This window comes from Nonomuraea cypriaca, from assembly GCF_015645445.1.
Taxonomy (GTDB): domain Bacteria; phylum Actinomycetota; class Actinomycetes; order Streptosporangiales; family Streptosporangiaceae; genus Nonomuraea; species Nonomuraea cypriaca.
Genome location: NZ_JADOGI010000069.1, coordinates 1 through 45,083, shown reverse-complemented (window position 1 = coordinate 45,083; position 45,083 = coordinate 1). Strand labels below are relative to the sequence as shown.

Annotated in this window: 43 protein-coding genes; 20 read left to right on the top strand and 23 right to left on the bottom strand. The window is 70.5% G+C overall.

Annotation, left to right across the window (positions count from 1 at the left end; genetic code table 11):
- From ITP53_RS23190 to ITP53_RS23180, 3 genes are all read right to left on the bottom strand, one after another.
- Positions 1–721 (bottom strand): RecB family exonuclease (locus ITP53_RS23190; RefSeq protein WP_328815469.1); only part of this gene is annotated, 721 nt, incomplete at its 3' end.
- A 93-nt stretch (positions 722–814) separates the two neighbouring features.
- Positions 815–1,531: an MBL fold metallo-hydrolase gene (locus tag ITP53_RS23185; protein WP_195897523.1), complete on the bottom strand. Its 717-nt coding sequence runs from the start codon at positions 1,529–1,531 to the stop codon at positions 815–817.
- A gap of 52 nt (positions 1,532–1,583) precedes the next feature.
- Positions 1,584–2,210 carry a DUF6758 family protein gene (locus ITP53_RS23180; RefSeq protein ID WP_195897522.1) on the bottom strand — a complete coding sequence of 209 codons (627 nt, stop codon included), beginning with the start codon at positions 2,208–2,210 and terminating at the stop codon, positions 1,584–1,586.
- Positions 2,211–2,284: 74 nt separating this feature from the next.
- Here ITP53_RS23180 and ITP53_RS23175 point away from each other — a divergent pair, with 74 nt between their 5' ends.
- Positions 2,285–2,680, top strand: a complete 396-nt coding sequence (locus ITP53_RS23175; RefSeq protein ID WP_195897521.1) for an NUDIX hydrolase — start codon at positions 2,285–2,287, stop codon at positions 2,678–2,680.
- Between the two features lie 160 nt (positions 2,681–2,840).
- Here ITP53_RS23175 and ITP53_RS23170 read toward each other — a convergent pair whose 3' ends face one another.
- A complete protein-coding gene (locus tag ITP53_RS23170) occupies positions 2,841–5,390 on the bottom strand; it encodes a beta propeller repeat protein (protein WP_195897520.1) in 2,550 nt (849 codons plus the stop codon).
- Positions 5,391–6,193: 803 nt separating this feature from the next.
- Complete coding sequence (locus tag ITP53_RS23165; RefSeq protein WP_195897519.1) at positions 6,194–7,189, bottom strand: CPBP family intramembrane glutamic endopeptidase; 996 nt, start codon at positions 7,187–7,189, stop codon at positions 6,194–6,196.
- 100 nt (positions 7,190–7,289) lie between these two features.
- Here ITP53_RS23165 and ITP53_RS23160 point away from each other — a divergent pair, with 100 nt between their 5' ends.
- Entirely contained in the window at positions 7,290–8,042 is a 753-nt protein-coding gene (locus tag ITP53_RS23160) for a hypothetical protein (RefSeq protein WP_195897518.1), read from the top strand.
- Positions 8,039–8,584: a DUF6529 family protein gene (locus ITP53_RS23155; protein WP_195897517.1), complete on the top strand. Its 546-nt coding sequence runs from the start codon at positions 8,039–8,041 to the stop codon at positions 8,582–8,584. The genes ITP53_RS23160 and ITP53_RS23155 overlap by 4 nt, the downstream gene beginning before the upstream one ends.
- On the opposite strand, the gene ITP53_RS23150 is transcribed toward ITP53_RS23155, so the two are convergent.
- Together ITP53_RS23150 and ITP53_RS23145 are read right to left on the bottom strand one after the other, a co-directional pair.
- Positions 8,574–9,506, bottom strand: coding sequence for an HpcH/HpaI aldolase/citrate lyase family protein (locus ITP53_RS23150; RefSeq protein WP_195897516.1), 933 nt, complete (start codon positions 9,504–9,506; stop codon positions 8,574–8,576). The genes ITP53_RS23155 and ITP53_RS23150 overlap by 11 nt on opposite strands.
- A gap of 384 nt (positions 9,507–9,890) precedes the next feature.
- A complete protein-coding gene (locus ITP53_RS23145) occupies positions 9,891–10,217 on the bottom strand; it encodes a hypothetical protein (RefSeq protein WP_195897515.1) in 327 nt (108 codons plus the stop codon).
- 59 nt (positions 10,218–10,276) lie between these two features.
- Between ITP53_RS23145 and ITP53_RS23140 the strand changes: the two genes are divergently transcribed.
- Positions 10,277–10,645, top strand: a complete 369-nt coding sequence (locus ITP53_RS23140; RefSeq protein ID WP_195897514.1) for a hypothetical protein — start codon at positions 10,277–10,279, stop codon at positions 10,643–10,645.
- A gap of 119 nt (positions 10,646–10,764) precedes the next feature.
- Here the strand turns inward: ITP53_RS23140 and ITP53_RS23135 are convergent, their stop codons facing one another.
- On the bottom strand, positions 10,765–11,751 hold the full coding sequence (locus ITP53_RS23135) for an EamA family transporter (protein WP_195897513.1): 987 nt from the start codon (positions 11,749–11,751) through the stop codon (positions 10,765–10,767).
- A 96-nt stretch (positions 11,752–11,847) separates the two neighbouring features.
- Between ITP53_RS23135 and ITP53_RS23130 the strand changes: the two genes are divergently transcribed.
- The 3 genes from ITP53_RS23130 to ITP53_RS23120 all read left to right on the top strand — a co-directional run bounded on the left by ITP53_RS23130 (position 11,848) and on the right by ITP53_RS23120 (position 14,973).
- A complete protein-coding gene (locus tag ITP53_RS23130) occupies positions 11,848–13,125 on the top strand; it encodes a magnesium transporter MgtE N-terminal domain-containing protein (protein ID WP_328815464.1) in 1,278 nt (425 codons plus the stop codon).
- Between the two features lie 20 nt (positions 13,126–13,145).
- The gene (locus ITP53_RS23125; protein WP_328815462.1) at positions 13,146–13,613 is read left to right on the top strand and encodes a DUF1003 domain-containing protein; all 468 of its coding nucleotides are present in this window, start codon (positions 13,146–13,148) and stop codon (positions 13,611–13,613) included.
- A gap of 223 nt (positions 13,614–13,836) precedes the next feature.
- Complete coding sequence (locus ITP53_RS23120; RefSeq protein ID WP_195897511.1) at positions 13,837–14,973, top strand: Mrp/NBP35 family ATP-binding protein; 1,137 nt, start codon at positions 13,837–13,839, stop codon at positions 14,971–14,973.
- A gap of 279 nt (positions 14,974–15,252) precedes the next feature.
- Here ITP53_RS23120 and ITP53_RS23115 read toward each other — a convergent pair whose 3' ends face one another.
- The 4 genes from ITP53_RS23115 to sigE form a co-directional block, all read right to left on the bottom strand.
- Positions 15,253–15,612, bottom strand: coding sequence for a sec-independent translocase (locus ITP53_RS23115; RefSeq protein ID WP_195897510.1), 360 nt, complete (start codon positions 15,610–15,612; stop codon positions 15,253–15,255).
- A gap of 595 nt (positions 15,613–16,207) precedes the next feature.
- The gene (locus ITP53_RS23110; RefSeq protein ID WP_195897509.1) at positions 16,208–18,010 is read right to left on the bottom strand and encodes a trypsin-like peptidase domain-containing protein; all 1,803 of its coding nucleotides are present in this window, start codon (positions 18,008–18,010) and stop codon (positions 16,208–16,210) included.
- Positions 18,011–18,177: 167 nt separating this feature from the next.
- Positions 18,178–18,696, bottom strand: a complete 519-nt coding sequence (locus ITP53_RS23105) for an anti-sigma factor family protein (protein WP_195897508.1) — start codon at positions 18,694–18,696, stop codon at positions 18,178–18,180.
- Position 18,697: 1 nt separating this feature from the next.
- Positions 18,698–19,330 (bottom strand): RNA polymerase sigma factor SigE, encoded by a 633-nt coding sequence (gene sigE, locus ITP53_RS23100; RefSeq protein WP_195897507.1) that lies wholly within the window; start codon positions 19,328–19,330, stop codon positions 18,698–18,700.
- Between the two features lie 186 nt (positions 19,331–19,516).
- On the opposite strand from sigE, the gene ITP53_RS23095 reads away from it, so the two are divergent.
- Positions 19,517–20,155 (top strand): O-methyltransferase, encoded by a 639-nt coding sequence (locus ITP53_RS23095; RefSeq protein ID WP_195897506.1) that lies wholly within the window; start codon positions 19,517–19,519, stop codon positions 20,153–20,155.
- 18 nt (positions 20,156–20,173) lie between these two features.
- Here the strand turns inward: ITP53_RS23095 and ITP53_RS23090 are convergent, their stop codons facing one another.
- Positions 20,174–21,583, bottom strand: a complete 1,410-nt coding sequence (locus ITP53_RS23090) for a leucyl aminopeptidase (protein WP_195897505.1) — start codon at positions 21,581–21,583, stop codon at positions 20,174–20,176.
- Positions 21,584–21,663: 80 nt separating this feature from the next.
- Positions 21,664–21,831 (bottom strand): DUF3117 domain-containing protein, encoded by a 168-nt coding sequence (locus tag ITP53_RS23085; protein WP_020545024.1) that lies wholly within the window; start codon positions 21,829–21,831, stop codon positions 21,664–21,666.
- A gap of 160 nt (positions 21,832–21,991) precedes the next feature.
- Here ITP53_RS23085 and ITP53_RS23080 point away from each other — a divergent pair, with 160 nt between their 5' ends.
- Positions 21,992–22,789, top strand: a complete 798-nt coding sequence (locus ITP53_RS23080; protein ID WP_236051105.1) for a PaaX family transcriptional regulator — start codon at positions 21,992–21,994, stop codon at positions 22,787–22,789.
- Between the two features lie 11 nt (positions 22,790–22,800).
- Positions 22,801–23,562 carry an enoyl-CoA hydratase-related protein gene (locus ITP53_RS23075; protein ID WP_195897529.1) on the top strand — a complete coding sequence of 254 codons (762 nt, stop codon included), beginning with the start codon at positions 22,801–22,803 and terminating at the stop codon, positions 23,560–23,562.
- A gap of 16 nt (positions 23,563–23,578) precedes the next feature.
- Here the strand turns inward: ITP53_RS23075 and ITP53_RS23070 are convergent, their stop codons facing one another.
- From ITP53_RS23070 to dapE, 5 genes are all read right to left on the bottom strand, one after another.
- Positions 23,579–24,130, bottom strand: coding sequence for a DNA-3-methyladenine glycosylase I (locus ITP53_RS23070; RefSeq protein WP_195897504.1), 552 nt, complete (start codon positions 24,128–24,130; stop codon positions 23,579–23,581).
- Entirely contained in the window at positions 24,127–24,927 is an 801-nt protein-coding gene (locus ITP53_RS23065; RefSeq protein WP_195897503.1) for a hypothetical protein, read from the bottom strand. The genes ITP53_RS23070 and ITP53_RS23065 overlap by 4 nt, the downstream gene beginning before the upstream one ends.
- A gap of 62 nt (positions 24,928–24,989) precedes the next feature.
- Positions 24,990–25,574, bottom strand: coding sequence for an LOG family protein (locus ITP53_RS23060; RefSeq protein ID WP_195897502.1), 585 nt, complete (start codon positions 25,572–25,574; stop codon positions 24,990–24,992).
- 11 nt (positions 25,575–25,585) lie between these two features.
- Positions 25,586–26,383: an LOG family protein gene (locus ITP53_RS23055; RefSeq protein WP_195897501.1), complete on the bottom strand. Its 798-nt coding sequence runs from the start codon at positions 26,381–26,383 to the stop codon at positions 25,586–25,588.
- 228 nt (positions 26,384–26,611) lie between these two features.
- Positions 26,612–27,667, bottom strand: coding sequence for a succinyl-diaminopimelate desuccinylase (gene dapE, locus ITP53_RS23050; RefSeq protein WP_195897500.1), 1,056 nt, complete (start codon positions 27,665–27,667; stop codon positions 26,612–26,614).
- A 144-nt stretch (positions 27,668–27,811) separates the two neighbouring features.
- On the opposite strand from dapE, the gene ITP53_RS23045 reads away from it, so the two are divergent.
- Positions 27,812–28,630 (top strand): hypothetical protein, encoded by an 819-nt coding sequence (locus ITP53_RS23045; RefSeq protein ID WP_328815456.1) that lies wholly within the window; start codon positions 27,812–27,814, stop codon positions 28,628–28,630.
- Between the two features lie 19 nt (positions 28,631–28,649).
- Here the strand turns inward: ITP53_RS23045 and ITP53_RS23040 are convergent, their stop codons facing one another.
- From ITP53_RS23040 to fdxA, 3 genes are all read right to left on the bottom strand, one after another.
- Positions 28,650–29,309 carry a DUF4178 domain-containing protein gene (locus ITP53_RS23040; RefSeq protein WP_236051104.1) on the bottom strand — a complete coding sequence of 220 codons (660 nt, stop codon included), beginning with the start codon at positions 29,307–29,309 and terminating at the stop codon, positions 28,650–28,652.
- Between the two features lie 92 nt (positions 29,310–29,401).
- The gene (gene dapC, locus ITP53_RS23035; protein WP_195897499.1) at positions 29,402–30,472 is read right to left on the bottom strand and encodes a succinyldiaminopimelate transaminase; all 1,071 of its coding nucleotides are present in this window, start codon (positions 30,470–30,472) and stop codon (positions 29,402–29,404) included.
- 100 nt (positions 30,473–30,572) lie between these two features.
- Positions 30,573–30,899, bottom strand: a complete 327-nt coding sequence (gene fdxA, locus ITP53_RS23030) for a ferredoxin (protein ID WP_195897498.1) — start codon at positions 30,897–30,899, stop codon at positions 30,573–30,575.
- Positions 30,900–31,005: 106 nt separating this feature from the next.
- On the opposite strand from fdxA, the gene ITP53_RS61720 reads away from it, so the two are divergent.
- From ITP53_RS61720 to cysS, 7 genes are all read left to right on the top strand, one after another.
- Positions 31,006–31,236: a putative acetyltransferase gene (locus ITP53_RS61720; protein WP_236051103.1), complete on the top strand. Its 231-nt coding sequence runs from the start codon at positions 31,006–31,008 to the stop codon at positions 31,234–31,236.
- Positions 31,237–31,253: 17 nt separating this feature from the next.
- Positions 31,254–32,324, top strand: coding sequence for an ABC transporter substrate-binding protein (locus ITP53_RS23025; RefSeq protein WP_328815452.1), 1,071 nt, complete (start codon positions 31,254–31,256; stop codon positions 32,322–32,324).
- Positions 32,325–32,426: 102 nt separating this feature from the next.
- On the top strand, positions 32,427–33,203 hold the full coding sequence (locus ITP53_RS23020; protein WP_195897497.1) for a class I SAM-dependent methyltransferase: 777 nt from the start codon (positions 32,427–32,429) through the stop codon (positions 33,201–33,203).
- 112 nt (positions 33,204–33,315) lie between these two features.
- On the top strand, positions 33,316–35,877 hold the full coding sequence (locus ITP53_RS23015) for a hypothetical protein (RefSeq protein WP_195897496.1): 2,562 nt from the start codon (positions 33,316–33,318) through the stop codon (positions 35,875–35,877).
- Positions 35,852–37,711, top strand: coding sequence for a UvrD-helicase domain-containing protein (locus ITP53_RS23010; protein WP_328815449.1), 1,860 nt, complete (start codon positions 35,852–35,854; stop codon positions 37,709–37,711). Before ITP53_RS23015 ends, ITP53_RS23010 begins: the two co-directional genes overlap by 26 nt.
- Positions 37,712–37,828: 117 nt before the next feature.
- Positions 37,829–39,610: a sigma factor-like helix-turn-helix DNA-binding protein gene (locus ITP53_RS23005; protein WP_328815447.1), complete on the top strand. Its 1,782-nt coding sequence runs from the start codon at positions 37,829–37,831 to the stop codon at positions 39,608–39,610.
- Between the two features lie 68 nt (positions 39,611–39,678).
- The gene (cysS, locus tag ITP53_RS23000; protein ID WP_195897494.1) at positions 39,679–41,043 is read left to right on the top strand and encodes a cysteine--tRNA ligase; all 1,365 of its coding nucleotides are present in this window, start codon (positions 39,679–39,681) and stop codon (positions 41,041–41,043) included.
- Here cysS and ITP53_RS22995 read toward each other — a convergent pair.
- Positions 41,028–41,438, bottom strand: a complete 411-nt coding sequence (locus tag ITP53_RS22995) for a hypothetical protein (protein WP_195897493.1) — start codon at positions 41,436–41,438, stop codon at positions 41,028–41,030. The two genes, cysS and ITP53_RS22995, sit on opposite strands and share 16 nt — an antisense overlap.
- A 201-nt stretch (positions 41,439–41,639) precedes the next feature.
- On the opposite strand from ITP53_RS22995, the gene ITP53_RS22990 reads away from it, so the two are divergent.
- Positions 41,640–44,129 (top strand): penicillin acylase family protein, encoded by a 2,490-nt coding sequence (locus ITP53_RS22990; protein WP_195897524.1) that lies wholly within the window; start codon positions 41,640–41,642, stop codon positions 44,127–44,129.
- A gap of 108 nt (positions 44,130–44,237) precedes the next feature.
- Positions 44,238–45,083: hypothetical protein (locus tag ITP53_RS22985; RefSeq protein WP_195897492.1), on the top strand; the 846-nt coding region annotated here is incomplete at its 3' end.

The following is a 45,083-nucleotide window of genomic DNA, read 5'->3' as shown; positions in this document are numbered from 1 at the left end:
GGGCGTCGATCTCGTCCGGCACCCGCGCGGGTCCCACCGGCGTGCCGGGCGCGGGACGTACGGCGGGACGGCCGCCCATGAGGTCCCGGTAGCGTTCGTCGGCCGCCGCGGCCTCCGTGGCGACCTCTTCGGCCCGCCCCAGGTGCCTGGCCAGGGACTCCTCGGTGTGCCGCCACTCGACGATCTCGCCGGTGGGCAGGTGGTGGAGCTCGACCGTACGGCACGGCGTACGCATCATCGCCGAGGCGGCGATCGCGTAGACGGCCAGCGCCAGCGACCCGCGGGCGTCGTCCTGCGTGAGCGGGCGGCGCCCGGTCTTGTAGTCGACCACGACCAGCTCGTCACCGCGCCGGTCGAGCCGGTCGATGCGGCCGGACAATGCGATGACCTTGGTACGGGTGGCGACGGTGCGCTCGACGCCGACCGGATCATCAGCAGGATCCAATGTCGCGACATATCCGGACACGAGATCGCGGGCGCGGCCCAGCCACCGTCCGGACTGCTCGGCGTCCTTGAATCCCTCGCCGATCCACCCGTTGGTGAGCAGGATGGACGCGGTCAGCGGGGTCCTGCGCTCATAGGGCTCCCGCCACCAGCCCGCCAGCGCGTTGTGGACGCTCGCCCCGACGCTGTTGTGCGCCCACGCGGGCCCCTTGGACGGCTGCGGCCGGTCCAGGTAGCTGAACCGGTAGCGGCGGCGGCAGTCGAGCCATGCGTTCAACCGCGACGGCGTACACGAGTAAAGCCGCCGCGGCATCCCTTCAAGCGGAAGCTGGGTATGCGTGTTCATGGCCGAACCCCGTTCGGCGGGCACCTAGTCTTCGTCCGGGTTGAGTTTGATGCCGGAGATCCGGGTGCCGTCGCTCAGTGGGCCCTCGGCGGAGGTGTCGGTGTCGACGCGGGTCAGGGATCCCGACACCCAGTCGTCGAAGAGCGGCTCCAGGTCGCCGATGGTGACCTCGTCGCCGTGGGCGGCCAGCACCCGCGTGTCGCCGGGCAGCGTGAACAGCCGCCCGCCGATCGTGGTCAGCTGGTCGGCCAGGGCGGGGTATTCGCCGCCCAGCTTGCCGGGACCGTCGGCCTGCAGGGCCTTGCCGGTGAACACGGCCCCGAGCGCCTCGCAGTAGAGCGACACGCCGCCTGGCGTGACGCCGGGCGTCTCCATGACATCGAGCTGGACGTCGGCCACGCCGAAGATGCCGTCGTCCTCCATGTCGATGTCGGGCCAGGTCTCCGACCAGGTCTCCCGCCACAACGGCTTGTCCTTGGGATGCAGGGCGACCACGGCCTCGTCCCTGCTGGCCACCTCGATGGCCGCCGAGACGTGGTCGGGCAGGCCCGCCGTGCAGATGACGGCCAGCACCTCCCGCTCGCCCACCTGCTCCAGGATCTTGTCGGAATCACGCGACGGGTCGATGACGATCACTTCGTCGTCGTCGCCCACGATCCACGTGTTGTTCTCGACCTTGTGCTCGGTGCCGTCGATGTCGACGACGCCCTCGGTCACCACTCGCTCGATACGCGCTGTCACGCCTCAGAACTCTAGTCCGTCTGCATGAGAGCGCGAATCGTCCGCACGGGACCTAATCCTCAAGTCTGGGCGAGAAGGCGCCGAACGGCACGTCCAGCTCGTGATCCCGGACGTCGATCAGCGACAACTCGGCCAGCGCGATCAGGCAGCCCGCGTCGGCCGGCCAGCAGATCGTCCACAGCCAGTTGCCGCGCGCCTCACCGGCGTAGACCGCGCGGTCGTCGGGTCCGCCGACGCACCACAGCGCCGTGGGATGGCCCAGCACCTCGATCTTCGCGTTCGGCGGGCCGGAGTCGAAACCCTCGCCCGGGTCGGGACCGTCGAGCCCGGCGAACGCGGCGCCGATCCCGATGCCCGGCTCCTCGGCGATGACGAGCAGGTCGGCAGGCCCCTCCATCAGCGAAGGCCCGGTGAGCGCGACCACGCTGGCACGAGCGCCTGTGCGCTGGTCGCCCACCTCGCCGAACCCGGTCACCAGCCAACCGGACGGCAGCGGCCACGGCAGCCACACGGGCACCACAGAGTTCTTTCGTATCGCCTCCAGCGCCACGCTCGTCGGCGGCCACGGAGGCTGGTACGGCAGGACGTCACCGTGCGTGTTGCATCGAAACGCACTCGACCAGGCGCTCGGCCCGTGAAGCGGGCCAAAACACCGTGGGCAGGTTGGAGCCGCTCTCACAGCTACCCACGGTGCTTCGTCCGCCCCGGCCGCGTCAAGACCGCTTCGCGTTATCACGCCGTAATCTTGGTCATGTGCGCGTAAATTGTGTGGGCGCGATCATCTTCGATGCCTCTGACCGGCTTCTCCTGATCAAAAGGGGTCATCCGCCGGGCATGGGCCTGTGGTCGATCCCTGGCGGCCGTCTGGAACCCGGCGAGACGGACGCGGCGGCCCTGCGGCGCGAGGTGCTGGAGGAGACCGGGCTGCGCGTCGAGGTCGGGCGGCTGGCCGGCACGGTGGACCGCCCGGGTCCCGGCGGGGTCACGTACGAGATCCGCGACTATCTGGCGAGCGTGGCGGGCGGCGTGGCGGCGGCCGGTGACGACGCCGCCGACGTGCGCTGGTGCACGGCGGACGAGCTGGCACGGCTGCCGCTCTCCGAAGGTCTGCTGGAGTCGCTCACGGACTGGGACGTCCTGCCCCGCTGAGCCCCGCCGGGCACGGTCGCGTGTACGGCGTCCTGCCCGGCCGAAGCCCAGCCGGGGGCGGTGGCGTGTACGGGCGCCCCGCCGGGCGGGGTGGCGTGTGTGGCGGCGCCGCCCGCCCGGCCTCGGTTGGTCGCGGCGCCGCCTGCCCCACGCGCCGGGTCTATCTGCTGGACGTCAGGCTGGACGTCCAGAGGATCAGGTGGTCCGCCTGGTACGTCGTCGACCGCCCGAGCGCCACGACCTCCGCTCCCGACACGGCCACCGCCGTCAGCCACTGCGTCCCCTGGCCGGCCAGCCGGTCCTTCGTCAGCGCCATCCGGTTCCACGACAACCCGTCCTGCGAGGTCCAGGCCGCGCTGTCGCCCTCACCGGGAACGCCGTGCCAGCCCACGGCCACCAGTCCCTCCTTCGCCGCGGCCAGGTCGTACACCGCCGCCGCCTGGTCGGCGGGCAGCCAGGCGGTCTCCCACGTCGCGCCGTCGTCGCCGGAGACCGCCGCGAAGGCCCGCCGGGAACCTCCCGCCAGCGCCGTGCCGATGGCCACCACCTTGTCCTGATCAGTCGTGACGTCCTGATAAGTCGTGACCTGCCGTAGTCCGGCCGATGTCGCGCCCTCCGGGGCGACGCGCTCGTGCGCGGTCCAGTTGAGACCGTCGTCCGAGTACCACACCACGCTGCTCTCCTTGTCGCCGGACCCGGAGCCGCCCACCGCCACGAACCCGCCCGAGATTCCGATTGCGTCGTGGATCCGCACGCCGGAGCCGCCCTGCGGCAGCTTCTTCGACCTGGTGTACTTGCGCAGGTCGGAGGTGAACCACATGACCGCGCTCACCTCGCCCGACGGGTCCTTCTGCTCGCCGGCCAGCACGTAGCCGTGTTCGCCCGCGGTCACCACGTGGGTGCCCAGGTACGGGTGGCCGGCGTCGCGGGCCAGGTCGCCGGCGACGTTCACGTTCTTCCAGCTCTCGCCGTCGGTGGAGGTGACGAGGAGGGGGTCGGTGACGGCGACGTTCGTCTCGGTGCCGCCGACGGCCAGCCAGCCGCGGGCGCCGTGCGCGACGTCCTCCAGCCGCTGCCGCCCGGCGCCGCCGATGCTCATCGACTTCCAGCGCTGCCAGTCCTTGATCGTCCACAGGCCGGCGTCGCCCGAGGCCGTGCCGACCGCCACGTACCTGCCCTCGAAACCGGCCAGACCGGTCGTCTCGCGCTCGACCCGCGTCAGGCCCTCCACCCGGCCGAGCGGCACGCGGGACGCCTCCCCGCGCGGCGGCGCGGTCATGAGCACGAGCTGGTTGTCGACGTCGGAGGCGGCCTGGTCGCCCCCGGCGAACAGGGTGCCGCCCTCGGCGATCGTGAACCCGCGCAGCGTCGCGCCCGACAGGTCGTCCAGGTCGGCCCGCTTGGCCCAGCCGCGCCCGTCCTTGGTGGTCAGCACCGAATACCTGCCGAGTCCGGCCTGCGCGATCGCGGCGACGCCCGACTGGTAGGAGATCAGCGACTCCACGCCGGGGCTCTGGCCGTTCAGGTCGCCGATGGACCCGCACTGCGACCACTGCGCGCCGGTCGGCGAGCAGTAGACGCGTACGTCGCCCGCGATCGTCCGCTGCCGCGTCGGCACCAGCACGAACCGCTTGGGCAGCACGGCCAGCGTCCCGGTGCGCGGCGTGGCCTCGGGGAGCTGGAAGCCGGTCACCTGCCAGTTGCGGCCGCCGTCGGCCGAGCGGACGACCCGCGATCCCTCGCCGACCGCGGGTTGCCCGATGGCCACGACCGTGTCGCCCTGGGCGACCACCGCCCTGAGCTCCCGTACTTCCAGCCCCCTGGTCTCGACGCGGTCCCAGGTCCTGCCGTCGCCCGAGCGCCAGGCCGCGGGACCGGTGCCGCCGTCCTCTCCGGTCGTACGCCCGACGGCGACGAACCCGGACGCCGTCCTGGCGATGTCGTAAATATGGTCACCTGTCCGGAACGCGGCCAGCCCCGGCGCCTCCACGGCCGCCCAGCTGAGCCCGTCGGCGCTGGTCCACAGGCCGAGCTCGCCCGCCTGGCCGTCGCCACCGCTGGCCAGCCACCGGCCGTCGCCGCCGACCACGCGCTGGACCGTGGGCGTGGAGACGCCACTGACCTGCCCGAGCCGCCAGTTCTTGCCACCGTCCGGCGAGAACAGGAACAGCGGGCGCGGGGTCGGGCTCGTCGTGTCGCTGCCGACCGCCACCACCGCGCGGCCCACCGACGTCATGTCGTTGAGCTTCTGTACGGTGCCGTCGCCCGAGGCGGGGACGGTGAACAGCTCGTCGCCCGAACGTCCGGTGCCTGCCTCCAGGCGCAGGCTCGGGGTCTCTGTGCCGCTCCACTGCCACACCAGCACGCCGGTGGCCACCAGGAGCGCCACGGCCAGGGACAGGGCGATCGGGGCGGCCCTGTTGCGATGGTGTACGGGGCTGGACCTGCGTACGGCGGCGGGGGCGGGGCCGCGGTGATGCCTGCCGCTCGACCCGCCTGGGCGCGGCGTGCCGGTCGCCACCAGGAGGTCGGGCCTCGTGGGCCGCCCCGCCGGCGGCCGCCCGACCCGGCGCACCTCCTCCACCTCCGCAGCCTCCCCCGGCCGCTCATCCCCGGGCGCCTCGTCCTCGGGCACCTCTTCCCCGGGCGCCTCTTCCCCGGGCGCCTCTTCCCTGGGCGCCTCTTCACCGGCGCTCTCCTTGGCGGGCACCACCAGGCGGTACGGGAGCGTGCGGACGTCGCGCTCGGGCCGCGTCTCAAGCTCCCCGGGCGCCTCTTCCTCTTCCTCCTCCGAGCGGGGCAGGACGACTTCGGAAGAGAGGGGGCCGACCTTTGAAGGCGAGCCCGTTTCTGAAAGGGCCGGGCCGGCCTCTGAACGCGACGGGCCTGTTTCTGGACCTGTTTCAGAGCTGGGCGGGCCGTATTCAGAGCTGGGCGGGCCCGATTCAGAGCCCGGTGGGGCGGTTTCTGAGCGGGGTGGGCCCGAGGCGACGAGTTTGTCCGGGCGGTTGACGACGCGGCGGGGCCGGCGCCGCGGTTCGGCCTCGGGCTCGGCCGTCGGCGAACTGTACGGCCTGCGCCCCTTGGGTGGTTCCTGCGGCTCGTCCTCCGGGATGGGCGCGGTGAAGGGCGGCATGCCCCACGGAGAGGTCAGGGGCAGCCCTCTGGCCCGGTCGTCAGTGGGACCGGGTGGTGAGTGGCTGATCCTGGGCTCTTGGGCGGAATGCGGTTCCGACGCGTCTTCGGGACGCGGGTCGTCACCCGGCGGTCGCGGTGGCGGTTCGCTGGGGCCGGAGGCCACGCGCCGTACCTCCTCGTCGAGCTAGTCGTGCAGGAGCGGTCCGCGGACCGTTCCAGAAGGTCGATCACCGTTAAGGGCTGATGCGTCGTGTCATGTCCTCACCGGGCGGACACCTCCGGGAATCCCTCGCCGTCTCACAGGATCCAGACCAGCATGGTTGAGCCGGAATAGCGAGACCTCTCTAGCGAGATTCCCGACACGTCTAGCCGGACTTATCCCGAAATAGTGCTTATTGACCGCTTTCTGGATAGATACAACACACTAAACGCGTACACACCGAGCTGCACCACGCTCCCCAGCAATGACTGCCAGGGCACCGCCACCGTCTCCTGAATCAGGGCGCCCTCCAGTTGACCGGTGGCCGCGCTCAGCCCGAAGGCGAGCATGTTGTTCATGACGTGCAGCGCGATGCCCGCCTCCAGCCCCCCGGTACGCACCACCAGCCACGCCATCACCGCCCCGAACGCGAACACGTCGGCCAGCCCCGCCCATCCGTACCCGTGCAGAGAGGCGAACAGCGCCGACCCGATGAGGATGGCCCAGATGGGATTGCGTACGTGCACGCCGAGGGCCTGCACGAACCACCCGCGGAAGACGTACTCCTCGGCGGCCGCCTGGAACGGCACCAGCAGCACGATGGCGATCAGCGGCGGCAGGAACGCCTGCCAGCCGACCCAGCCGAACATGTCGTACTTCTCGCCGGTAAGCGACAGCGCGAGGAACTGCGTGACCTGCCCGAGCACCAGCGCCAGCACGCTCAACCCCAGGCAGCCAAGCAGCCAGGACCAGCGCAGCCGGCCGGCCACGGACGAGAGGCTCCCCGGACGGCGGCGCTGGACGAGCGCGGCCGTGCCGAACACGAGGAGGAGCATCGGCGCGATGCCGAGCAGCGCCACGACCAGGCTCAGCACCGGGTCGCCGAAGAGCGCCCCGGTGGGCTCGAGCGGCATGGAGATGCCGAGCAGCGTCGCCACCACCATGCCCGCGACCAGCACCACGGCGCTGACCGCGACGAATCCGACGGCGATGAGGAGCGTGCCGACGATGGCCCGCCACGGCTTGGCCCCGGGGATCCTCGCGAGGTGGTCGTAGCGCGCGCCGCTGGGGACCGGCACGAACCAGGATCGCGGTTGCGGCACCGGCGGAAAGGGATGGCCGGGCGGCGGAGGCGTGCCGAACGAGGGGTAGGGCCCTGGATTTTCGTGCATCCCTTCATTCTGTCCATCCGATGCGCATTAGTTCACAGACGGCCCCCCTATTTAGGCGGATGCTCGGAGGCGTACGGGATTTCGACCCTGGGAGCAGTCCATGTCAAGGCTGGGACCTGTCATCACCCTCGCGGCGGGAGCAGTGCTCGCCGTGGGGCTCGGTGTCGCCAGCGTCACCGCGGCACCCGCGGCCAACGAAGAGGCCGCCGGCACAGCAGCGCAAGCTCCGGCCGTGGAGGAGACCACCGCCGAGGCGCCCGAGAACACCGCCGAACCGTCCGAGACCACCCCCGAGGCGTCCGGCGACACCGCCGAGCCGTCCCCCTCACCGGCACAGACCGCGCCGAAGAAGATCGTCAAGGCCGACTACGGCGGGCGGGTGAAGGGCAACGGCGCCCTCATCGCGATCTCGATCAGGAACGGCAAGGCCGTCGGCTACTTCTGCGACGGGCGGATCGAGACCTGGTTCAAGGGCCAGGAGTCGGCGGGCGAGCTGAACCTGAAGGGCGTGGCCAACGCCCGCTCCAAGGTCACGGCAGAACTGGCCGGCGGTGAGGCCGCGGGCTCGGTCACCGTCGGCGGTAAGAAGTGGAGCTTCGTCGCCCCCACCGTGGTCAAGCCGTCGGGCCTGTACCGGGCCACGGCGGTCGTCAGAGGCGCCAAGTTCCGGGCCGGCTGGATCATGATCAAGAACCCGAACGGCGGCTACTACCAGGTGGGCACCGCCTTCATGAACGAGGAGCAACTCGACGTTCCCGAGCTGGACAGCGGGCAGCCGACCGCCCCCGTGACCCTCGAGGACACCACGCTCTACCCGAAGGACGTCGACGGCTTCATCGAGGAGATGCAATGACCGCCATCCACCAGCGGCCGGTTCGCGGCCTGACCACGCTCCTGGTGCCGCTGCTGACCGGCGGCCTCGTGGTGCTCGCGCTCGGCGTCTACGGCCGGGCCCACACCCCCACCGGGTTCGCGGTCGGCGTGGCCGGCTTCTCCGCGGCGCTGCCGATGAAGGTGTGGCTGACGACGGGCGCGTTCGTGCTGGCGTTCGTACAGGTCGTGTCGGCCCTGTCGATGTGGGGCAAGCTGGGGATCGACATCCCGGCCGGCGTGCACCGCTGGTCGGGCCGCATCGCGTTCCTGCTCACGATCCCCGTCGCCTTCCACTGCCTCTACGCCCTCGGCCTGCAGTACGACGTGCCGCGGGTGCTCGCCCACTCGTTGCTCGGCTGCTTCTTCTACGGCGTGTTCACCGCGAAGATGCTGGCCCTGCCCAAGCGCGACGCGCCCGGCTGGACGTTGCCCGTGCTGGGCGGGCTGGCGTTCACCGCGCTGGTCGGGCTCTGGCTGACCTCGTCGTTCTGGTTCTTCACCGCGATCGGCTTCAAGGTGTGAACCTCTTCGTACGGGCCAGCCCGGCCGCCCGCCCCTTGGCGGCCACGACGAGCGCCATCTTGCGCGAGGCCTCGTCGATCATCTCGTCGCCCAGCATGACCGCGCCGCGCTTCTCGACCGAGGTGTAGTGGTCATACGCCTCCAGGATGAGCTCGGCGTGGTCGTAGTCCTCCTGCGACGGCGAGAACACCTCGTTGGCCGCCTCGATCTGGGAGGGATGCAACACCCACTTCCCGTCGAACCCGAGCGCCGCCGACCGCATGGCGACCCGCCGGTAGCCTTCGATGTCCTTGATCTGCAGGTAGGGGCCGTCGATCACCTGCAGGTCGTGCATCCTGGCGGCCATGAGCAGCCGCATGAGGATGTAGTGGTAGGCGTCGCCCTCCTCGTAGCCGGGCGGCTGCTCGCCGACGACGAGCGTGCGCATGTTGATCGACGCCATGAAGTCCGCGGGGCCGAACACGAGCGTCTCCAGGCGCTTCGACGACCCGGCGATGGCGTCGGCGTTGACCAGGCCGCGGGCGTTCTCGATCTGCGCCTCGATGCCGATGCGGCCGACGTCGTAGCCCATGGTCTTCTCGATCTGGGTGAGCAGGGTGTCGAGCCAGACGATCTCGGTGGAGTCCTGCACCTTGGGCAGCATCAGGCAGTCGAGGAACTCCCCCGCCCCCTCGACGATCTCGATCACGTCCCGGTACGTCCACTGCGTCGTGAGGTCGTTGACCCTGACCACCCGCGTCTTGCCTGACCAGTCGCCCTCGCGCAGGGCGGTCACGATGTTCGCGCGGGCCTCCTCCTTGGCCAGTGGCGCGACCGAGTCCTCCAGGTCGAGGAAGACCTCGTCGGCGGGCAGGGTCTGGGCCTTCTGCAGGAACTTGGGGTTGCTGCCGGGCACGGCCAGCACAGATCGACGTGAGCGCATGCGAACACGCTACTGGGCACGCTACTGGGCGGGCTTGAGCCCGGCCGCCTGGAGGCGGGCGACGACCCCGTCGATGCCGCACGGCTCGTTCCAGCCGGGCAAAGCGGGCAACTCGGTCCGGCCGCCGACCGCGCGCCCGGTCCCGTCCGCGCCTCGGCGATCGGACGCCTACGGTACGACGCTGGTGCTATCTTTACTCTCGTCTGCCAGGCGATGACCAAGCCTGGCGGGTCTACCGCCGGGCTGGCGGGATGTGAAGCCTGTGGAGGCCATGTAAGACCGGTCACTGTGATCCTCCGGGATGGTGGTGAGGGCTGTCGCCGATGAAGCAGGAAGGTCCGGTTCGCGAGGACTGGAATCCCTCTCGTGCACGAGGGGAGGAGGTCAAGAACAGCAGCACCCGCGCGTACCGGTCGGCACGGCGCGTTCGAAGCCCGGGATGCCCTCCTCGACCACGGGTCCGGACAGCCGGCCGGTCACCCGGCCCACGACCACCACCTCCGCGCCCTCCCGCGCGAGCTCCTCCGGCGTCTCGTACGGCCGGTAGTCGAGATGGACCTGATACAGCACCTCCGTGTCGAAACGGCCCGTGGGCGGCTCCGAGGCGCATTCGAGCGGCGCGGCGGGCCGGCCGGCCGGTGCCGCCGTGGTCGTGGCGCTCCCGCAGGCGGTCACGAGGGCCAGGAGGAGGATGAGAGGGGTCGGGCGCATGCCCGTGCTACGGGATCACCGGGGCGACGGTTCAGCCTCCGCCGCGTACAGTCTCATTTGTGAGCGATCAGACCTCGGCCATCCAGGAGGGCGCCAAGAAGTCCGGCATCCTCTGGCTCACTCTGGACCGGCCACGACTGGCCTGGCACGCCTGGCACGACGGCTCGATCTACCTCGTCACGGGCGGCGAGGAGCAGCGACTGCCCGGCCTGGAGTCGCTCAGCCGCGTGCGCGTCACGCTGCGGAGCAAGGACAACGGGGCCAGGCTGGTGGAGTTCGAGGCGGCGGTCTCGGTGGTCGACCAGGCCGCCGCGGCGGACGCCGTGGCGGTGCTGGCCAAGGAGCGGCTCAACGCCCGCGACAGCGACCACCTCACCGAACGCTGGGCCCGCGACTCCACCGTCCTGCGCCTCACCCCGGTGACCTGAGCCATCCACGCCGCTGAAGACCGTCCCGCGCCTCAGCCCGGCCGCTGAGTCCCGCGCCTCAGCCCGGCCGCTGAAAACCGTCCCGCGCCTCGCCCCGGCCCCTGAACCCGTCCCGCACCTCAGCCCGGCGAGGTGACCGGCTCCGCTTCGCCCCCCGGTGTGGTGAGCGGCTCCGCCTCGGGGACCGGCGCGGGAGCCGGTTGCACCTTGGCGGTGGCGGTCTGGGCGAGCAGCGCGCCGGACAGCACGATCAGGCCGCCCACGATCTGCAGCGCGCCCAGCGTCTCGCCGACCAGCGCCCACGCCACCACCGCGCCGCCGATGACCTCCAGCGAGGCGACCGTGGCGCCCACCGCGGCCGACAGCCGCCGCACGGCGTTCACCCCCAGGATGTACGCGATCACGGTCGCGATCAGCACCATCCACAAGTACGCCGCCAGCACCGGCAACGTCTGCCCGCCCGCGGCGGGGGTGGCGGAGACGGTGAAGGCGCCCCAGGGGATGTTCCACGGCTGGGCGAACGGGATCAGCACCACGGCCGCCCCGATCATGCCCCAGGCGATCAGTCCGAGCGGGTCCACGTCGTCGCCGAAGCTATCGTTCATGAGGAAATATCCGGCGCAGCACGCCCCGGCCATGAGCCCGAGCAGCAGTCCCAGGGCGTCCAGCCGCAACCCCTGCCAGGCCTCCACGACGATGGCCAGGCCCACGACGGCGACGATCGCGCCGACGTACGCGGCCGGGGCGAGCCTTACCTTGCGTACGAGCCGCACCCAGGCCACCACCATCACCGGCGCCATGAACTCCAGCAGCAACGCGATCCCCACAGGCAACCGGGTGATCGCGACGAAGTAGAGCGACTGCACGCCCGCCACCGCCATGATCGCGTACAGCCCGAAGAACGGCAGCCTCGACCGGGGGATGCGCAGCGCCCGCGGCTTCACCACGACCAGCACGGCCACGAGCAGCAGCCCGGCGCCCGCCATCCGCGTCCAGACCGCCTCGATCGGCGCCAGTCCAGCCGCGATGAGGTATTTGGCCATGGGCCCCGAGAACGCGAAACAAAACGAGGACACGAACGCGAGCGCGAGTCCCGCATACCTCATTCGCCACCACCTGGTCAGTAATCACCGTTAAGCGGTTTTGATACTGACATGTTGGGCGTGCCGGGCGCAACGGGACGGCACTGTTAGCCTGGCCACGTGCAGATCTTCGTGGCCCGGCTGCCGGGGACGCCGGTCTTCGACCCGGCGGGCGACCAGATCGGCCGCGTACGGGATGTCGTGGTCGGCCTGCGCATCACCCGCAGGCCCACCGTGCACGGACTGGTGGTGGAGGTCCAGCCGCGGCGCCGGGTGTTCCTGCCCATCACCCGCGTACGCCGCATCGAGGCCGGAGCCGTCGTCTTCACCGGCCGGCTCAACATGCGCAGGTTCGAGCAGCGCGCCACCGAGACGCTGGTCATCGGCGAGATGCTCGACCTCACCGTGCGCCTCGGCGACCAGCCCATGACCGTCTACGACGTGGCGATGGAGGAGATCAAGCCGTCCACCTGGGAGATCACCAAGGTCGCCCTCTACAAGCGCAGGCGACGCGAGCCGCGGACCGTGGACTGGAGCGAGGTGTCCGGGTTCGACACGCTGCAGAAGGACCAGGGGGCGGCGGGGCTGATCGCCGCGTTCGAGTCGCTGCGGGCCGCCGACATGGCGAGCGCGCTGCACGAGTTGCCGAGCAAGCGGCGGCAGGAGATCGCGCGCGCCCTGAACGACACCCGGCTGGCCGACGTACTCGAGGAGCTGCCGCCCGTCGACCAGATCGGCATCCTGGGCACCCTGGAGCCGGAGCGGGCGGCCGACGTACTGGAGGAGATGGGCCCGGACGACGCCGCCGACCTGCTGCACGACCTGCCCGACGAGCAGGCGGCCAGGCTGCTGGCGCTGATGGAGCCTGGCGAGGCCGCCCCGGTGCGCCGCCTGCTCACCTACCCCGAGCACAGCGCGGGCGGCGTGATGACCAGCGAACCGGTGATCCTGCCGCCCAGCGCCACCGTGGCCGAGGCGCTCGCGCACATCAGGTCTCAGGATCTGACGCCCGCCGTGGCGGCCCAGGTCTACGTGACCCGGCCGCCCACGGAGACGCCGACGGGCACGTACCTGGGCGTGTCGCACTTCCAGCGGCTGCTGCGCGAGCCGCCGTCCACGCTGCTCGGCGCCGTGATCGACCCGTCGATCGACCCGATCAGGCCGGAGTTCACGGTCCGCGAGGTGACCTACTACCTCGCCAACTACAACCTCGTCGCGGCGCCCGTCGTGGACGAGCTCGGCAGGCTCGTGGGCGCGGTGACGGTCGACGACGTACTCGACCACATGCTTCCCGAGGACTGGCGCGAGAGCGCGGGCCTCGCCGACCACGACGCCACCCTCCGCGAGGAGCCGGACCGCGACGACCATGAACGAGCCGACCGCGAGGGCCGGCCGTGATGACCGTGCGGGGACGGACCGTGACGACCGACCGGCTGGACCAGCCCAGAGCCCTGCGCCCCTCGCTGCGCCCGCACTACGACCCGGAGACGTTCGGCCGCCTCTCCGAACGGATCGCCCGCTTCCTCGGCACCGCCCGGTTCCTCGTCTACATGACCGTGTTCGTGTCGGTCTGGGTGATCTGGAACGTCGTCGTGCCCCCGAACCTCAAGTTCGACCCGTACCCGTTCATCTTCCTCACCCTGATGCTGTCGCTGCAGGCGAGCTATGCCGCGCCCCTCATCCTGCTCGCCCAGAACCGGCAGAGCGACCGGGACCGCATCCAGTACGAGGCGGACCGCGAGGCCGCCGAGCGCAACCAGGCCGAGATCGAATACCTGACCCGCGAGATCGCCGGCCTACGCCTGGCGCTGAGCGAGGTCGCCACCCGCGACTACCTGCGCGCGGAGCTGAGCAGGTTGCTGGAGGAGCTCACGGAGCGCAGGTGACGTCGAGCTTGGCGATCTGGCCGGCTCCTCGACGGTGCGGCCCTCGTCGCGCAGAAGAGTCACGGAGTAACCTTAGGACGTCGTTGCACAGACATCTAGCAACATGGATTAACTCAGCGAGGTCTCCGGTTCATAGGATGGAGGTGCATCCTCGCTGGCGTTCAGCGCCTGTCACACATATACCGACAAAGGAGGGACGGCACTCCTTCGTGCCGACACTTCGATGGCACTAACCCAGGAACAGGTGACGGCCGCTCTCGCCACCGTCATCGACCCCGAGATCCGCCGTCCGATCACGGACCTCGACATGGTCAAAAGCATCGAGATCGCTCCCGGCGGAGCAGTGCGTGTGGGCGTCTACCTCACCGTGGCCGGATGTCCGATGAAGGACACCATCACCCGCGACGTCACGAACGCGGTCGCCAAGGTCGAAGGCGTGACGGGCGTCCAGATCGAGCTCGATGTCATGAGCACCGAGCAGCGCAAGACTCTCCAGACCAAGCTGCGCGGGGATCGCGGGCCGGAGAAGGAGATCCCGTTCAACCAGCCGGGCTCGCTGACCCGCGTGTTCGCGGTGGCCAGCGGCAAGGGCGGGGTCGGCAAGTCGTCCGTGACCGTCAACCTGGCCGCGGCGATGGCCGCCGACGGCCTGAAGGTCGGCATCGTCGACGCCGACATCTACGGCCACAGCGTCCCTCGCATGCTGGGCGCCGCCGAGCGGCCCACCAAGGTCGAGGACATGATCATGCCGCCGGTGGCGCATGACATCAAGGTCATCTCGGTCGGCATGTTCAAGCCGCCGGGCAACACGGCCGTGGTCTGGCGCGGGCCGATGCTCGACCGGGCGCTGCACCAGTTCCTGGCCGACGTCTACTGGGGCGACCTGGACGTGCTCCTGCTCGACCTGCCCCCGGGCACCGGCGACATCGCCATCTCGGTGGCGCAGCGACTGCCGTCGGCGGAGATCCTGGTCGTGACGACCCCGCAGATGGCCGCCGCCGAGGTCGCCGAGCGGGCGGGCTCCATCGCGGCCCAGACCCACCAGCAGATCGCCGGCGTCATCGAGAACATGGCCTGGCTGCCCTGCCCGCACTGCGACGAACGCATCGCGGTGTTCGGCGAGGGCGGCGGCCAGACGGTCGCGGACGCGCTGACCCGTACTCTGGGGGCGCGGGTGCCGATGCTCGGTCAGGTGCCCATCGACCTGCGGCTGCGCGAGGGCGGCGACGAGGGCAAGCCCCTGGTCCTGACCGACCCCGACGCACCGGCCGCCGCCGAGCTCCGCAAGATCGCCTCGGCCCTGAGCAAGCGCTCATCCAGCCTCAAGGGCCTCCACCTGAACCTCTCCCCCCGCCGCTGATTTCACGGGCCCGCTCGTTCGAGCGGGCCCGCTCCCCAAACCCATTTCCATCCTTTACGGCGGAGCCGGGTGGGCTCCACCCGCCGTCGTCGGTGTCCGGCCCTCCAGGGTGACGCTCACCAGCTTCCCCGGCGCGCCGCCGTAACGTCCCGGGCATAGCCGTCTGGGTGGTGACATGGCACGCCGCAGTAACACCGGACATGACCGTCTGGGTGCTGGTATGTGTGCCTGGCGACGTCCACCGACTGTCATCGTCGGCGGGTTGGGGTGCGAGGGAGGTCAGGTCGCTTCGGAGTCGTAGGGGGGCAGCTCGCCGTATCCCAGTTCGTCGGTCGCCGGCTCGTGCGAAGCCGTGGTGGCCGGCTCCAGCTCCTTCGGCTTGTCGTTCCAGTCGTCCTCGATGTCGTCGAGGAGATGCTTGCGGACGAAGTTTCGCGGATTGAGGTCGGCGGGGTCGAAGTTGGAGAACTCCGGACCCAGACCGGCCCGCAGGTCGTCGCGCGCGTTGTTCGCCATCCGGCGCAGGTTGCGCAACGTCTTACCCGCCTGTGCCGCGGCCTGAGGCAGCTTTTCGGGACCGAAGACAAGCAGCGCGATGACGATCAGCGCCGCGATCTCCAACCACCCGAGTCCGAACAACGTGAGCTCCTACCGCAGTCCAACCCTCCGAGGACAACCCCGGCCTATCCACAGACTAAGGGCTCCGGGGCGTTGGTCGGTCGCCGCCTCCCAGCCATTTCAACCCAACCCCATCCCCAACCGTCCAACAACCACCCCCACCCCCCAATGTGTCGTGGCCACGCCCGGCGCGTCGCAACGCATGAGACCGACCTGGAGCTCACAACGGACACGGGACCGACTGGGCAACGGACACGGGACTGGCCGACCAGCGGACACGGGACTGGCTGGCCAACGGGCACGGGACTGGCTGCGCAACGGGCACGGGACTGGCCGACCAACGGACACGGGACTGACTGGCCAACGGGCATGAGGCTGGCTGGTCAACGGGCATGAGGCTGGCTGGCCAAGCAGCGGCGAACGCGCCCAGGCCCACACTCACCACCCAGACGGTCAAACATGGGACGTTACGGCGGCGCGCCGGGGAAGCTGGTGAGCGTCACCCTGGAGGGCCGGACACCGACGACGGCGGGTGGAGCCCACCCGGCTCCGCCGTAAAAGATGAATCCCTAGAACGGACCCGCCGCAAAAACAACGCCGTCGCAAAAGAAGCGGATCATGACGGCGTGGGGATCGGGTCAGGGTCGGCGGTTACGGTCAGGGAGGCGGTGCGTTCCTGGCCGGCGCGTTGGTACTTGATCGTGATTTTGGCGCCGGGCGCCTTGCTGCGGATCAGGGCGATCAGCTCGTTCCCGTCCTGCAGCGGCAGCCCGTCCATCTCCAGGATCACGTCACCGGCCTTCAGCCCTGCCTTGGCGGCGGGCCCGTTGGCGTCCACCGGCTGCTGTCCTCCAGCGGGCTCGGAGGCGATGCGCACGCCCTCCCCCCGGTAGTCCTGATCCAGGACGATGCCGATCTTGGGCCGCTTGGCCCGTCCGGTGCTGATCAGTTCCTCGGCCACCCGCCGCGTCTGGTTGACCGGGATCGCGAAGCCGAGACCGATGCTGCCGCTCTGGCTGTTGATGGTACGGCTGAGCGTGGCGATCGCCGAGTTCACCCCGACGACCTCGCCCCTGCCGTTCACCAGCGGCCCGCCCGAGTTGCCGGGGTTGATGGCGGCGTCGGTCTGGATGGCGCTGATGTACGCGGGCTCCTCCCCGGTCGTCCCCGTCTCGTCGCCCGCGATGACCGGCCGGTTGAGCGAGCTGACGATGCCGGTCGTGACCGTGCCCGTCAGGCCCAGCGGCGAGCCGACCGCGATGACGGGGTCGCCCACGACCACCTGGTCGGAGTTGCCGAGGGTGATCTCCGGCGTCCCGAACGTCTCCTCCGGCTTCACCACGGCCAGGTCCGAGCCGGGGTCGCGGCCCACGATGCGGCCCGTGGTGGTCTTCCTGTTGTTGAACATGATCCGGATCTCGCCGCCCGATGCGGCCAGCGCGACCACGTGGTTGTTGGTCACCACGTAGCCGTTCTTGATCAGGAAGCCGGATCCCGATGAGCCTTCGGTGTTGGAGGTGTTGCCGGCCTCGATCGAGACCACGCTGGGCAGCACCCGCAAGGCCACGCCCGCCACCGAGTCCGGGGCCCGTTCGGTGGCGCCCGTCGGGATCGGGCCGAGGCTGTAGGAGGGGTCGTTGCTGGCGCTGCTCGGCTTGGTGAGCAGGTAGGTGCCGACGCTGCCCAGCAGCGACGCCACCAGGGCGATGACGGCGGCCATCGCGATCAGGGCACCGGTGCCTGGACCACGCCTCCGCGCCACGCCGGAACCAGGAGAACCCGGCGCGCCCGGAGGCGGCGGGGCCCAGCCCGCGCCCATGCCGAGCGCCTGCTGCGGGGGCGGCGGCAGGGGCGCGCCGAACGGCGGGCGATCGTACGATCGAGTGTCCCCACCCTGGGGTGCGCCGAAGAACGGGCTCTCATAAGCCCGCGTGCCACCACCGTCGGGAGGCCCGAACGACGGGCCACCATAAGGCCGCCCGGAACCCCCGGAAGGCCCGGACGCCTCGTGAGGACGCCCGTCAGGCCGGCCGAAAGAAGGCCCCTCGAACGACGGGCTCCCGCCCGGCGGGCCGAAAGAAGGGCTCTCGAACGACGGGCTGTCATCCGGCCGGCCGAACGAAGGACTGTCGGACGCTTGCTGGGGACCGCTCTGGGACGGGTTGGACGCCGGGCTCTCGGGGGCGGGCCCGTACGAGGGCCCGCTCTGCGGCGGGCGGCTCTCGTACGGCGGCAGGCCGCCGGACGCCTCCTCGCGACCCGACGGGTCGCCCCAAGAGCTCCCGAACGAGGCGGGCGGCTCCGGCCGACGGCCCAGCTCCTCTGGCCAGTCGTCCGCCGGCAGGAAGTCCGGCCGCCCCTGTGGCTCGGGGGAGTCCGACGGCGTGCGTCCTTCGGTGGGGCGCGTCTCGTCGGTCATCTAAGTCTCACCACTCCTTGGCTCGGCCACCGCAATCCTCGTTCTTGCGGCATACGAGGGTCATAAAGCATTCGTCAGGAATCGCCTATGACTAATCCCGAATCCAGATGCTATGCCCCAAGAGCTGTGAACTACGCCAACCCGAGTATGCCCGGCATATCCGGACGTCAAGGTGTGACGGTCGAGGGTACGGTCGACGGCGAATGCTGCACCCTCCAGAGCTCGACCGGCGGCGGCGAGGTGTTCTGCCCGGCGCCCGAGACGGCGAAGAACGTGCCGAGCGCCACGGCGGCGGAGACCACGCTCACCGCGACGTAGGTCGTGCGCCGCCTACCACCGCGGCCCGGGCCCGAGGCCCCACCGGCGTCCCTGCGAGGGCGGTTGTCCAGGGGCGCGATGGTGTGGGGTCCGGGAATGGGCACCCCACCGAACGTGCGCGTGGGAAAAGGGCGCTCCCTCGGCGGCAACGGCCCGCCCGGCTCCGACATCCGGAGCAGGGACATCGTCAGATCGGCCGGCATCGCCGGCGTGTCGAGCGAGCGCAGGCGCGACTTCAGCGCCCGCATCGACTCGACTTCGCGACGGCAGTCAGCACAGAAGGTCAGATGAGCCAGCGCGCGTTCGCGCTCGGTGTGGTTGAGCTCCCCGTCGACGAGCGCGGAAACGCGTTCTCCAAGATGGGCCATATCAGACTTCCTCCCCACGGATCACGGTCGGGGGGAGTTGCGAATTACGGGGGGCCCGATGGTCGAGCGCCTCCCGCAACTGCGCCCGGCCACGGTGAATACGGCTTCGGACCGTACCCAGCTTGACGCCGAGCGTGGCCGCGATCTCCTCGTAAGACAGGCCCTCGATGTCACACAGCACGATCGCGGCCCGGAACTCGGGTGCGAGAGCATCAAGGGCGGCCTGGATGTCGGGCTCCAAATGGGCGTCGTCGAACGCCTGCGCCGGGGACGGCTCGCGGCCGCGCAGCCGCTCGGCGGCGTCGTCGCCCAGCCCCTCGAACCTGATGCGCTGCTTGCGCCGCGCCATGTCGAGGAACAGGTTGGTCGTGATCCGGTGCAGCCACCCCTCGAACGTCCCGGGGGTGTAGCTCGACAGCGACCTGAAAACCCGGACGAAGACCTCTTGGGTGAGGTCTTCGGCATCGTGGACATTGCCGGTCAGCCGGTATGCCAGCCGATACACACGTGCTGAGTGCGTCCGCACCACTTCCTCCCACGTGGGAGGAGTCCAGTCAGACGACACCGGAGTATCCGTCTGGTGGTCGCTTTCGTCCACCAGAACTCCTCTCTCTGGGACCACCGCTACCGCCATAGTGCCTGGTTTCGTCCCTTCGTGCGCACTGCCTGCCTTCCGGACCGGCAAAGCCCGTTTAAACCTGCAACGCCTTAGACCCCTCCTGAGTTCCCGTCCCGGCGTGTCTCCCCTAGGCTGCGATCGGTGCCAATGACGTGTTTGACCTTCTGCGACCAATCGCACGAAAGTGGGGGGAGGAGGCCGATGACCAGTCCGGTGGAGGCCACTCTGGCCTATGCGGAGCAGTTCCATCATGAGGACGAGCTCCTGCACGCGGCGCGGCAACGCGGGCTGGAGATGGGGGCGACACCCATACTTCCCGGCGGCGGTGCGGCGTTGTGTTTTCTCGCCACCATCATCAACGCCAAGTCGGTCGTCGAGATCGGCACGGGGTGCGGGGTCTCGGGCCTGTGGCTGCTGCGCGGCATGCGACCCGACGGCACGCTGACGAGTGTCGACGTGGAGCCCGAGCACCAGCGCCTGGCCCGTCAGGCGTTCGCCGAGGCGGGCTTCGCCGGCGGCCGCGTGCGGCTCATCTCCGGGCGCGCGCTCGACGTGCTGCCGCGGCTGTCCGACGGCGGCTACGACATGGTCTTCGCCGACGGCTCCAAGCAGGAGTACGCCGACTACCTGGCCGAGGCCGTACGCCTGCTGCGCGTCGGCGGCATCGTGGCCTTCGACAACATGTTGTGGCACAACCGGGTGGCCGACCCCGCGCAACGCGACTCGTCGACGGTCGCGCTGCGCGAGGTGGGCAAGCTGGTCCAGTCGGACGAACGTCTGCGCTCGGTCCTGATGCCCCTGGGCGACGGCCTGCTCGCCGCCGTCAAGATCGCCGACTGATCCGGGAACACGTCCCGGCTACGCCCGGGTGAGCCACTCCAGCAGCACGCGTACGCCGAAGCCGGTGGCGCCCTTACTGAGGGTGCCCTCGTCTACCGTGCTGCGCCCGACCCCCGCGATGTCCAGGTGCGCCCACGGCCGCTCGCCCGCGAACTCCCTGAGGAACAGTGCCGCCGTGATCGACCCCGCCCCGAACCTGGACCCCGCCTCGACGTTGGCCAGGTCTGCCACCGACGACTCCAGGGCGGGCGTGTAGTCCTCGATCAGCGGCATCCGCCACAACCGGTCGTCGCTGGCCTGCCCGGCGTCCTCGAGCTGCTTGGCCAGCACGTCGTCGGAGGAGTAGACGGCCCCGACGCTGCGGCCGAGCGCCACGCTGATCGCGCCGGTGAGCGTGGCGATGTCCACGACCGCGTCGGGGTCGAGGACGGCATCGGCGTAGGCGAGCGCGTCGGCCATCACGAGCCGCCCTTCGGCGTCGGTGTTGAGCACCTCCACCGTGCGGCCGCCGTAGGGCTTGATGACGTCGCTGGGCCGCTGCGCCGTGCCTGACGGCATGTTCTCGGCGGCGGCGATCAGCCCGGTGACGCGTATGGGCGCGCCCAGCCTGGCCAGCGCGCCGAGCACGGCGATCACGACGGCGCCGCCCGCCATGTCGGTCTTCTGCGTCTTCATGTTCTCGGTCGGCTTGAGCGACAACCCGCCCGAGTCGAACGTGATCCCCTTGCCCACCAGCACCACGTGCCGCGTGGCCGGCGCGTCGGGGGTGTAGGAGAGCTGGATGAGTCTGGGCGGGCTGGCCGAGCCGCGCCCGACCGCGAGGATGCCGCCGAAACCGTCGGCCTCCAGCTGCTCCTCGTCCCACACCCGCACCGGCACGCCGTGCTCGGCCGCCCGCTCCGCGAGCCAGGCCGGGTTCTTGACCGAGGACGGCATGTTGCTCAGGTCGCGGGCCAGCGCCACCGCGTGCGCCACGACCTGCGCGCGGCGCACCCGCGCCGCGTCCGCCCCGGCGAGCGCCAGCGTCCGCACGGCCTTCTTGCCCTGTTCACCGATCTTGAACGAGTACGCCGCCAGCAACGCCGCCTCGGCGAACACCGCCACATCACCCTCGGGCGGCACCACGGTCAGCGTGTCCCTGCCCTTGACCCTGCGGGTGAGCGCGGCAGCGGCCGTGCGCAGCGCCTTCGGGGAGCCGTCGCCGACGCCGTAGAACAGGACGCGGCCGATGCCGCCGGCCCGTGCCACGGGAACCTCGACGATCTCCCCCGCCTCTCCCTTGGCCTCGTAGTGGGCGAGCAGGTCGGGTGCCGGCAGGTGCAGATCGACCGCGTGCGCGGGATTGAGATCGGCGGCGTAGGGTACGGCCAACAACTCGGCGTCGTCGGGAACCTCGGCGACCACCGAAGCAGTGGTCTCTATGGGCACAGAAAATCTCTCCTCAAACGTGAGCGACCCTGGCGCCGGACTACGCCAGGGTCGTAGATCAGGTGGTCTCTCGGGAGCGCTCAGCCGACGACGTTCTTCAACGCTTCGCCGAGCGCCTTCGCCTCGTCGGCGGAGATCTCCACGACGAGCCGGCCGCCACCCTCCAGGGGGACCCGCATGACAATGCCGCGCCCTTCCTTGGTGACCTCGAGCGGACCATCGCCGGTCCGCGGCTTCATCGCCGCCATGCGTGCATCCCTTCCTGCCTTGGGCTCCCGCGGCCCGCGATTTCCGACCGCCCGTGGGGGGTGGTCGGCGCATTCACGTCTTCTGTGATGTCCTATTCTCCCGCATCGAGAGCGCTCATGGGTAACGATCTCCTCCCAGAATGCGTTGTCCACGCGTGCGATGACGTCCAAACTGGACTTCGTGCACGCTCGCGCCGCTCTGTTCGATCTCTACGGGGACCACCTGCGCTCGCGCGGTGGGCAGGCCACCGTCGCCGCCCTCGTCCGGCTCATGAAACCCCTGGAAATAGCCGCTCCGGCAGTGCGTACGGCGGTCTCGCGCATGGTGAGGCAGGGATGGCTGCGACCGCTCAGGCTCCCCCGGGGAGCCGGCTACGGAGTCACGCCGAAGTGCGTCAGGCGCCTCGATGAGGCCGCGCTGAGAATTTACCGATCAGGGACGCTGACCTGGCACGGCCGCTGGCATCTGATCGTCTTCGAGCCGGTCAAGGACCGGCCGCGCAGGGAGCGGCTGCGGGCCGATCTGACGTTCCTGGGTTACGCGTCGTTGTCGGAGACCGCGTGGATCGGTCCACGCTCCTCGGCCGAGCTGGATAACCTGCTCGAGACCGAAGGGGTGCGGGCCGACAGGTTCGACGCGGCGCTCGAGGGCGACCCACGCGAGCTGGTGGCCAGGGCATGGGATCTGGCCGCCATCGGCGAGGCGTACGAGCACTGGCACGCCGAGGCTGTCACGCTGATCAGCACGCTGCCCGAGGGGGCGCCGGCCGATCAGGTGTTCGCGACGAGGAGCAGGCTGGTCCACGGATGGCGCAACTTCCTGTTCCGCGACCCCGGCCTGCCGCCCGAGCTGTTACCGCCCGGCTGGCCGGGCGAGAAGGCCAGGGCCTACTTCGAGCAGGAGGCCGCCCGGCTGCTCCCCGCAGCCGCCGCGTTCGTCGACAGGGAGTTGATGTGATCCGTTACGACATGGCCGACACCGTCGCCACCATCGTGCTCGACCGCCCAGAAACCATGAACTCACTCACGATCGAGACCAAGGACGCGCTGCTCGACGCGCTGCGCCGCGCGGCGGCGGACTCCGGGGTCAGGGCCGTGCTGCTGACCGGCTCTGGGCGGGCCTTCTGCGCGGGCCAGGACCTGCGTCAGCACGCTGGCAACCTGGAGGAGGGCTTCGGGTTGGCCAACACCGTGCGCGAGCACTACAACCCCATCGTGGAGCTGATCGCCACCATGCCCAAGCCGGTGGTGGCCGCGGTCAACGGCGTCGCCGCCGGCGCGGGCGCGTCGCTGGCGTTCGCCTGCGACCTGCGGATCGCGTCGGAGAAGGCGAAGTTCGCCCTCGCGTTCGCCGGCATCGGCCTGGGGCCGGACTCGGGCGCGTCGTGGACGCTGCAACGTCTGGTGGGCCGGGGCCGCGCCGCCGAGCTGATGCTGCTCGGCGAGCCGCTCGACGCGGCCCGCGCGCTGGAGCTGGGCCTGGTCACCCGCGTGGTCCCCGCCGACGACGTGCTGAAAACCGCCCAGGACCTCGTCGTACGGCTCGCGCAGGGCCCCACCCTGGCCTACGCCGCCACCAAGCAGGCGCTGGCCTACGCCGCGACCCACTCGCTGCCTGACTCGCTCGCCATGGAAGCCGCGCTCCAGGACAAATGCGCGGCCACCGCCGACCACCTGAACGCCACCCGCGCCTTCCTCGCGAAGGAACAACCGGTCTTCGCCGGCGAGTGACAGGCGCGCGCCGGAGTCAGCGGGTGCGCGCCACGCAGCCCTCGATGTGGTCGTTGACCAGGCCGATGGCCTGCATCAGCGCGTAGGCCGTGGTCGGGCCGACGAATCTGAAGCCGTGCTTCTTCAGCTCCTTGGCCAGCGCCTTCGAGCCCGGGGTGGTGGCCGGCACGTCCGCCATCGTCCTGGGCACCGGCGCGTCCGGGTCCGCGTGCCGCCACACCAGGTCCGACAGGCCGTCCTGCAGGTCGAGCGCCGCCCTGGCGTTGTTGATCGCCGCCTCGATCTTGGCGCGGTTGCGTACGATGCCGGCGTCGCCCAGCAGCCGCTCCACGTCCTGCTCGGTGTAAGCGGCCACCTTGGCGATCGAGAAGCCGTCGAAGGCGGCGCGGAAGTTCTCCCGCTTGCGCAGGATCGTCAGCCACGACAGGCCCGACTGGAACGCCTCGAGCGCCACCCGCTCGAAGACCTCGTCGTCGCCTCTGAGCGGGCGGCCCCATTCCTCGTCGTGGTAGGCGAGGTACATCGGGTCCGACATGCCGGCCCACGTGCAGCGGATCAGCTCCGTCACCTGCGCTCGTCCCCATCCTTGCCCAGCGCCGCCCGCACGGGCTCCTCCTGGCCGTCCGGCGGCTCACCGCCCGGCTCCCCTGGCTCGCCCTCCGGCTCCGCCTCCTTGCCCGCAGGCTCCGCAACCTCGTCCTCGGGCTCCGCGGCGTCGCTTTTGAGCTTCACGTCCTCGTCGGCCGTTTCGTCCCCGGCTTCGCCGGCGGCGTCCGTGGGGTCGTCCGGCTTGACGTCGGCCGCGGGCTCACGGGCCTCGGTCGCGGGCTCGCCGGGCGTGTCGCTCTTCGGCTCGCTCGTGTTCATGGCGGTGTGGTTCACCCGCCACTCCGCGTCCTCCGGGGGTCGCCGCAGGCCGGCGCTACCGTCCCAGGACACGGCCGCCCCGCTCGCCGACACGGGATCGCCGGACTCCGGCAGCTCGCGGGCCCCGGCCGGGGCCTCGGGCGAGTGGTCGGTACGCATCCCGGCCCCCGGCGCCGCATAGACCTCCTGCCGCGCGTGCAGGCGGCTCGACAGCAGCTCGGCGACCCGCTGCTCCAGCACCGCGATCCGGGTGTCCCGCGCGCTGATCGCGCCCGCGGCCTTGCGCAGAGTCTCGTCGACGCTGGCCGTGTGATAGCCGACCAGATTGACCGGCAGTTGCAGCGCCATGAAGTCGACCGCCGTGAGCTGCCCAGGCTCGGGCAGGTCGAGAGGCGGCACATCCGGCGGGAACTCGGTCAGCTCCCCGCCCCTACCGAGAGAGACCAAGACCACGCAGGCCAAGATGGCGATCGCGGCGATGGCGAGTATGACCAGCACATTGGCATCGTACTCATACGGTGGAGCACGTTCAGCGATCCACCGTAAGTAGCGCATACCGGTCAGCCGGCGGCCTCGCCGAGTTCGGCGACGCTGGGGCGGACCGGCTGGGCACGTGCTTCGAGGTGGGTGAACGCCTCCTCTACCGTGGTGGTCCAGGAGATGGCGTCGAAGACGTTGGCCCTGGTGAAGCCGGCGTCGTACATGTTGCCGACGAGCTGCCTGAGCGGGCTGTAGAGGCCCCATGGGTCGAGGATCACCAGCGGGCGGTCGTGGATGCCGAGCACCCGGGCGGTCCAGATCTCGAAGAGCTCCTCCAGCGTGCCGATGCCACCGGGCAGCACGAGGAACGCGTCCGAGCGGGCGTCCATGACGCCCTTGCGCTCACGCATGCCCTCGGTGACGACCAGCTCGTCCGACTCCTGGTCCGCCACCTCGATGTCCACCAGGACCTGCGGGATCACACCGATCGTGCGCCCGCCGGCCGAGCGGACGGCCGAGGCGACGGCGCCCATGCAGGAGACCGTGGCGCCGCCGCTCACCAGGGTGTGACCCCGCTCGGCGAGCTCGGCTCCGACACGGCCGGCCAGATCGAGGTATTTCTGGTCGATGTGCTGGCTTGAGGCGCAGAAGACGCAGATGTTCACAGCCTGGAAGCCTATTGGGGCTCCGCCCGCTGCACCTCGGCGGCCTCGATCTCCTCCTCGCGCTGCCTGGAACGGGCGCGGTCGGCCTCCACGATGATGTGTACGGCCTCGTCCACGTCGTCGGTGACGTTGATCAGGTCGAGGTCATGGGCGGCGATCTTCCCGCTGCCGAGCAGGGAGCTCTTGATCCAGTCCGTCAGCCCGCCCCAGAACTCCGTGCCCACCAGCACCACGGGGAATGACGTGACCTTGCGCGTCTGCACCAGCGTCAGCGCCTCGAACAGCTCGTCGAGCGTGCCGAAGCCGCCCGGCAGGGCGATGAAGCCGCACGAGTACTTCACGAACATCGTCTTGCGTACGAAGAAGTAGCGGAACTCGATGCCGAGGTCCACGTAGTCGTTCATGCGCTGCTCGAAGGGCAGCTCGATGCCGAGCCCGACCGACACCGCGCCGTCCACGTCGCGCGCGCCCCGGTTGGCGGACTCCATGACGCCCGGCCCGCCACCGGTGATCACGGCGTAGCCCGCCTCGGCCAGCGCCCGGCCGAGCGCGTGCCCGATCCGGTATTCGTCGGAGTCCTCGGCGGTGCGGGCCGAGCCGAAGACCGAGACCGCCGGCGGCAGCGCGGCGAGCTGGCCGAACCCCTCCACGAACTCGGCCTGGATGCGCAGCACCCGCCACGGGTCCATGTGGACCCAGTCGGAGGGCCCCTGGCGGGCGAGCAGGCGCTGATCGTGGGTGGAGGTGGGGACGAGGCTGCCGCGGACGAAAGCCTGTCCCTGACGGCGTTCTCGGCGTTTCTGTTCCATGTGGGTCACGCTAGCCCCTCCTCGCGATGTGGGTCCGGCCCCTTCCCACTGACCCGCCGATCTCATCACCAGGGGCGAAAGCCCTGGCAAACCGCGTGAAACGGGTCTCTGAAAAATCTTGGAAGAAGCAGGAACCGGATTTCGACTTCCTCGCGTCTAACTGGCGAGGGTGCTGCTCGGGACTGAAAGTGGTCTTCCCCGCCAAATGGCCGGCGAGGAAGGCCACTTTCATATTGTCAGCCAGTCGAGCATGGCCCGCTCGCTCTCGACGATCTTCGACAGCGACACGTACTCTCCCTGCTGGTGCGCCAGGTTCGGATCGCCTGGACCGTAGTTCACGGCGGGAATCCCCAGGCCCGAGAAGCGGGCGACGTCCGTCCAGCCCAGCTTGGCCCGCGGCGTGCCGCCGACGGCCGCGGTGAACGCCGCCGCCACCGGGTGCGTCAGTCCCGGCCTGGCCGCGGGCGCCGCGTCCACGAAGGCCACCTCGAAGCCCGCGAACACCTCGCGTACGTGCTCCTGCGCCGCCTCGATCGACAGGTCGGGCGCGTACCGGTAGTTGACCGTCACCACGCACAGGTCCGGGATGACGTTGCCCGCGACGCCGCCGCGCACGCCGACCGCGTTCAGCCCTTCGTGGTATTCGAGCCCGTCGACCACCGGCCGCCGCGGCTCGTACGCGTTCAGCCTGGCCAGCACCGGCTCGATCCCGTGAATGGCGTTGACCCCGAACCACGACCTGGCGCTGTGCGCCCGCTTGCCCGTCACGGTGACGTCGGCGCGCAGCGTGCCCTGGCAGCCGCCCTCGATCACGCCGTCGGTCGGCTCCATCAGCACCGCGAAGTCGGCCGCCAGCCAGTCGGGGTGGTCCCTGGTGACCCTGGTCAGGCCGTTGCGCTCGGCCTCGACCTCCTCGCAGTCGTAGAAGACGTACGTCACGTCCTTGTCGGACACGGACACCGTGGCCGCGAGCTTGAGCGCGACCGCCACGCCGGCCTTCATGTCGGACGTGCCGCAACCGTGGAGCAGATCGCCCTCGACCCGGCTGGGGAGGTTGGCGGCGACGGGGACGGTGTCGAGGTGGCCGACGATCAGGACCCGCTCGGTGCGGCCCCGCTCGGTGCGGGCGACCACTGTCTCGCCCGATCTGTCCACCTTGAGGTGCGGCAGCGCCGACAGCGCCCGCTCGACCTCGTCGGCCAGCGCCTGCTCACCACCGCTCACCGACTCGATGTCCACGATCGCGGCGGTAAGCGCGCGTACGTCCTGCGTCAGGTCCAGCATCAGGTCTTCACTCCGTGTCCGCGCAGCGCCTCGTTGAGCGCCGCCCTGTCGTGCCGCTGCCCGTCCACCACCGGAGGCATCGGTGCGGCGGTGCTCACGTGACTCATGGCCACGGAGCCTATCCGGCCGGGTAGGTTTCTCAGCGTGCGCCTGCGCTTCTCCCATGGAGTCATCACCATCGCGATCATCGTCGTCGTGCTCGCCGTGGGCGTCTCCGTGGGCCTCTACTTCCTGCTGAAGCGGGCTCCTGACCCGCTGGCCGTGCCCGAGGCCAACTGCACCGTGCGCACACCCGAGGGCGCGCGTTCGCTCGACCCCGAGCAGGCCCAGATCTCGGCCACCATCGCGGCCGTCGCGGCACGCCGCAAGCTGCCCGAGCGGGCCGTGGTGATCGCGTACGCGACCGCGCTCCAGGAGTCGAAGCTCTACAACGTCCGCTACGGCGACCGCGACTCGGTGGGGGTGTTCCAGCAGCGCGAGTCGCAGGGCTGGGGCGCCAAGAAGCAGCTCCTGGACCCGGTCTACGCCACGAACAAGTTCTTCGCCGCGCTCGTCAAGGTCAAGGACTACCTGAAGATCCCGCTGGCGGAGGCGGCGCAGGCCGTGCAGCGCTCGGCGGGCGGCTACGCCTACGCCCCGCACGAGGAGGAGGCCAAGCTCCTGGCCGCCGCCTTCACCGGCCGCGTCCCCCAGGCCGTCCACTGCTGGTATCCGCAGGACGGGACGCCCGCGCCCCGGCCCAGGACCGCCGAGGCGCGCAAGCAGCTCGGCAGGGCGCTCGGCAGCATGGCCATCACCACGAAGAAGCGCGGCTGGCTGGTCGCCGCCTGGTCGGTGGCCCACGCGGAGAAGTACGCGCTCAGCCGCGTCGGCTACGGCGGCGCCACCTGGTCCAACGACCTCCAGCTCGAAGGCTGGCAGTCAGGTGGCAAGGCGAGCGACCGCCGGGTGGAGCTGTCCTGACGCGCTCTGTCCTGATGTGCTAGGGCGCGCGGTGGACGATGGAGATGGAGCCGGGCGGCAGCGGCTGGGCGTAGCCGGCCGTCCACGAGCCGCCCTGGATGCGTTCGAACGACAGCAGCCGACCGTCCGAGGCCCGGTAGTCGGCGAAGTCGAGCAGCCCCCTCTCGGGGTTGCCGGTGTCCCCCTCGCTACGGAACGCCCCCGTGCCCCGCTCGATCGGGAAGAACTCCACGCCCTCCATGATCAGCATGCTCTTGGCCGGGACCATGCCCTGCGTGGGCACGTCGGTCCACAGCAGCACCTCCAGGTGGGGCGGATCGCCCGAGTGCACCTCGACGGAGAGCCGCTGGCGGCGGCGCGCGGCGTCCCGCAGGACGAACTCGGTCCACTGCTGGCCCTGCCACGAGACGTACATCGCGCCGAGCACGCGCGCGGGCGAGCCGAGCACCTCGATCCGGTCACCGACCTCGATCGTGCGCGGGTCGGTGTAGTCGGTGCCGGCATGCCCGGGCGGCGCGCTCACCGGCGCCGGCAGCGGGGGCTCGGCGGGAGCGACCTCGGCCGGCGGCGGGCTCGTGCGGCCCTTCCTGTCCTGCCGCACTGTGGTCAGGAAGGCCCCGAGCAGCAGCAGGACGGTGGCGATGCTCAGCCCGAGTACGACCATGGAGGTCATGCTCATCGATCAGCTCGCTCCACTCACGGTCGGCCTGGGCGAAAGCCCTTATCCATTTGTACGTCTCCAGCCCGTTCGGCTGGCTTTGACGCGCGATCCTACTGGAGGCGGCGCACCGCCGCACCGATCCGCTCATCGGTCGCCGTGAGCGCCACACGAATGTGCCGCCCACCTGCCGATCCGTAGAATTCGCCCGGCGCGACCAAAATCCCGATTTCGGAGAGCTTGCCCACCTGGTCCCAGGCGCTCTGCCCGTTCGACGCCCAGAAGTACAGACCCGCGGTCGAATGGTCGATCTTCCAGCCGGCCCGTTCCAACGCGGGCCGCAAAAGCTCGCGGCGGGCCGCGTAGAGCTCGCGCTGCCGCTCGGCGTGCGCGTCGTCGCCGAGCGCGGTCGTCATCGCGGCCTGGACCGGCTGGGGCATCAGCATGCCCGCGTGCTTGCGGATCTCCAGCAGCCGCTTGACCAGGACGGGATCGCCCGTCACGAAACCGGCGCGGTAACCGGCCAGGTTGGAGCGCTTGGAGAGCGAGTGGACGGCGAGCAGCCCCTCGTGGGAGCCGCCGCAGACGTCTGGGTGGAGGATCGAGACCGGCTCCTCTTCCCAGCCGAGCTCGATGTAGCACTCGTCGGAGGCCACGATCGTGCCGCGCTCGCGGGCCCAGGACACCACCTTGCGCAGGTGCTCGGCAGGCAGCACCCGGCCCGTGGGGTTGCCCGGCGAGTTGACCCAGAGCAGGTCCACGTGCTCGGGACCGAGCGCGAGGGTGCTGTCGGAGGCCGTGGCCACCGCCCCTGCCAGCCGGGCGCCCACGTCGTAGGTGGGGTAGGCCAGCTCGGGGAAGACGACCCGGCCCGCGCCCAGGTAGGTGGGCAGCCAGGCGACGAACTCCTTGGAGCCGATCACCGGGAGCACGTCCCGCTCGTCGACCGAGACCCCGTGCCGGCGGCGCAGCCACCCGGCGGCGGCCTCACGCAGCGCCTTGGTGCCGTGGGTGAGCGGGTAGCCGGGGCTGTCGGCCGTCTGCGTGAGAGCGTTCTGGACGATCTGCGGCACCGGGTCGACCGGCGTGCCGACCGACAGGTCGACGATGCCGCCGGGATGGGCGAGCGCACGCGCTTTGTACGGCTCCAGCCGGTCCCAGGGGAAGTCAGGCAGGTTGTTCACGGTTCTCCAGGGTTTCGCGTTGCCGTACCGGCGCGGGAGCACGCCGTGCGCGGGGCGCGTCCGCTCAGGACACCCCCCGCGCACGGCGTGGCTGGACTCGCTAGTGGTCTTCGGCCTGCGGCGGCAGAGCGGCCACCACCGGGTGGTCCTTCTCTATCTTCCCGACCTTCGAGGCGCCACCCGGCGAGCCGAGGTCCTCGAAGAAGTCCACGTTCGCCTTGTAGTAGTCCTTCCACTGCTCGGGAAGGTCGTCCTCATAGAAAATGGCCTCGACGGGGCATACAGGCTCACACGCGCCGCAGTCCACGCATTCGTCGGGGTGGATGTAAAGCATGCGCTCGCCCTCGTAGATGCAATCGACGGGGCACTCCTCGATGCACGCCTTGTCCAGGACGTCCACGCAAGGCTGCGCGATGACGTAGGTCACCTCGAGCTCCTTCTTCTCCGCACCATGGCATGACTTCTGACCGCGGTTTGCTACCCCCTAGTATTGCGGTGCTTGCCAGCTGGCCGAAACGGAGGGTGGCAAACTCATGGCCGCACGCCTTGTCATCGCGATCACATCCCAGGATATAGGTGCGCGAGTCACCACCCGCAGACGCGTCCCCGGCGGGTTCCGTGACGCGGTGGGCGTGCTCGAAGCGTGGGACGACGGCGTGCTGAAAGTTCGTAAAAGGGATGGCACGCTGGTGGTGATCTCCGAGGAAACGCTGGTCGCCGCGAAGGTAGTTCCGGCCGCGCCTCCTAGACCTGGGCAGAGGTAACAGTAAGTATTCGTACTGTGACCGTACGTACCTGCGCCGCCGCAGCAGCCATCCTCGCCAGCGCCGGATGCGGCGCGTCGTCCACAGAGTCCACGTCCACCGACGGCAAGACCCTGCCGCCGGTCAACGTCCAGGCCGGCTCGATGAAGGCCGGCTTCGGCACCATGGAGCGCCTGGCCGAGGCCGCCAAGCGCGAGGGCGGACTCAACGTGATCGCGCTGCCCCGGAACTGGGTCAACTTCGGCGAGGTGATCGACACCTTCGCCGACAAGTACGACATCAAGGTCAACGAGCTCGAGCCCGGGGCCGCCAGCAAGCGCGAACTGGACGCCGTCGCCCAGCTCAAGCCCGACGTGTTCGACCTGACCATGGACGTGGCCGTCGGCTCGGCCGACCGGTTCGCCCGCTACAAGGTGCGGGGCTGGCAGGACCTGCCCGACCACGTCAAGGACCCGTCGGGCGCCTGGTACGCCGCCTATGGCGGCTACATGTCCATCGGGTACGACCCGCGCGCGGTCAAACCGCCCGCCTCCTTCGCCGACCTGCTCAAGCCCGGCTACCAGGTCGCGCTCGACGGCGACCCGCTGCGCTCGGCGTCGGCGTTCGGCGGGGTGATGGCCGCTTCCATGAGAGCCGGGGTGCCCAGGCCCGAGCAGGGCGTCGATCTGTTCGCCAAGCTCAAGCAGGCGGGCCGACTGACCGAGCCGGCCAAGGCCAACGTGATCGTCGCCTGGGACCACCTGAACGCGGCCCGCAGCGCCGCCGACCCCGACGCCTGGAAGGTGACGATCCCCCGGGACGCGCCGCTCGGCGGCTACCACGTCCAGGCGATCAGCAAGTCCGCGCCGCATCCCGCCGCCGCCCGACTCTGGCAGGAGTTCCTGCTCTCTGACGAGGGCCAGAACCTCCTCCAGAAGGGGTACGCCCGTCCGGCACGCGGCGAGGCCATGCTGATGAAGGGCACGCTCGACGGCGAGCAGGCCGCCAAACTGCCCAAGGCGCCCGGCCCGCCGGTTCTCATGACGATTCCGCAGGTAGACGCGGCGAAGGCGTACCTCAAGCAGGAATGGACCAAGAGTGTAGGTTGAGTCCGATGTGACTTGATATGTCGTAGGGGCGTTCAGGCTCTAAAGTGAACGGACAGCACGGCCACGGGGGCCCGATGTCTGATCGAATGTGAGCTGATCGTCTTGCGATATGACACACCGGGTTTGGAGCGGTGGAACAGTCGCGCCTACGACAGCAGCTTCGGCTATGTCTCCACGCAGGGCGCGCCACTGCTCGACCTGCTGGATCCGCGCCCGGGCGAGCGCGTGCTCGACCTCGGGTGCGGCACCGGGGTGCTGACCGCGCAGCTCGCCTTCAGGGGCGCCGACGTCCTCGGCATCGACGGCTCGGCCGCGATGATCGAGAAGGCGCTGGCGCAGTATCCCGGCATCAACTTCATCGTCGGCGACGGGCACGACTTCACCGTGGTGGACCCGTACGACGCGGTGTTCTCCAACGCGGCGCTGCACTGGATGAGCCGCGACCCCGGCACCGTGATCGCCAACGTCCGTGAGGCGCTGACGCCCGGAGGACGTTTCGTCGCGGAGATGGGCGGCGCGGGCAACTGCGCCGAGCTGACCGCCGCGATGCTGACGGCCTGGCGCGAGTACGGCCTGCGCGAACCGGATCTCCCCTGGTTCTTCCCCACGCCGGCCGAGTACGCCCGCCGCCTGGAGCAGGAGGGCTTCGTGGTCAGGTTGCTGGAATACTTCGACCGCCCTACCCCGCTCGACGAGTGCCCCGGCGGGGCAGCCGACTGGGTGCGTACCTTCGCGTCCTCGGCGCTGGAAGGACTGCCGCAGGAAATCGTGGAACCCTTGCTCCGTCGTGTCAACGAACTGGCCGCGCCCGCGCTTCGCAGGGAGACTGGCTGGATGGCCGACTACGTACGTCTCCGCTTCGCCGCCGTCCGGCGCTGATGCGTAGTGCATGATGCGTAGGGCTGTTTTGCCGGACTATGGTCTGTTCCGTGGGCGGCGAGACTATGGCTGCACCGCTGCGGCGGCGTGAGGGGCTGGTGAACGGAACGGGATGAACTTCTGCCTGAGCGACCTCGTACCACCGTTGAGGTGGAGCGACGCGTCGACGATCACGCTACTCACCGGGCAGCCGGATCTGCCGGACGCGTGGTGGCGCAGTCTGCCCATGCCGCACGTGCTCGCCGCCATCGGCCCGGAGTCACTGGGCGAGTTGCTGACGGAGATCGCCCTGGAGCACTGGCGGGCGGCGGCCATCGGTGACATCGTGCCCGCGCTGCACGTCCTCGACCCCGAGGAGGCCGACGAGCCCGCCGTCGCCATCGCGCTGGACCGCGCCGGGTCGTGGGCGGGGCTGCTGGCGCTGACCAGCAGGGAGCTGGTGGACCAGCCGTTCATCCAGGCGCGACCGGTGCTCAACACCTTGTTCTCCGCCGTGCTGGTACGCCTCGCCCACCCGGTTGAGGCCGTACCCGCCACGCCCGTGGCTCTCCCCATGAATGTCGCGGCGAATGTCGCGGATGACTCTTCGGGCGTCGCTGAGGCGGCTGAGCCGGTCGCTGAGGAGTCGCGGGGCGAGGCAGCGGCCGAGCAGCCCACGCCCGAGCCTGTCGTGGACGAGCACGCCTCTGAGGCGGTCGCTGAGGACGTCGCATCCGAGCGGGTCGCTGAGGACTCGGCGTCCGAACCGGTCGCTGAGGCCGCCGCGTCCGAGCGGGTCGCTGCGGCCGCGCATGAGGGGGTCCTTGAGGCCGCCGCGTCTGAGCGGGTCGCTGCGGCCGCGCATGAGGGGGTCCTTGAGGGCGACGCGGATGAGCGGGGCGCTGAGGGCGGCGCGTTTGAGGGGGAGGCCGAGCCGCAGCCGCATGGTGTGCGGCGCTCGCCGTATGAGGCGGTGGCGTCCCATGAAGGCGCGCCGGAGGACCAGGCGGCCGTTGAGGACCACGCCGGCGAGTTGGCGGACGCCGGGCCGGTGCTGGACGCCGACGCCGAGCCGGTCATCGACGAGGCCCGCGAGCCGGAGCCCGAACCCGAGCCCGTCCTGGACGCCGCCGAGGAGCCCGCCCCCGAGCCCGCGGCCGAGGAGGCGGCGGCGCTGGAGGCGGAAGGCGTGCCTGGGGAGGCCGAAGCGCAGGCCCCGACGAGCCGGCCGGAACCGACGGCCGAGCCCGCCGAAGCACAGGAATTCCAATACTTCGAGGAGCCCGCCGAGGCATCCCGGTTCCAGGAGCCCGCGGAAGCATCCCGGTTCCAGGAGCCCGCCGAAGGATCCCGGCCAAAGGAGCCCGCGGAAGCATCCCGGTTCCAGGAGCCCGCCGAAGGATCCCGGCCAGAGGAGCCCGCGGAAGGATCCCAGTTCGAGGGGCCGGTCGAAGGATCCCAGTTCCAGGAGCAGGCCGGGGCGCCGGAATTCGGGCAGTCGCAGGAGCCCGTCGAAGCGGCTGAGCCCGCCCGGCTCCAGGAGCCCGCTGAGCCGCAGTTCTCCGAGATGCCGGAGTATCCGACGCCGGAGCCCGTGGCGGGCGCCGACGAGGAGGCCGACGAGGAGGCAGGTGAGGAGGCCGGTCAGGAGCGGGAGTTGCCGGAGCTGATCGAGGCCGCGTTCGCCGGGCTGGACGACAAGAGCTGGGCCGTGGCCCAGAACCGCGTCTTCACCGACCAGCCCTCGGCCGTTGACCAGCTGGCCAAGCTCTTCGCCGTCCCGCCCGCCGAGATCTCCGCCACCGAGAACGAGCTCCGCGCCCGCCTCGACCACTGGCTGTCCAGCGAGGAGGCGGCGCCGTACCGGGCGCATCTGGAGGAGTTGCGCAGGACGCTGGGCCCGGCCGTACCCAAGGAGCGGCTGATCGGCGCGGCGGACTGGCACAACGTGGAGATCCGCGCCCTGGAGGTGCCCGCCTGGCAGTTCGTGCTGGCGACCCTGCCGGCCCAAGACCAGCCCCGGCAAGCGGCCCAGAACCAGCAGCCGCCGCACTCGGCGTTCGGACCGCCGCAGGCGCCAGCGCTTCCGCAGCCAGGCCCGCCGCAGTTCCAGGCGTTCACGCCGGTCGCGCCGCCGGCGAGCGAGCCGAACGGCGGATCCGGGGAGGCCAAGCCGTACCAGCCGTTGAAGGACGTCTCCCAGACGAGGCGCTGCTTCAGGCAGCCGGATGGCCGGTGGTGGCTGCGCATCGACGTGACCGCCGAGCAACTGGCAGGGGGCGAGTGCACGCTGCCGACGGGCTTCGCGTCGTACCTGGGGCTGTCGCCGGGTGAGAGCAAGATGGTCAGGAGCGCCGCGGGCGAGCTGACCATGACCTGGCACGGCCGGCCGGTGCTCCAGTCCGTCGAACGCCTCCTCGTGGACGTGGGCGCGCGCGAGGGCGGGCACCTGTTCCTGACGCTGTCGGACGAGGGCGTGCTGCGGGCCAGGCACCTGCCGGTCGCCGCGCAGGGAGCCGAGAAGATCACCAAGGCGCTCCGCCTGGTCGGGTACACCGCCCCGGGCGGCACCCGAGATCAGGCGGCCAGGGTGATCGCCACGCGGATCGGGATGACCGGACCGGTCGGCCTGCCCGACCTGCTCACCAGGCTCCGCGAACGCGGGGACCGTGACCTCCTCGAACTACTGGACTGACCCGGTGCCGCGGCTCGCGATCGGCCCTGAGTTTCCCAGGGAGCTCGGCGCACTGGACCAGCCGGTGCGCAAGGATGCCGTGGTCGCGCTGCGCCGGTTCCTGCTGAACGTGGCCGGCGCCCCGCACCCCGAGCGGGTGAGGGGCGGCCGGGACCAGCGGGTCGCGACGCTGCGGCTGGCCGACGGGCACCGCGGGGTGGTGGTGCGGCACCGGGACGTCTACTGGCTGCGTACGGTGCTCCCGGACCCCGACGCCTGGTCGTACGCCCGCCGCCACCGATACGGCGTCAACCCGGCCCTCGGCGTCGTCGAGGAGTGGGACGCCGAGGCGCTCGAACGCGTCGAGCCCGCGTTACGCAGGTCGGCGAGACCGTCCCGGCTGTTCGACTCCATCTGCGACGGCGACCTGCTCGGTCTCGGCCTGGACGTGCGTGCCCTGCGGCTGTTCAGGCTCCTCACCACCGAGGCCGACCTGGCCGCGCTCGAACCGCTCCTCCCGCCCACCCAGCACGTCCCGCTCGCCGTTCTGGCCAGGGGCGGCTCGCTCTCCGAAGCGTGGCGGGAGCTGGACGGCTGGCGGGCCTCCGACGAGGCGACCGGCCCGATCGACCCCGACGACCTGTACACGGCGCTGCTGCGCAGTCCCGACCGGGCGGTGTTCGTGCCCGGCAAGGTGGAGCTCGACCGGGTGCTGGAGGCACCGGGGTGGTGCACGTTCCCGCATCCGCCGCAGCACCGGCTGGCGAGGGCCGCCCGCTACGAGCACCCGGTGCTGGTCGTGGGCGGCGCGGGCACCGGCAAGACCGCCGTCGCCCTGCACCGCGCCGCGTACCTGGCCGCGTACGGCAGCGGTCCCGTGCTGCTCGTGACGTTCTCGCAGGGGCTGGCCGAGGAGTTGTCCGCGCGTCTCGACCTGCTGATCGAGGACGAGGTGGTGCGCAAGCGGATCGAGGTGGACAACGCGGAACGCCTGGCCATGCGCATCGTCGCCGACGCCGAGGGTCGCCGCCCCTCGCTGGTCGGCCCGGGGGCGCGCTCGCTGGCCCAGCTCACCGACGAGGCGCTGAGACTGCTCTCGCTCTCGACCGGTGACCTGCTTGACGACGTGGATCCGGCGCGTAAGCCGTACCGTCATATCGTGGTGGATGAGGCGCAGGACATCAGCCCGGCGCAGTGGCGGCTGCTGCGGGCGGCGGCGCCGCACGCGCACGACGACCTGTTCATCGTGGGCGACCCGCACCAGCGGGTCACCGACACGCGGGTCGCGCTCGGCGCGCTCGGCATCCCCGCCGTCCAGCACACGCTCAGGCTCTCCTACCGGCTCCCGCAGGAGCTGCTGTCCTTCGTGGTACGGCTGCGCGGCGGCGGCCCCGCCAGCGGCCTGGTCAAGGGCTCGACAGAGATGTACGGATACCACGCGACACGGCACGGCGAGCGCCCGATGATCAGGGCGTACGACTCGCCTGAGGCCGAGCTGGCCGGACTGCGGAGCACGATCGAGAGCTGGCTGGCCGACGGCGTGCCGCCCGGTGAGATCGCCGTCGGCGCCCGCCGGCCGGGGCTCGTCCGCGCGGCCCGGCTGGCGCTCGACGGCCTGGACGTGCGCGCCTGGACGTTCCAGCATCTCAAGGGACTCGAGTTCGAGCGGGTGGCGCTCATCGGCGTGGCGGACGGCGTGGTGCCCGAGGTCCCCGACGATCCGCCGGACGATCCTTACGCGCGCGCTCGTGCGCTGCAGCGTGAGCGGGGCATACTGTTCGTCGCCTGCACCCGGGCGCGTGCAATGCTATATATCTCCCATTCCGGAAGAGGCAGCCCGTTTATACCACTCTGATCACATAGTCTGAACTGCGGATATCTTCCCTTTGCCGGTTGGACCTCAATGAACCTCAGCCTGAGCGATCTCACGCCACCACTGCGCTGGACCTCCCCTGGTCAAATCGCGCCGATCGTGGAGGAGCCGCAGCTGCCCGAGGCCTGGTGGCAGGCGATTCCTCTCGACCGCGCGTGCGCCATCGTCGGAACGCAGACCGTGGCGGGCCGCCTGGCCGATCTGGCCGTGGCCTGCTGGGGTCACCTGCCGCTCGGCGACATCCTGCCGCTGCTGCGGTTCTCCGACCCCGCCGAGTCTGAGCGGACGCCGGAGACGCTGGGCAAGGACGTGGTTCAGAAGCTGTTCACCGGCGTGTTCGAGCGGCTGCTCGAACCCACGCAGGAGGCCGTGCCGGGGCCCGCGCCGGTCCGGTCTGACAAGCCGCTGCCCGAGGTGGTCGACACGCTGTTCGCGGCACTGGACGACCGGCAGCGGGCCATCGCCCGCGACCGGCTGTACGCGGCGCAGCGGGCCACGCTCGACGAGCTGGCCCAGCGCTTCTCGGTGACGCGGGAGCGGATCAGGCAGATCGAGCGCGACCTGCGTGACCACATCGAGGCGTGGCTCGGCGGACAGGAGGCGGCGGGGCTGGTCACGCACGTGTCGTGGCTGCGCGGCCGGCTGGGCTCCGCCGTACCGGCCGAGGACCTGCAGGCCGCCGTGCCGTGGCACGCCACCGAGCTGCGCACGCTGGGGATCCCGGTGTGGCGGTTCGTACGCACGCTGCTGACCGGCTACGAGCAGGCCGGGGAGTGGCTGGTGGCGGGCGGGGCCGACGAGCTGAGGGAGAAGACGCGGCAACTGTTCACCGACGGGCCGCGGCCGCTCGGCGAGGCCGTCGCCATGGTGACCCAGCTCGGCGTGCGCGAGGACGTGGCCGAGCGGTGGATCCTGGCCGTGCCGCAGCTGCGCGTGCTCGGCCACCACGTGGTGCCGTGGCCGCGCAGCATCAACGAGAAGGCCGAGGCGGTGCTGGCGGTGGCGGGCACGCCGCTGTCGCCCGAGGAGATCCAGGAACGCATCGGCGAGGACTACAGCCTGGTCGGCATCCGCAACCAGCTCACCGCCGACGAGCGGTTCCGCCGGCTCGACAGGAACAAGTACGGCCTGACGCGGTGGGGCGGCGACGAGTACCTGGGGATCAGGGAGATGATCGCCAGGGAGATCGAGCGGGCCGGCGGCGAGGCGTCGGTGAGCACGATCGTGGCGAACCTGACCAACCGCTACGAGGTCAGCGAGAGCTCGGTCCGCGCCTACTCCGGCGGTCCCGGGTTCGAGCGGACCCAGCGGGGCTGGATCCGGGTGGCGGGCACCGCGCCCGGCGGGGAGGCGGAGCCGTACCAGCCGCGCAGGGACGTCTCGGAGACGCGGCGCAGCTTCCGCTCCCGCGACGGGCGGTGGTGGCACCGGGTGGACGTCAACGCCGAGCACCTGCGCGGCTCGGGCTCGCCGTTGCCGACGGGGTTCGCGGCGTACCTGGGGATGGCGCCAGGCGGGTCGCTCACGGCGTCCACGCCGTCCGGCGACGTGGTGATCAGCTGGCACAACCAGCCCACCATGGGCTCGATCAGGAACGTGCTGGCCGACTACAAGGCGAGCGAGGGCGACCACGTCTTCCTGACCGTCTCGGACGGCGGCGAGCTGCTGACCCGCTACCTGCCCGCCGCCCAGGCCGGGATGCCGTCGGTGAACCGGGCGCTGCACCTCATCGGCTACACCGCTCCCGTCAGCTCCGAGCTGGAGGGGCTGCGGCTGATCGGGGCCAGGATCGGGCTGCCTGACACGGCCACGCGCGAGGAGGTCCTGGCCAGGCTGCGCGAGCGCGGCGACCGGGACATCGTCGTTCTCCTGGGCGGCTGACGCCGTCCCGGCTTCCCTGCCGTGACCTGGTGGGGCCGGCCCGGGTGGCGGCGGGCTAAGCTCGGTAGATGTTGCGGATCTACGACACGCGGGCCAGGCAGGTCGAGGAGATCGCGCCTGCGCGGGCGTTGCGCATGTACACGTGCGGTCCGACCGTCTACCGCTACGCGCACGTGGGCAATCTGCGCACGTACCTCCTGTCGGACCTGATCAGACGGGTGCTGGAGCGGCGGCGGACACGCGTGGTGGTCTGCCAGAACATCACCGACGTCGGCCACCTCGCCGACGACTCCGACGACGGCGAGGACAAGGTCCGGCGGCAGGCGCAGGCCGAGGGGCGCTCGGTGCGGGAGCTGGCGCGCTTCTACGAGGACGCCTTCACGAAAGACACCGCCACGCTCAACCTCCGGCCGCCTGAGCACACACCCAGGGCCAGCGAGACCATCGACCTGATGATCGAGCTGATCGCCAAGCTGATCGAGCAGGGGCACGCGTACGCGGTGCCCGACGGGTCGGTGTTCTTCGACGTACGCACCTTCCCCTCGTACGGCGAGATCTCCGGGAACCGCCTGGACGAGCTCAAACCCGCCCACCGCATCGAGACCGTCGACCCGCGCAAGCGCTTCCACGCCGACTGGGCCCTGTGGAAGCCGGGCGAGGGCGAGCTGACCTGGGACGCGCCGTGGGGACGCGGTTTTCCCGGCTGGCACGTGGAGTGCTCGGCCATGTCGCTGCGGTTCCTCGGCCCACGCGTCGACCTCCACACCGGCGGGATGGACCTGCGCTTCCCGCACCACGAGGACGAGCGCGCCCAGTCAGACTCGGCCGCGGGGCAGGAGGTCGTACGGCACTGGGTGCACGGGGAGCACCTGCTGTTCGAGGGCCGCAAGATGGCCAAGTCCACCGGGAACGTCGTGCTGTTGTCCGACGTGGTCGCCGCCGGGCTCGATCCGCTGGCCGTGCGCCTGGCGTTCCTGGAGCACCGCTACCGCCAGCAGATGAACCTGACCTGGGACACGTTGCGCGCCGCCAACCGCACGGTGCGGCGGTGGCGGGCGCGGGTGGCCGCGTGGTCGGAGTCGCCGAGCGCGCCCATGGCCCGCGACCGGGTGGACCGGGTGGAGGCCGCCTTCGACGACGACCTGGACACGCCGACGGCGCTGCGGATCCTGCGGGAGCTGGAGCGGGACGAGTCGGTGGCGCCTGGGGCGAAGCTGGAGTCGTTCCTGCACCTGGATCAGGTGCTCGGGCTGGATCTGTCGACCGAGATCGGGAAGACGCCCGTGCTCCCCGCCGGGGCCGGGGAGCTGCTGGAGGCGCGGGAGCGGGCGCGGGCGGCGAAGGACTGGGCGGCCGCGGACCGGCTGCGCGACGAACTGGCCGAGCTGGGAGTCCGGGTGTCCGACACCCCCGAGGGTCAGACCTGGGTCTGAGGTCGGGCGCTCGGGAGCGCGAAGGGGTCTTCCAGGGGGAAGCAGCCGTAGTCCTGCAAGGGCATCGGGTCGTCGATGACGATCTGCTCTTCCCAGCCAGCCGGTGACAGGCCGTCCGGGCGGTCGTGCACGCGTACGCCGGGGCGCGTCCGCTCGGGGCCGTCCGGCACCAGCCGGCCGTCGCGGTCGAGTAGCGCGTGCACGGCGTCGTAGACGTCCACGACGGCTTCCGCCGCCTCCGCTTCGGTGAGTCCTGGGTTCGCCGCCCTGTACGCCTGCCTGGCGGCGGCCATGAAACGGTCCGGGTCGACGACGACCACGTCGCGGCGCGAGCGGATGCTGATCGTCATTCCGGGGGCCGGGGGGACGGGCTCGGGCTCGGTCGGTTCGGGCATGGCTCCTCCAATTCGCCGGTGATTACCGTAGCTGGGCGGGAGAAAGTGTTGTTCGATACCTGGTCGTGTTGAAAGGGCCTGGTCACGGGGTTTGGCTCGACCTTCTAGCACGTTCGCGGGAGGACTGAGGACTGATTCCGGCCTGTCAGACTTGATGCCAGTTTCGGCAAGTTGGAGGTGTCGGTGAAGCCCTATGCGTGGATGCCGTGGCCGTTGCGGTGGTTCGCTCGGGTGTTGACCGTTCTTCTCGCGCTGGCCCTCGTGCTGGCAGGGGTTCTCGTGTACACGGTGCGGAAGTCGTTCCCGCAGGTGGACGGGACGCTGCGACTACCCGGCTTATCCGGAAATGTTGAGATTTTTCGGGATAAATCGGGAATTCCGCATATCTATGCGGACAGTGCGGCGGACCTGTTCATGGCTCAGGGGTTCGTCCACGCGCAGGACCGCTTCTATGAGATGGACTTCCGCCGGCACACCACCGCAGGACGCCTCTCCGAGCTGTTCGGCAGCTCGACCCTCGCCAACGACAAGGCACTCAGGACGATGGGCTGGCGCAGGGTCGCCGAGCAGGAGCTCCCGGAACTGGACCAGCAGACCCAGGACTTCCTGAACGCGTACGCGCGGGGTGTCAACACCTGGCTCGGCGCCAACCAGAACGCTTCGGACCGCAGCCTCGAATACTCCGTCCTGAAAGTCCAGAACGGTGACTACCAGCCGGAGAAGTGGACCGCCGTCGACTCGCTGGCCTGGTTGAAGGCCATGGCGTGGGACCTGCGCTCCAACATGGAGGACGAGATCGACCGGGCACTCGCGCTGACCAAGCTGCCCATGGAGCGGGTCGAGCAGCTCTACCCCGGCTACCCGTACGACAGGCACTCCCCCATCGTCACCGAGGGCGCGATCGACCAGGAGCGCTTCGACCAGCGGGCCGAGCCGCGGGCGCGCGGCACGGCGGCGCTCGCCCAGGCGGCGAAGACGCTGGACGCCGTGCCGAGCACGATGGGGACCGCGGAAAGGGAGGGCATCGGGTCGAACTCCTGGGTGGTCTCCGGCGCCCACACTGCGAGCGGCAAGCCGCTGCTCGCCAACGACCCGCACCTGTCTCCCTCGATGCCGTCGGTCTGGTACCAGGCGGGTCTGCACTGCCGCAAGATCACGGAGGAGTGCCCGTACGACGTGACGGGGTACACCTTCGCCGGCGTGCCCGGTGTGATCATCGGGCACACGGACAAGATCGCGTGGGGGTTCACGAATCTGGGTCCCGACGTGGCCGACCTCTTCCTGGAGCAGGTGCAGGGGGACTCGTACCTCTACAAGGGCCGGCAGATGAAGCTGGAGACCAGGCAGGAGCAGATCAAGGTGGCGGGCGGCGCCCCCGTCACGATCACCGTCAAGAGCACCGTGCACGGCCCGCTGATCAACGAGGTGATGGACGGCGCCAAGCCCAGCGGTGAGGCCAACGCGGTGGCGCTGCAGTGGACGGCGCTGACGCCGGGCCGGACGGCCGACGCGATCTTCGCCTTGAACCGTGCGGCCGACTGGAACGAGTTCAAGGCGGCCGCGTCGCTGTTCGAGGTGCCGGCCCAGAACCTGGTCTACGCGGACACGACGGGCAAGATCGGATATCAGGCGCCCGGCCGCATCCCCGTGCGGGAGAGCGGCGACGGCACCTGGCCCGTCCCCGGGTGGACCGGCGCGTACGACTGGAAGACGGCGCCGATCCCGTACGACCAGCTGCCGTCGGTGGAGGACCCGGCCGAGGGGTTCATCGTCACGGCGAACAACTCCGTCATCGACCCCAGCCGTTACCAGCCGCTGCTGACCATGGACTGGGCGCACGGCTACCGTTCTGAACGCATCCGCGACCGCATCGAGGCGGCCGTCGCGCAGGGCGAGATCGACGCGGCGACCATGTCGGAGATCCAGCAGGACACCCACAACGGCTTCGCAGAGACGCTGGTCCCGGCCCTGATGGGGGTCGATCTGGCGGGCCCGGCCACGGGTGCCAGGAATCTCCTGGAGTCGTGGGACGGCTCCCAGGGGCTCGACTCCGCCCCCGCCGCCTACTTCAACGCGGTCTGGCGGCAGGTGCTGACGCTCACGTTCAACGACGACCTCCCGGAGGGTGCCAGGCCCGCCGGAGGGGACCGCTGGTACGAGGTGATCAGGCGGCTGCTCGAACTTCCCGACGATCCCTTCTGGGATGACCTGACCACGAAGAACCTCACCGAGACGCGTGACGACATCCTGCGGCAGGCGATGGCGTCCGCGTACCAGGAGGTCGCCGAGCGGCTCGGGGAGGACGTCAAGGCGTGGCGTTGGGGGGATCTGCACCGGTTGGAGCTGGTCAACGGCTCCCTGGGGACGTCGGGCATCGCCCCGGTCGAGGCGCTGTTCAACCGCGGGCCGTTAGCCGTCCCCGGCAGCAAGGACGCCGTGAACGCCACCGGTTGGAACGTTCAGAACGACGACTACGCGATCAACGCCGTGCCGTCCATGCGGATGGTCGTCGACCTTTCCGACCTGGACAAGTCGCGGTGGATCAACCTGACGGGGGCGTCGGGGCACGCGTTCCACGAGAACTACTGGGACCAGGCGGAGGTCTGGGCTCGGGGCGACCTGCTGCCGATGTACTCCAAGCCCGAGTCGGTCAGGAAGGCGGCCGTACACACCCTCACCCTCACTCCCTGAAGTCACTCCCTGAAAGCCCCCGCGGCCTGAACGTACGACCAGCGTCGTACCCACGATCCAGACCCCAGGCTGACGCGTCCGCCGCCCTCCCGCTGCCACCATGGCCGCATGAATCGCATCGGGTATCTCATCGGAGTCACGCTGGTGCTGGCGGGCCTCGTGCACCTGGGCGTGTTCGTCGTGGACGGCGGACCGTGGGAGGGCGCGGTGTCGTGGCGCAAGCCGTTCACGTTCGGGGTGTCGTTCGGGCTGAGCGTCCTGACCCTGACCTGGGTCTCCCAGTTCGTCCGGCTCCGGGCCCGGCAGGTCCTCGTAGGCGTCTTCACGCTGGCCTCCGTGGTGGAGGTGGCGTTGATCACCCTTCAGGCGTGGCGGGGCGTCCCGTCCCACTTCAACATGGAGACCGCCCTCGACACGACCATCACGAGGGCTCTGGCGGCCGGCGGCGGCGTCCTGGTCGCCATCGCGATCACCCTGACGATCGCCGCCTTCCGCCCCAACCCGGACCTCACGCCGAGCATGCGCCTGGCCGTCCGCGCGGGCTTCGCCACCCTGCTGGCGGCCATGCTCTTCGGCGCCATCATGATCGCCCGTGGCGTCATCGAGGTGGTGTCGGGCGACCAGCGGCTCGCGTACACGGTGGCCACCACGCTGAAGCCGGCCCACGCGGTGTTCATGCACGGCATCCTCCTCTTGCCGGCCCTCGCCTGGCTCCTGGCCCGCGCCCTGCCCACGGAGGCTCTCCGCCTCCGCCTGATCCGCCTGGCCACCTGGACCTACACAGCCTTCGCCACCGCCGTCTCGGCCCTCGCCGCGACCGGCATCACGATCGTGAGCCCATCGACCGCCTCACTCCTCTGCGCCGCCGCCATCTCCGGCCTGGCCTTCACGGCCCTCGCCCTCGGCATCACCAAGGCCCCGCCCCACCCCCAACCAAACCCCCCGAACGACGAC

Excerpts from the sequence above, each read along its gene's own strand:
- ITP53_RS23055 (WP_195897501.1), bottom strand. The coding sequence starts at position 26,383 with ATGGAACAGAAACGCCGAGAACGCCGTCAGGGACAGGCTTTCGTCCGC.
- ITP53_RS23080 (WP_236051105.1), top strand. The coding sequence starts at position 21,992 with ATGACGTCCAAACTGGACTTCGTGCACGCTCGCGCCGCTCTGTTCGAT.
- ITP53_RS23120 (WP_195897511.1), top strand. The coding sequence starts at position 13,837 with ATGGCACTAACCCAGGAACAGGTGACGGCCGCTCTCGCCACCGTCATC.
- ITP53_RS61720 (WP_236051103.1), top strand. The coding sequence starts at position 31,006 with ATGGCCGCACGCCTTGTCATCGCGATCACATCCCAGGATATAGGTGCG.
- cysS (WP_195897494.1), top strand. The coding sequence starts at position 39,679 with ATGTTGCGGATCTACGACACGCGGGCCAGGCAGGTCGAGGAGATCGCG.
- ITP53_RS23075 (WP_195897529.1), top strand. The coding sequence starts at position 22,801 with ATGGCCGACACCGTCGCCACCATCGTGCTCGACCGCCCAGAAACCATG.
- ITP53_RS22995 (WP_195897493.1), bottom strand. The coding sequence starts at position 41,438 with ATGCCCGAACCGACCGAGCCCGAGCCCGTCCCCCCGGCCCCCGGAATG.
- ITP53_RS23160 (WP_195897518.1), top strand. The coding sequence starts at position 7,290 with ATGTCAAGGCTGGGACCTGTCATCACCCTCGCGGCGGGAGCAGTGCTC.
- ITP53_RS23105 (WP_195897508.1), bottom strand. The coding sequence starts at position 18,696 with ATGGCCCATCTTGGAGAACGCGTTTCCGCGCTCGTCGACGGGGAGCTC.
- ITP53_RS23085 (WP_020545024.1), bottom strand. The coding sequence starts at position 21,831 with ATGGCGGCGATGAAGCCGCGGACCGGCGATGGTCCGCTCGAGGTCACC.
- ITP53_RS23095 (WP_195897506.1), top strand. The coding sequence starts at position 19,517 with ATGACCAGTCCGGTGGAGGCCACTCTGGCCTATGCGGAGCAGTTCCAT.
- ITP53_RS22990 (WP_195897524.1), top strand. The coding sequence starts at position 41,640 with ATGCCGTGGCCGTTGCGGTGGTTCGCTCGGGTGTTGACCGTTCTTCTC.
- dapE (WP_195897500.1), bottom strand. The coding sequence starts at position 27,667 with ATGCTGGACCTGACGCAGGACGTACGCGCGCTTACCGCCGCGATCGTG.
- sigE (WP_195897507.1), bottom strand. The coding sequence starts at position 19,330 with ATGGCGGTAGCGGTGGTCCCAGAGAGAGGAGTTCTGGTGGACGAAAGC.
- ITP53_RS23110 (WP_195897509.1), bottom strand. The coding sequence starts at position 18,010 with ATGACCGACGAGACGCGCCCCACCGAAGGACGCACGCCGTCGGACTCC.
- ITP53_RS23150 (WP_195897516.1), bottom strand. The coding sequence starts at position 9,506 with ATGCGCTCACGTCGATCTGTGCTGGCCGTGCCCGGCAGCAACCCCAAG.
- ITP53_RS23135 (WP_195897513.1), bottom strand. The coding sequence starts at position 11,751 with ATGAGGTATGCGGGACTCGCGCTCGCGTTCGTGTCCTCGTTTTGTTTC.
- ITP53_RS23165 (WP_195897519.1), bottom strand. The coding sequence starts at position 7,189 with ATGCACGAAAATCCAGGGCCCTACCCCTCGTTCGGCACGCCTCCGCCG.
- ITP53_RS23015 (WP_195897496.1), top strand. The coding sequence starts at position 33,316 with ATGAACTTCTGCCTGAGCGACCTCGTACCACCGTTGAGGTGGAGCGAC.
- ITP53_RS23040 (WP_236051104.1), bottom strand. The coding sequence starts at position 29,309 with ATGAGCATGACCTCCATGGTCGTACTCGGGCTGAGCATCGCCACCGTC.
- ITP53_RS23145 (WP_195897515.1), bottom strand. The coding sequence starts at position 10,217 with ATGCGCCCGACCCCTCTCATCCTCCTCCTGGCCCTCGTGACCGCCTGC.
- ITP53_RS23155 (WP_195897517.1), top strand. The coding sequence starts at position 8,039 with ATGACCGCCATCCACCAGCGGCCGGTTCGCGGCCTGACCACGCTCCTG.